The following is a 56,536-nucleotide window of genomic DNA, read 5'->3' as shown; positions in this document are numbered from 1 at the left end:
ACGACCTGCACCGCCGCCTCCCGGTCCCGCCCGCACGGGACGAAATCTCCCGCCTGGCCACCACCCTCAACGCCACCCTGGACCGCCTGGACCGCGCCGTCACACGACTGCGCACCTTCACCGGCGACGTCTCCCACGAGCTGCGCAGCCCGCTCACCACCCTGCGCACCCGCCTCGAACTCGCCCTCGCCCGCCCCGACAGCGCGCACTGGCCCCAGGTCGCCGCCGAAGCCCTCGAAGACACCGACCACCTCCAGGGCCTCGTTAGCGACCTCCTGCTACTGGCCCGCCTGGACGCCCACCACGCACCACACCACCGCCAGGTCGACCTCACCCCCCTCACCCACGATCTGGCCCGCCAACCAGGCGCCACCCTGCCCGTGGAGATCGACGCCGCCAGCCCCGCACCCGTACTCGGCAACGCCGCCCATCTGACCCGGCTGCTGACCAACCTCATGGAGAACGCCCGCCGCCACGCGGCCACCACCATCCAGGTCCGGGTGGCCGTCGACGGCCAGGACGTGGTCCTGGAAGTGACCGACGACGGCCCTGGCATCCCGGCCGACGACCGCGAGCGCGTCTTCGACCGCTTCACCCGCCTCGACGACGCCCGCACCCGCCAGGACGGCGGCACCGGACTCGGCCTGGCCATCGCCCGCTCCATCGCCACCACCCACGGTGGCACCCTCACCGCCCAAGCCCCCACCGGCTCCCAGGGCGGCGCCCGCCTCGTCCTGCGCCTGCCCAAGGCGCCGCCGCAACCGTCCCGTCAGCCGTAGAGGCGCGATCATGACACGACACGAACGGTGGGACCACGACGTGTGCTCTGAGGGCCCGCTCACGCGGTCCCGTCGCCACCGCGCTCGCCCTGGTGGTCAAGGCGTCAGCGGGTCAGTTCGCGTAGGACGGCCGAGGCGAGGGCCGCGTCGAGGGCGCCGACGCCGGTGAGGTCGGCGACGGTGATCGCCCCGTCCGGCCGCTCGACGGGCCTTTCGAGGAGGCGGCCGACGGGGGTGTCGCCGCTGTCGGTGGTGGACCCGGCGCGCACGGCGTGGCCGAAGTCGCCGTGTTCCAGGCACTGTTGGTGGTCGTCGGTGGCGATCAAGGCCGCGCGGGCGAAGAGCGCCGGTGGCAGTTCGTTCTTGTGCGGCATGTCGCCGCCGATGCCGGTGACCTGCGCGCCCCGGCGGACGTGATCGGCGTGCAGGACCGGGGACGTGGCGTGCGCGATCAACGCGTCGCGGACGGTGGCGAAGACCAGCTCCGGGGTGGTGACGCGGGTGATCTCGTCGGCACTCAGGACGGGCGGGGTCATCGGCCCGCTCGCAGCCACTGGGCGAAGGCGGCCAGGCCCGCTTCGGGGTGGGCGCGGCCGATGCCGACGCGGAAGCGGTCGGTGGGGGTGGGGGTGAGGTCGGAGCGGTAGATGCTCGCGGGCAGCAGCAGGAAGCCAACCTACTCTACCAGGCGGGTGCAGAACTCCTCCATGCCTTCGGGGCCGAGGTAGCGCGGGTAGGCGACGCAGCCGCCGTCCGGGGCCCGCCACTCGAAGAGGTCGTCGAACTCGGCGAAGAACTCCTCGAAGAGCGGCAGGTTGGCCGCGATGAGCGCCCGGTTGCGCGCCAGGAGGGTGGTGCGGGCCTTGAGGGCGATACGGGCCAGGATCTCGCTGGGGGCGGAGTTGCAGATGGTGGTGTAGTGCTTGGCCCGCTCCAGCCGGGACAGCAACTCCCGGTCGCGGCAGGCGAGCCAGCCGATCCGCAGGCCCGGCAGGCCGAGGGACTTGGAGGTGACGTTCAGCGACAGGGCGCGCTCGGACAGGTCGGCGGCCTGCGGCAGGGCCCGGGCCGGGTCGCGTTCCAGGCCGCGGTAGACCTCGTCGCTGAACAGGTGGATGCCACGCTCGTCGCACAGCCGGGCCAGCGCGGTGAAGTCGGCGGCGCTGATGACCTTGCCGGTGGGGTTGTTGGGGAAGTTCACCGACACCACCCGGGTGTTCGGCCGGATGGCCGCCTGCACCGCATCGAGGTCCAGGGCCCAGTCGCGGTCGGGGTCGAGGGCGACGCCGGTCACCTCGCACAGCGCCAGCGGAACGGTCTCGGCCGCCTGGTAGTTCGGGGTCACCACCACCGCGTGGTCCCCGGAGTCCAGCAGGACGTTCATCGCCAGGTACAGCGCCTCCTCGGCGCCCGCGAAGCAGAGCACGTCGGCCGCGTCCGCCCGCTCGTACATCCCGGCGATCGCCTCGCGCAGCGCCGGGTCGCCGAAGGTCTCGGTGTAGCCCAGGGAGAGGCTGTCGAAGGCGGCGCGGTCCTGGTCGTCGGCCAGGGCGAGCAGCTCGCCGAGGGTCATGGTCTGGACGTCGGAGGCGGTCATGTGGTGGCGGGCGGTGAACTCCCATTGGGAGAAGTAGGTTTCCAGGCGGAAATCGGGCAGCCGGGTCATCGGTTCGTTGCCTTTGGTGCGTGTGCGGGATCCTTTGTTGCGATGTACCAGAGCAGGGCTGCGCACACGAAGGCCGCGGCTGCGTCGACCAATGAGCCCACGAGGGTGTCGCTCCGTGCGCCGGCGGCGAGCGCGACGGCCGCGGACAGTGCCAGGGCGACGGGCGGCAGCGGGCGGGGGCTGTGCGTGATGTCTGGTGCGGCGGCGGTGGGCAGCAGCCAGGTCACGAGGCTGTAGCAGGCGCAGGCCAGCAGTGTTGACCCCAGCACGTCACTGGGCCGGTGGTGACCGAGGGCCTGGACGGCGGCGGCGATGCAGGCGTGCCACAGCACGCCGACCGTGATGACGTAGGGGCGGATGCGGGGGGACGCGACGAGGATGACGCCGAGGGTCAGCGCGGCGGGGATGACCGCGTGCCCGCTGGGGAAGCTCCCCTCGGTGAGCATTTCGCTTGCGTTTACCAGGTCTGGGCGGGGCAGGACCGCCCGCAGCACCTCCTTGCCCCCGATCGTGACCACGACGACCCCGGCCGCCGCACACCCCTGCCACCAGCACCTGCGCACCAGGGTCACGACCGCGATGACGCCCAAACCCACGATCAGGGTGCTGATGTGGCTCAATTCCAGCGGTGGCAGGGGCGTCGAGCCGTAAGCCGCTCCCGACCAGGGATAGATCCATGCGTTCCTCATGTCGCCTGCACCGAGATAGAACAGGGCGTTCTCCGCCCGTTGCCCGACCGGAGTGCAGACAGCGAGCAGGTAGACCGTCAGGAATCCCAGGAAATACAGCAGGGCTGGGGTCCACGGCCGCGTCGTCCGCGAGGGGCTGGGGCTGGCCGGGGTTTCTGAGGCCTGGCCGGGGCCGTCGGGCCGGGGCACGGGCAGGGTCGAGGGATCTTGCTGAGTCATCGTTTTCTCTGTTTTTCGTGTGGGAGCAGTGCGGTCACGCGCCGCTTCGGACGCGAGGTGGGCCGGCAGGTCCGGCCGGCCCGCCGGGGATCTGCTCCTGTTCGAGGAGCGCCCGGCTTTGCTGGCGCTGGGCGGCGATCACCAGGACCGGGAGGGGAGCGATGAGGAGGAGGAGGACGACCAGGTCCGGCAGGGACTGCATGAACCAGTTCGGCTGGATGACGATCGCCTGTGTGCGGATGAACGCGAACGCCACGACGGGGATCAGCCACCGGTGGTCGCCGGTGGCGGCCGTCGCCGCCCACGCGGCGATCAGCGCAGCGACTTCGAGGGCGAACAGGCCGCGTTGGAAGGCCGGACTGATGGAGATGATGTGCAGGGACCCGGCCACGAACATGGCGAGTACGACGGGGACCAGCCAGCGGTACGAGTGGCGTCGCAGCCGGGCGGGACGGCAGGCCGCCAACACGGCGCATGCGGTGCACAGCGCCCCGGACAGCACCAGGTCATGGGCCGTTATCGGGGCGCCCAGCCCGTAGTAGCCCAGGCCGACCTTGCCCTCGTCGCCGAAGAGCGTATTGGTGTTGAACGTGGCACCGGCGTAGATCATCGCTGCTGCGGCCGGCAGGGCGATCCACGGCTTGCCACGCAGCAGGGCGATCAAGCAGACCAGCGGAAGCAGCCCGTAGGGCAGGAGCCGTGTCCGCGTGCCGGGACCTTGCGCCCACGGGTACCAGCCGGAGAAGTGGAAGGCGATGGCATGCCGGCCGGGATCGATGTGCAGTGCCCAGTGCCACACGTCCTGCAGGTACGGCACCAGCGCCAGCGCGGCGAGGACGAGAGCGGTCAGATGGATGCCGTCCAGCCACCACGGCCGGGCCGTGTCGTCGACGACGGCACGGGCGCGGGCCTGCGCCCCGGCACGCGCCACGGCGAGGACCTCTCGCGGCGGGGGCCAGGAACGGCCGGGATACGCCTCGGACAGGCAGGCCAGCAACTCCTTCCCCTGCCGGGAGCGGTAGGACTCGGGGTAGGCCGCGAGCAGCAGACGGTTCATGCCGGGGCCACCCTGGCATCTCGCGGGCGCCCGAGGACGACAGCCGCCGCCTGCTGCATCCGCAGCGCCTCCCGGCCGAGTGCCTCGGTGCCGCCCTCCGTGAGCCGGTAGTAGCGCCGCGCCCGCCCGTCCACGATCTCCTCGTCGCCGGCGGCCACCAGCCCGGCCCGCTCCAACCGCTCCAGCGCGCCATAGAGAGTGCCGGCAGCGATCCGGAGCCGCCCGTCGGTGGCTTGCTCGGCAGCCTTGATGATGCCGTAGCCGTGCAACGGTCCGTCCATGAGCGCAGCAAGGATGAAGTACTGCGGTTCCGTCAAGGACGGATTCTGTCGTGTCATGCGCCGAGCATATATCGAGCTACGAAATATACGTGCCAGCCCTGGGTGATCACCGGCCGCGCCTCCACGCCCGCGGCGAGCGCCACCCTCTCCCGGCCGACGGGCGCGACGGCGGTCTCCTCGACACACCGGCGCGGCGTTGGCGGATGCTCACCGCGACCTGGTCCGGGCCGAGCGGAACGTCATTCCCACCGTGTCCGCCGGACCCGTCTCCCCTCCGTTGAACTGCCCGTGGATCAGACTCTGTTCGCCTGGACCGGCCGCGCACAGCCGGCGAGGCAGCGTTCGAATGAGGCCCGACCCGAGCGGTCGCTTCCCCAGTGCCTCCGGGAAGCTCAGATCGCCGCCTGCGGCCGTCTGCCATGCCCCGTCGATGATTCGGGCTTGCACTTCCGGCGGCCACGAAGAAGGAAACTCTCGTCGGCGACTGGGCCGCGGTCAACAACGTCGAGTTCGCCACTGCCCGCTTTACCGGCGCTGCCCCTGTCTTCGCCGACGTCGCCCCGAAACCTTCTGCCTGGCCCCCGATGCCGTGCGGGCCGCGATCACCCGCGCACCACCGCAGTGACACCAGTCCATTTCTTCGGACACCCTGTCGCGCTGGATGAGCTCACCGCGCTCGCCCAGCAGTACCACCTTGCTCTGGTGGAGGACGCTGCCCAGACCCTCGCCAGCCGCCCGGCCAGCACCTTTGGGACGGCGCGCTGCTTCAGCTTCTACCCCGACGAAGAACATACGGTCGATCGAGGGCGGCCTGATCATCACCGCCGACCCGGCCCTGGCGTCCACGCTGCGGATGCTGCGCAGCATCACCCTCCATCATCTGACGCTCAGTCACGGTGCCCAGACCGCTCAGCTGCTGCGTGCGTTCGACCGGCGGTGCTGTCCATGTCGTGGAGCCAACCTGTCCTCCCGTTCGAGAGGGTTCAAGTAGGCAGGACGCGGCGTGGTGACCGGCCGGGTCCGAACCAACGCAGCGCCCCCGCAGGCCGCGATGACGGCGTTTCGCGGGGGCGCGCGATCGGGGGTTGGCTACTGCGGGTCCCGGTTGCGGGCCCACGCGCTCCAGTTCCCGTTGGTGTCGCGCTCACGGAACCAATAGAAGTCGTCCGCGCCCAATGCGTGGATGGAGAAATACCCGGGCGGCGACGTCGGATAGTGGGAGGTCACGACCTTGCTCTTCGCATAGCCACCCAACGACTCCCAGTGGCTCCAGTCGCCATCGGAGTCGGTCCACCGGGTCGCCACGGAGTGGTCGGGAGCCACCGCGAAGACCTCTTTGGTCCCGTTCGGCAGCTTCTGGGTGGTGATGCCGTACTCGCAGATGTAGGCCTGGCCGCCGCTCTTGCAGTCGGCCGCGGCCTGAGCGGTTGACGGGACGACCACGGCGAGACTCGCGGCGGCGGCGATCGTGACGACGGCAGCTCTGAGGTTCTTCATATATCCGGTTTTCCTGACAGTAAGTACACGAATGACAACAATCCCGATCCTATGCCGGGCCGATAACGTCTCGCTCACGTTTCGCTGACGCCCGCAGGCGACCCTGTATGCGGCCTCCTGTCCGGTGGGCTGAGGACGTCCTCGATCTCCTGGCCAGGTCATCGAGACGCTGGTGGCCAACCGGCTGACCGCGCCCGCCCGTTGTGGCGGGCGGACGACTGGGCACTTTCGACAACAAGGTGATCGCCGAGGTGAGCTCGCATGATCGTCACTGCCTCCTCATTATGTTGCTGTACTCGAAACTGCCACGCACAGCGTGCCGTTGCCGTCGGGTCGAGTGGTCCGTTTTTGGGTCCACTTGTCCCGAAAGGCGGGTCCGGCCGGCTCGATCGTGAGCGTCTGGTTCCTGATCCGCTCGACATATGACCACTTCTGACCGTCACACCCCGAAGGGGGCGTCACATGCATCACCGAACCGTTGCCGAGCTCATGGCGCGAGACGTCGTGCGGGCGCGGCGTGACCTGCCCGGGAGTCGGTGCGGCAGCCAGCAGGGTCCGGGCCAGCGGCGCGTTCAAGCCGCCGGTGACCGGCTGGACGGCGGCGAGGTAGCCGGGGAAGAACTTACGCAGGTGGGAACGGAGCTTGTTACCGGCCTGCGTGCGGTCCCAGACGGCGTCCTGCTGAGCGCGAGCCAGAACTGCGACGGCCTGGGCGAGCTCGCTGTCGGCTGGCAGCACGCGGTGCGCGTCTGCGTCGGTGCGCAGGATGTTCGCCAGCACCATCGCGTCAAGGTGGTCGGACTTCTTGCGCGAGACTGTGTGGCGCTCGCGATAGCGGGCGGCCGCCAACGGGTTGACCGCGTAGACGGGGCGGCCGGTGGACCTGAGACAGGCGACCAGCAGGCCGCGGGAGGTCTCGATCGCCACCGGTATCTGCTCACCGGGGTTGTCGCCGTGTTCGGCCAGGAGGTCGAGCAGCTGCTGCAGGCCGGCTGCGTCGTCGCCGATCCGGGCCCGTCCGAGGAGCTTGCCGTCGCCGTCGACCAGGGCGACGTCGTGGTGGTCGCTGGCCCAGTCGATCCCGCAGAACACCTTCATGTGTGTCTCTCACGTCCTTCTGTCCGATGTGCATATCCGCTGGTCAAGACCGGCGCGGAGGCACGCGACTCCCTAATGGAAGGGCTCTGGGCCCGTCATCCGATTGGTCGTTCGTGACCCCAGCTGACCGCAGGGGCCTCGGTCTGTGCAGGAGCTCGAAGGCGTCCCGGCGAAGCGAGAGGTTCACCCGGCAGAGGGCTCGGACCACGAACATCAACGGTCTGATCATCTGATTGGTTACGGTCAAGAAGGATGGCCTGCAGGGAGAGTTGGCCCTGACACCCGCCTCGCGACCGCGGGCCCTCGGTAGCAATCGGCCAGCACCCGGGGCCAAATCTTGACCGAGTGCTCAAGGGCTCCGGGGGGTGCGTATGGCTCACCGGATGCCGGCTGATCGCCACCGAGGAGAAGCCGATGGCCGCGATCTTTTTCGAGGTCTCCTGGACCGGGTAACGGGTAGCAGTCCACCGGCTTCATCCCTCATTAGGTAACGGGGCGTACGGCGGGCGCATCGCGGCCCGGCCCCGCGCACCGGTTGCGGCACCCGGTCAGCCTGCGAAGTTCCAGGAGATGGTGCCGGAGCCGGTGGCCGGGCGGGCTGGCGACGCCGAGCGCGAGCCCCGGGCAGGCACGGCCCCGACCGGAGGTGGAACCCCGCCCGTCGGTGCGGTGTCAATCGCCTGCCGGGCCGGCCTTCGCGGGCGCCAATGCCCGGGGCGCCGCGCCCCATTGCCCACGGGGCCGGAGCTCCGCGGGGTCGGGGTCGAGGGCCGCGGTGAGGTGGCGGCGCAGGAGCGGGCCGAGCCTGCGGTCGACCTGGCGGTTCAGGGTGGCGGCCAGCAGGAGGGAGAAGAGGAGGCCGAGGGCGATCGCGGGGAGAAGACCGAGCGCCGGGGCGGCCTCGAGGACGCCGCGGGCGACGGGTATGCCGACGCTCTGGTGGACCAGATAGAAGGGGTAGGTCAGGGCTCCGGCGTAGACGAAGGTCCGCCATTGGAGGTGGCGCAGCCGGCTGAGGCCGGCCACGGCGAGCAGTACGAGGAAGCCGGTGAGCACGGCGGCGCTGGCACCCCAGTCGGAAGTGGGGTGCGTGGCCACGCGGTCGTCGAGGACGGTCAGGGTGTAGCACCACGCGAAGCCGGTGAGGAGCCACAGGAGCAGGTTCGGGCCGAAGCGGTGCATCAGGTAGCAGGCGATGCCGGTCACGAAGAGTCCGGCGTACTGGCTCAGCAGGAGCTCGTCCAGGACGGTGGAGTTCAGTTCGCGGCCGATGGACGCCAGAACCAGCCAGAGGAATCCGAAGGCCACGACGCGCAGGTAGGTCAGGCCGATCAGCAGCAGAACCGCCATGAGCAGGTAGAAGCGGGCTTCCACCCAGAGGGTCCAGGCGACGCCGGCGGTGAAGTCCACGCCCAGCGGCCCGGGGATCATCGTCAGGTTGCCGAGGGTGGTGCGCAGGTCCGTGGGCGCCCCCCAACGCTGGCCGACGAGCGCCGCGACGGTACCCATGACCACGACGATCAGCACGACCGCCCAGTACAGCGGGAAGAGCCGGGCGATGCGGGAGACCGCGAACTGTGCGGGGGTGCGTCCCCAGCAGCTCATGCAGATGACGAAGCCGCTGATCAGGAAGAACGCTTCCACCCCGAGCCAGCCGTAGCCGCTGACGGCGTGGAGCAGCGGTGCCGCCTGCGGCAGGTCGTGGTTCTCGCCCCAGAAGCGGGGGGTCGGGGTGCCGACGTAGTGGTAGGCCGCCACGGCGACGGCCGCAAGGAGCCGCAGCGCGTCGATCGCGGCCAGGCGACCGCCCTTGGTGGAGGCACCCGATGGTCGGGCCGGCGTTGTCCGGGCGGGCCGGAGCAGGTTGCGGGCGGCTTCGCGGAGTGCGGACTCGGACATGGAATCTCCTGTTGCGCGGCGGCCGGTGCTCAAGGCCGCCCTTGAGGGAAGGAGGAGGGCATGCCGCTCCTGGCCACCGGCGACGCCGGTGGCTGGGCGGGGACATGATGGGGTGTTCCGGGACGTCGCGGGCGGCGCTGGACGCGAGGTCCGGGGCGCGTCGTCGGCTCGGTCGCCATGAGGCGGGCAGGAGCCGTCGGGGGGAGGTCACTCGGGCCGTCACGCGTCCGGCCGTGCACCCGCGGCCGGACGCCGGATCGCCGAGGGAAGCGGGAAGCCGGAAGCGGGAGTGCTATCGAGGCCGACCGGAACGGTCCGCTCTCCCCCTTGATCTCACCGGCTCGCCTGCGGTCAGGTCAGGCCGGGTTGGCGGTGTCGGAGCCGTTCCCCCAGCGCATGCGCAGGGCCACGGCCACGGCCACGGCGACGGCGACGGTGGCCGTCAGGATTCCTTCGGTGCTCACCCAGCCCGAGAAGTACAGCGTGACGAGGAACGGTGTCGCGGCGAAGGCGAGCCCGGTGGTGCTGCGGATCCCGGCGAAGGCCTGGCGGCCCGCCAGGACGAGGGCCGCGGCGAGCGGGACGCCCAACCGCCAGGGCAGGACGGGCCCGATCCCGAGCGGGTCGATCACGACCAGGGCGGCAACCAACAGCACCGCCCACACCGCCACGGCGAACACCCCCACCCCGCTGCGCACCCGGCGGGCCGGGCGCAGGTCGGGCGGGCAGGCGAGCGGGAGGGCGGCGATCAGGATCGGCGGGAGGAGGAAAGCGACGAACTCCCACCGCAGGTCGGTCGGCATGAGCCAGTCCGGGTAGAGGAAACTGGCCGAGGAGCCCATGGTCCCGGCGACCGCGCACAGCACGCCGGGGAGGTGGCGTCCGGCCAAGGCGACGACCGCACCGATCAGGGTCAGCAGGTAGCAGCCGTTCATCAGGGTCAGGAGCGGGCCCGCGCTGCCGTCGGTCCCGGCGATGCGCATGACGTACCAGTCGCCGGCGTTGCCGATGAGGTTGAAGGCCGCGTACGCGGCCGTCGCGGCCAGGCCGAACGGGGCGGCACTGGCGAAGAGCCGGCCACCCGGGCACGCGGAGCCGATGCCGAGACGCAGCCGCAGGGCGTGCAAGGCGACATCGGCGGCTTCGCGGAGGCGGGCGCGGAGGCTCGCCCCCTCGGTCGCCTCCTGGTAGGCCTCGGCTATCTCGCTGCCGAACGCGCGACGGAAGCCCGCCGGATACAGGCGCAGCAGTACGGGGTTCACGTGGTGGCCGCCTTGCCGATGACGCCGAGGCGCCGAGTGGCCTCGCGCGCGGTGGCCGCGATCCGTTCGGCTTCGGTGGCCAGGGCCTCGCGTCCGGGGGTGGTCAAGGTGTAGGTGCGCCGCAGCCTGCTGTCCACGACCTCTTCCTTGTGAACCTGGATCAGACCCTGCTGCAACAAGCGCTCCAGCGCGCCGTACAGCGTGCCGGTCCGCATCTTGACCCGCCCGCCCGAGATCGCCTCCACCTCGCGCGCGATCGCGTAGCCGTGGCGCGGCTCGTCCGCAAGCGCGGTGAGGAGGAGCAGAGTCGGTTCCTGCATCGCACGATCAGTCATGCGAGAACCATATGTCATTCACCGGCATATGACGCCAGCGACTCCCAGAAGTGCGGAGCGAAAAGAATGGGCCCTCGGCGGCGAGGACGAAGAGGGCGCGCGCCTCGTCGGCGGCGAGCCCGGGGACATCGGTCCAGAATCCCGGCAGCGGCGCGATGCCGCCGTGCCGCCCCCCTCGGCGTGGACCGGGACACCAAAGACGGAGAGCGTTTCGATGTCCCGGTAGATGGTGCGTACGGAGACTTCGGGGCGCTCGGCGAGCTCGGTGGCGGGCACCAGGCCGCGGGTCTGGAGCAGCAGGAGGATCGAGAGCAGCCGGCCGGATCTCACCTCACCAGCTTCTCCCGGCCACTGCCCCTTCCCCGCCGCCGGCCGTCAGGAGCGCGGTGCGCGTGCCAGCTGGCGGGACTGGGCCACCAGGCGGTCCGCGCTGTCCCAGACGTCCGCGTCCTCCTCCAGGAAGCCGCCCGCGAGGTTGCGGGTGGTGATGGAGACGCGCAGCGGGCCCGGGGCGGGGCGGCAGCGGATGTGGGTGGTGAGCTCGATGGTCGGCGTCCAGCCCTTCAGGCCCAGCTCGAACGAGGTGGGCGGCAGTGTGTCGACGGTGAGCAGGAGCGAGAGCGGGTCGGCGTCGCGGCCGTCCGCGAGACCGAACCAGCCGCGCATCTCACCCTTGCCGGAGGGGGCACCGACGGCCCAGCCGACCGTCGCCGGGTCGAGCTTGATGTCGAGCCGCTCGGTGATGGCCGAGCTGCCGGGGATCGGGGCCGGGCCGTCGCTCGGGCCGAAGCAGTGCTCCATCGGCGGGATGGCCGGCGGCTTCGCCGACGTACGGACCTCGTCGGACAGGCCGTCCAGGTCGCCGTAGGTGGCGATGACCCGCATGCGCTCGACCTCGGTGCCAGTCCTCCGCGAACTGGAAGAGGGAGGCCTGGCCGGTGGAGAGGGTGCGGCCGGTGCGGACGGTCTGGGTCCGGATCACCGCCGGGCCGGGCACGGACGCGGTGAGGTAGTGCGCCGAGACGGAGAAGGGGTCCGGGTGCGGCAGGGCCCGGCCGAGCGCGCGGCCCAGCATGGCCAGCAGGTATCCGCCGTTGACGGCATGGATGATGGTCCATCCGGCGGAGAGTTCGGCGTCGTAGACGCCCTCTTCGCGAAGGGTGACGGCGGCGTCACGGTCGAACTCGCTGTTCCCGACGGTCGCCGGTCCGGTCTGTGCCGACTGCTCTGCTGCCTGTGCCATGCGATGCACCGTACACCGATTACTGAGCGGTAGCTTTTTTTACTGGGATCGCAGCGCCGACTCAGGTGGTCGCGGGGCTCTCCTCGGCCGGGCACCGGACAAGAAGATGCTGCTCGTGCCTCAGTTGTCGAACACAGCTTGTGACCGAACCTGCCACGGGAGCGATAGCGGAGTACCGCGACTATGCGACCGGGCTGTCATCCGTTGAGAGCCGGGCGCTGATCCTTTCGTCGAGTTCGGCCATGGTGCGCTGGAAGGCACGTTTGAGATCGACGTCGTAGCGGTGAGCCAGGATGAGTACCGACCAGAGACAGTCGGCGAGTTCATGCTCCAGGGCAGGCCGGCCGCCCGGGATCTCTCTCGCGCCTTCCTCCGCCATGACAAGTTTTGCGAGGTCACCCACGTCTCCGACAAACCCCAGCATGAACTCACTGCGTGTCCAGACTCGGCCGCGCTCACGGCGGTTCAGTTCGTCATAGAGGTCGTGGATGCGGATCGCCTGCTGCTTCAAGTCGTCGAGGTCCACGGATCTGTCCCTTCATGGCGGATGTGCTGTGGACAGGGGCCATACCCTGTGGCGTCCCTACCGATGGTGCGCGGGAAAACAGCCCCAACTCGGGCCGACGTGCGAAGAAGCACGCGACATATCGATAGAGCGTAGGGCGCACTCGTCCGTTCCCGATCTGACGAAGGCAGCTTTCGGCCGAAGCGGTGGCCGATGGCCAGGAAGAGATCGTCCAGTTCGAGGTCCCACTGCGCGGTGGCGTGCTTGGTGATCACCTTGGGAGGCTGCCCCGCCGCGGTCACTACCTGCGGCGGTGTCGCACATTCGAGGGGCAGTCTCCGTGAGACCGCCCCTGCACGTTCGGAGTCCCGCTACACTCCCGCCACCCGGTGAAACCCGCAGGCCAGACATCGAAATCCTGCTGGCTGGTCCAGGTCCTCTCTTCCGGATCTCGCTCGCCGCGCGACACCGGGTATCCCTCCCCTAACCCCTAGGGGTCGGTGGATCCGCTCACTGATCCGACAAGCCCGGCGGCAGCCCGGTCGGCGTGGTGCGCAACGAGGTCGGCGTCGTCACCCACCGCGGCGGATGCCGGAACGCGGCAACCGTGTTCACCCGCTCCCGCCCGGACGCCGACGACACGGCGCTCGGCCGCGTCGTCGGCGCTGCGGCCGCCCGTGCCGTCACCGCGCTGCGGGCCGGGGTGTCCACGGCGTGACTGCCGACAGGTGGTCGATCGGCGACCTACCCCGAGAGACGAACGACAAGGAGCAGGACTCCAGTAGGACGGCGGCGCACCGTCCTACTCCACAAGTTGGAACATGAGCCCATCCCCGCGCCGTACGGGCACGAGTGGGAGCGAACGGAGACTGGAGGCAATCCGAGACACTGATTCTGTACAGAGGACTGGCATGGCTCTACGAGGCGCCCGAACGATCTCCGTGCTGACGGTCGGCGCGGTGACGACCGTGATGGCAGCGCTCACCCCCGTGACGGCGTTTGCGGCAGGGGATCCGCTCCAGCAGTACGCGCAGCAGCAACTCCGTTGGGAACGCTGCGACACGGGCCAGCCGGCGGCCCTGGAGTGCGCGAAGGTCAAGGTGCCGCTGGACTACAGCGCCCCCGGGGGCCGGAAGATCGACCTCGCGATATCGCGGATCAAGGCGGGCAGCGCGAAGGAGCGGCACGGCGTGCTGCTGATGAACCCCGGGGGCCCGGGCGTTCAGGGGCTGACCATGCCCGCGGAGATGGAGCCGCTGCTGTCGGCGGAGGTACGAGAGCGGTTCGACCTGGTCGGCTTCGACCCGCGCGGGGTCGGGCAGAGCTCGCCGATCGGCTGCGACCTTACGGGCGACGAACAGTCCTTCCAGCACCCCTACACCGCAAGGACGTTCGCGAAGGACGTGGCCCGGGCCCGGACGGTGGCCGAAAAATGCCAGGCCAAGGCGGGGGACGTGCTGCCGCACATCACCACCCGCAACACGGCACGGGACATGGACGTCGTCCGGGCGGCACTGGGAGAGAAGAAGATCTCCTACTTCGGGTACTCGTACGGCACGTACCTGGGCGCCGTCTACACGCAGATGTTCCCCCAGCGCTCGGACCGGTTCGTGCTCGACAGCGCGCTCGATCCGGCGCTCGCGTGGCGAGGGATGTTCCGGGGATGGCCGGCAGGGGCCGAACTCGCCTTCACCCGGTGGACCGAGTGGGCCGCCGCGCGCAACGCCACGTACGGGCTGGGCGCGACTCCGGCGGAGGTCCGCAAGACGTACTGGGAGCTCATCGCCCGTGCCGACCGCACGCCCGTCCCGACGGAGGGCGGGGCGCTCAGCGGCGGTGCCATCCGTTCCGCGTACAACGCGTTCGTCCACGTCGAGACCGTCACCCCGTGGATCGTCGCGTTGAAGGCCGCGGCCGAGGGCGGACCGCCTGTGCCGACCGCGTCGGCGGTGCCCGACTCCGCCCCGGTCCGGTCCGCCGAAGCAGGGGCGTTCGGTGCGGACGTTCCGGCGGACAACCAGACCGCCGGAACGTGGGCCGTCTTCTGCGGCGACACCCGCAGCTGGCCGCGCGACCCCGGGCAGTACCGCCGGGACGCGATCCGAGACCGCGCCAAGTACCCGCTGGCCGGCGACCTGGGCGCCAACATTCAGCCGTGCGCGTTCTGGAAGTCGGCGGGAAGCGAGCCGGCCACCGTGGTGAGCAACGACGTCAACGCGCTGATCGTGCAGAACCAGTGGGACCCGCAGGCGACGCTGGCCATGGCGCAGGGCATGCGGCGGGCGCTGCACGGTGCGCGGATGATCACGGTGGCCGACGGTGAGGGCCACGGCGTGGTGGTGGCCGGCCCGTCCTGTGCGGACGCCGGCGTTACGCGATACCTGACCACGGGCCGACTGCCCGCGAAGGACCTGACCTGCGAGGGCTAGGGTGTGTCTGGAGTTACATTCACGTGGCGGGGCGGAGGCTGCGGATCCAGATGACTGATGCGCGAAGCTGAAGTCCCGCCATGTAGCTGTCGGGTGTCTTGTCGCGAGGAGTGCTTCCAGACCGCGAAGAACGAGTGCGGCCTGGACCAGTACGAGGTCCGCCGCTACGTGGGCTGGTATCGGCACGTCACCCTGGCCATGCTCGCGCACGCCTTCCTGGCCGTCACGGCACACCAGGCCGGGGAAAAGGGGGCGGAACCGATGAGGCAGCCGGGGCCATCGAGCTCACAGTAGCGGAGGTTCGGCGACTCCTGGCAGCTTGTCGTCCCCGGCCCTCACACCTGCGCGGACACCGAGGTCGACACCACGCGCTGAGCTGGTCGAACTGGCGCCGACGACGCCAAGCAGTCGCCCGCCGCTGTCACTACCTGCGGCGGTGTCGCACATTCGAGGGGCAGTCTCCGTGAGACCGCCCCTGCACGTTCGGAGTCCCGCTACACTCCCGCCACCCGGCGAAACCCGCAGGTCAGACACCGAAATCCTGCTGGAGTACTGGCCGGGATTCAAGGTGATCTATCAGCTCCGGCATCGGGCACTCCTCATCTGGCAGCCGCAGCCCACGTCACTCGCGTAGGCGATGATCTCCAGACAGTAGTCCAGCCAGGCCGAACCAATTCCGACCCCCAGCTGTCACCGGGGCCGAGTAGTTTCGGGACATCTGACGGAACGGCACCGCCGCACCCCTTCCGGCCCGCGCATGGGCTGGGCGGAAGGGGTGCGGCGGTGGTCGTGGGACTCCCCCCCGGGGCTTCCTGGGGGCTTCCCTGTGGTCTCTTGGGGACTCGGCACCAGGGTTCACTCAGCCGCATCATGAACGGCGACCGCGGCACCACCCCAGTCTTGGTGAAGGCCCTGCTCGACTGCTACGGCGTCACCGACCCGGGCGTCCGGGAGGACATCTTGGACCTGGTCCGTGCGGATCAGGCCCAGAAACAGTGGTGGTGGCGCAAGTACTCCGCCGTCATCAACACCACCCAGTACGGCGGCTATCTGGAACTGGAGCAGAGCGCGACCACTCTGCGGTCCTACGAGCCGCAACTGGTCCCTGGGCTCCTGCAGACCCCTGAGTACGCCCGCCAGGTCATCACCGCCATGCGCATCGATCTGGACGCCAAGCAGATCCAGGACCTGGTGGACGTGCGCATGAAGCGCCAGTCCCTGCTGGTCCGCGACGACGCGCCGAAGCTGTGGGCCGTCATCGACGAGGCCGCCTTCCGCCGCATCGAGTCCAAGCCGGCCGTCCTGAACGAACAGCTCGAACACCTGCTGGACGTCGAGCCCCGCACGAACATCACCCTGCAGCTTCTACGGTTCGACGCCGGGTTCCATCCCGGCTTGTACGGATCGTTCATGCTCATGGGTTTCCCCGAGCCCAACCCGGACGTGGTCTGGGTGGAGAATCTGACCAACTCGGTGTACTTCGAGGGATCGGACGATGTGGGGCGCTACACCGAGGTCTTCGACCATCTGCGGGCCACGGACCTCGGCCCGCCCGAGACCCGCAGCCGTATCAAGGACATGCTCAAGGAGCTGTAAGTGAGCAACACCAAGCCCAACCCCGCCGAGCTGGACTTCTCCGGCGTCACCTGGGAGAAGAGCCCGTTCAGCGGGGGAACTTCACCGACCGCCTGTCCCTCCGACCGGGACACAGCCGAGTCGTAGGCTTGTGATACTCAACGTTTTCCACGCCAGCGAAGATGCGAGTCGCTCATTACGGATAGTAGTTGTGCGAGGGTGCGTAGCAGCGGATCTGAAGTTCCAGATCACGGAAGTCCGGCGATGGTGAGGGCGATACTCTTTCCCGCCCTTCTCTGCAGCAGTACTTGCGTGTGGCGGTGGTGCGGCGGACGCCGCACGGTCCCCCGTTCCAGCCGGATCGAGGGGGGTGCAGCCGGATGGAAACGGGTGGCTATGTCCGTTGTTTCGGCATCGTCGCAGGTGAGAGGCGTCACTCTTATGGGTTCGAGTCCCACCCGCCCCACTGAGTGACCCCAGGCAGAATCGTTTTGGCCTGGGGAAACACGTTTTGTAGGGGGCATTTCGCGTGCAGCGGACGCTGCACGGAGGTGCAGCGAACGTGAGTCTTCGCGCGCCAGAGAGGTCCCCTGCGTGGCTGTGGCCTGGGCTTTTTTCGTGGCGTGTTGGTGGGAGCGCCGTTTGACGGTCCCACCCGCCCGTCATGGATTCTCCTTGCCGCCTCCCTTGCCGGCGTGGATTCCGGCAGTTGGATGCCGACGGGCCTGGTCGAGAGCGGATCGACGGTAGGTCCCGGACTGGGGATCTCCGGCTTTGGCCGTCATGTGTTTTCGCGGCAGAGGCGTCGATTGCATGGGCCGTGCCGGAGGTGGAGGTCGAGCCAACCCGAGGCGCCCGGGATGCGACTGTCGTCTGGCATGGTGCGCCGTCCTTGTTGTGGCGCGATTTCCTGGCAGGGATGGGGTGTTGATGCGGCTTGGGTGTGGGGCAGCTGGGGTGGGGCCATGGTGGCGTGGATGTTTGCCAAGCTTGGTCCGTCTCGGGCAGCAACTGAATGAGAATGGCTACTTCGCTCGGTAAAGTCCCAGCTCAGCAAGTGTTGTCCCCGCGCCCGCGGGGATGGTCCGAGGAACCTCTTGCCGAGGTGCTTGAGCCGAAGCACGCTAGTTGTCACCGGCAGAGCCGGATGACGTGGCGAAGGGGACCGAACGAAGCAGCGTGGTGGTCACCAGCGAGGCACGCGGCTTGTCACCATGCTCATTCAGCAGCCTTTCTGTCACCAGTCCCGCGACGCCCAGCGGCTGGAGGGGTGCGCGGCCGTAGACGTTCTCCCTGAGGCCCGAACATGATCAGATACTCGACGGGCCCGTCGGATCCGGCGTTCCCGACTCCGTGGGGGACGCGGGTGTCGAACTCGACGACGTCCCCGGCAGTCAGGACGAGGTCCTGGTCACCGAGTGCGAGCCACAACCGCCCGTACAGGACGCACAGCCACTCGAAGCCCTCGTGGGATACCTGCCGGGGCCGTCCAGGCGGCTCCGCGACGGCAGGCAGGACATGCTTGTGGGCGTGCAGGCCGCCGACGTACCGGGTCAGCGGCAACACCGCCTTGTCGTCGCCGAAGCTGTACGCCGCCGTGCTGCGGGGCTCGGCCGCAGGGGCGGGTGCGGTGCCGACCAGCTCGTCCAGGGAGACCCCGTATTCCTTCGCCAGCTGCAGCACCACCTCCAGGGTGGGCTTGCGCCGGCCGGTCTCGATCCGCGACAGAGTACTGGGCGAGATGCCGGTCGCGCGGCTGACATCGGCGAGTGTGACGCCACGGCGCTCGCGTACGACCCGCAGCCGGGGCCCCATCTCCGCCAGCGTCTGGGCCACGTCGTCACCTGCCACCATCTCCCGGTCCTTCCCGCAGCGCCGCTTCACCGCCCTGTCCTGCAAGCTTGCCAGAATGGCAACGCTGATCGCGCCGAGTGGCCGCCGCGCCGCATGATCGATGGGTACCCGCCGACCGCCCGCGAACCGAGGAGAAGTCCCCCATGCAATCCGAGCCGACCGCCGCACTCCGCCACCGCACCGTCGAGGCCCCTGCCGGGCGCCTGCACCTGGCCGAGCAGGGCACCGGCCCGCTGATCCTGCTCGTGCACGGCTTCCCCGAGTCCTGGTACTCCTGGCGCCGCCAACTCCCGGCCCTCGCCGCGGCCGGATACCGGGCAGTGGCGATCGACGTACGCGGCTACGGCCGTTCCTCCAAGCCCGCCGCGACCGACGCCTACCGAATGCTCGACCTGGTGGAAGACAACGTCGCCGTCGTGCGCGCCCTCGGCGAGGAAAGCGCGGTGATCGTCGGCCACGACTGGGGCTCCAACATCGCCGCCGCCTCCGCACTGCTCCACCCCGGAGTCTTCCGCGCGGTCGGCTTGCTGAGCGTCCCGTATGCGCCACCCGGCGGCCCCCGCCCCACCGACATTTTCGGCCAGATCGGCGGCCCCGAGCAGGAGTTCTACGTCTCCTACTTCCAGGAGCCCGGCCGCGCCGAGGCGGAGATCGAGCCCGATGTCCGGGGCTGGCTCGCAGGCTTCTACGCGGCCCTGTCCGCCGACACCATGCCAGCCGAGGGCGAACCCGACCCGCACTTCGTCTCCCTGGGCTGTCAGCTGCGCGACCGTTTCCCCGCAGGCCCGCTCCCGGCCTGGTTGAGCGAGGAGGACCTCGACGTCTACGCCGGGGAGTTCGAGCGCACCGGCCTGACCGGCGCCCTCAACCGCTACCGCAACATGGACCGCGACTGGGAAGACCTCGCCCCCCACCGCGGAGCCCCGATCAAGCAGCCCGCCTTGTTCGTCGGCGGCGCACTGGACGCCTCCACCACCTGGATGGCCGACGCCATCGACGCCTACCCCACCACCCTCCCCGCCCTGTCCGCCTCCCACCTCCTGGACGGATGCGGCCACTGGATCCAGCAGGAACGCCCCGACGAGGTCAACAGCTTGCTGACCGACTGGCTCGCCACGATCCAGGGCTGAACCAGACGGGTCCGCAGTTTCGAGATGGGTCCGTTCCTTCGGTAACTTCGCAGGTGAGACGTGTCACCTGCATAGGTTCGAGTCCCACCCGCCCCACTCAGCAGAATCGTTCTGGCCTGCGGAAACGTCCCTGCGTAAAGGACGCGGCAGGTCTGTCTCCGCACCGACGCCTCGTGCGATCCCCTGGCGATGGCCGTCGTGGAGTCCACCGGGACCGGGGCGGGGGCTCCTGGGCGTCCGGTGTCCGCAGTACGGCGACGACCCTGTCGTGGAAGGCGCTGGGCGCGAGCCCCCGAGACGTCCTTCTCGGGGGCTCGCGCCCAGGTGCGGTGCCCTTCCCTGTGGTTGCCGGGGTCAGACGGTCAGTGGTACGGGCGCCGGGGTGCCGATGCGGCCGGTGTGTGCCAGCCCGTACACGGCACCGGCGCACCCCAGTCCGGTCGCCGTCAGCACCACCCAGGTCAGCCACAGCGCGTGATGGGCGGTGGCGAAGTCCCAGAGTGCGCCGGTGGCCAGGTTCCCCAGCGTGACGCCGAGGCCGGAGACGGTGTTGTAGAGGCCGTAGTGCGTGGCCACCAGCCGGTTGCCGGAGAGTGCCACGACGGTGTCCATCTCCAGCGGGTAGACCACCGCACTGCCCGCCGCCAGCAGGACGACGGCCACCGCCAGGGCCGCCAGTTCGACCGGGGTCCGCCACATCCCCGTACCGGCGGCCTGGGCGAGGGCGAGCGGGGTGAACGCCAGGCCCATCGCGGCCAGTCCGCGCACCATCGCCTGCGAACGGCTCCACCGTGCCTTCGCCCAGGTGGTCAGCCTGAGTTGCCCGGCGACCGCCACCGCGGCGGAGAGCACGAACAGGCCGCTCGTGGCCTTCGTCCCATCGGCCCCGAGCGCGGCGTCGGCGGCCATGGGCAGGGCCAGATAGACCTGGAAGGTCAGCACGTAGGAGCCGGTCATCGCGAGCGAGAACAGCAGGAACGGCCGGTTGGCCGCCACCTGGCGCCACTGCGCGAGCACCCCGCCCGCACCCCCGCCGGCCTTGGCGGCGGTGGCGCGGCGGGCAGGCAGCGCACGGCCTTGGAGCACGGTGAGCGCGGCGAAGATGGCGGCTGCGACGGTGCACACCAGACGGAAGTCGGCTGCCAGCAGGGCGAGTCCGACCAGCGGGCCCAGCAGCATCCCGGCCTGGTAGAAGACGTTGAACGCGGCGAAGGCGTCCACCCGCCGCTCGCCGGCCTCGACGGCGACGTAGGCGCGCACGGCGGGGTTGAACAGCGCCCCGGCGAACCCGGTGGCCGCCGACGCGGCCACCAGGGCGGGCAGGCTGTCGACCCACCCCAGCAGGGCGAACCCGCCGGTGCGCAGCAGACAGCCGGCCATGATCGGGGCCTTGTAGCCGAAGCGGTCGGCGATGGTGCCGCCGATCAGGAACATGCCCTGCTGGGAGAAGTTCCGCACCCCCAGCACGAGGCCGACCGCCCAGGCCGCCAGCCCCAGTTGCCCTGCGAGGTGAGCGGCGAGATAGGGCATGAGCATGTAGAACGCGAGGTTGATGGCGAACTGGTTCACCATCAGCAGCCGCACCGCCGGAGAGAAGCTCCGTGCCGTCGCCACCAGCGCCTTCACCGGGTCACCTGCGTCGGCTTGAGCTTCTCGGCGGCCGTGCGGGTGGTCCCGGCCAGGGGATCGCGGACCGCCGTGCAGCGGCTCCAGCGGACGACGACCCGCTCACCGGGATGCGCCAGCTCGTCCGGCGCGTCGGCGGGTTCCTGGCCGAGCAGCCGATGGGTACGGCACCAGGTGTCGTCGAAGACCGTGCCGACATACCTCTGCGGGCCGTCGGGGAACACCGCGGCGATCCGCGTCTTTGCCGCCGATGTGGCGGCGAGCCGACGGGCGACCAGCGCGACCGCACCCACGCTCCATCCGCCCGTCGCGTACCGGGCCTTCGCCAGGGCGCGGGCCGACCAGACCGCCTCACCGGCGGCGACCCACTGCACCTCGTCGAACAGGGCGTAGTCGACGTTGCGCGGGTAGATGCTGGACCCCAGCCCGCGCATCAGCCTCGGTGCGGCGGGCTGACCGAAGATCGTGGAGCCGCAGGTGTCGACCCCCACGATCCGCAAGGCGGGGAAGAAGCCGCGCAGCACCCGGCCGACGCCGGCCGAGTGCCCGCCGGTGCCCACGCTCACCACCAGCGTGTCGATGCGGCCGAGCTGCGCGACCAACTCGTGGGCCAACGGGGCGTAGGCGGCCACGTTGTCGGGGTTGTGGTATTGATCCGGACACCAGGCAGCCGGCCGTGCCGCCAGCAGCTGGTCGACCTTCTCGCGGCGGGCCTGCTGCCAGCCGCCCACCGGATGCGGCTCGGTCACCACATGCAGTTCGGCGCCGTAGGCGGTGAGCAGGCCGCACATCAGTGGCTCCATGCCGGGGTCGGTGACCACCGCCACCGGATGCCCGAACGTCACCCCGGCCAGCGCCAGGCCCAGGCCCAAGGTGCCGGAAGTGGACTCCACGATCGGTGCTCCGGGCAGCAGTTCGCCGCGTTCGCGTGCGCGGGCCACCATGTACAGGGCGGTCCGGTCCTTGATCCCGCCAGGGTTCTGGCCTTCGAGTTTCGCCCAGAACCCCTGGCCGGTGCTGGTGAACGGCTCACCGACCCACAGCAACGGGGTGTCGCCGACGAGTCCGGCCGGGGTCCGGGCGGCCGGTCCGGACGCGAGCAACCGGGCGGGCGGATGGGCAGAGGTAGTGCAGGTGTGCGGAGATTTCATTGCGTGTGGTCTCCCGCGACCCCGCCCTGCGGCGGGCCGCGTGGTCGTGACGGTTGTTCAGGACGCGCGAACGCCACCACGGCACGACGGGGCCATCCGGCCACTCCCGTCACGCCGGGCGGCGCGCCCCGATCACGTTCGCCACACTCCCAGCACCGCCCGCACCCGTCGGTGCTTGCCGTGCCCGCCGGGTGTCCCCGTCTTTGGAGCTCTCCGCCCGGCAACCGCCCCGGGCGCCGGCTCCACCATGCTCGTGGACGCCACCGCCTCCGGCGCCGGTGCCACGCACACGTCCCGGGACAGCACGCTGGGGCCATCGCCCCCCGTGCAGTCGGCGAACCGCAGCCCCCGCTCCCCGACGACCGGAGGGGACAGCGGACTCGACGCCGGCACGGCGATCGCGTCCGCGGCCGCGAGCGGAATCGAGTCGGACACGGCCGCGCGCCCGAACTCGGGCCCATGGGCGCAGGCCAGCACGTGCACGAGAGCGGCCAGCACCACAACGAGAACCGCTGGGAGCGCTGACGACCGGGAGTGACGCCGCATCACGAACACGTCACATACGGTACCTGGTCGACTACTCGGAGTGCTTGACCGGTTCGGCTGTCAGGCAGTTGCTGTTCGGGCTCCTTCGCAGTCCTGCGCCGTCCCGCTGTCCACGGGTGTGACCGGCATGTCCGCTCTCTCTCGTCCACCGCGTCCGGGCGAGAGAGGATGGAATGTGAGGCGTTCTGCGGGCGCCGGGCCCGCACCCCCGCCGGACAGCAAGGGGGAGTGATCTTTGATGATGTACTGGTACGACCACGGCATGGGCGGGTGGGGCTGGCTCGCCATGATGGCCGGCATGATCCTCTTCTGGACGCTGATCGTCATCGCCGTCGTCCTGCTCGTCCGCGCATTCAGCCGGAGCCATCCGGCCGGCGGCCGGCCCCCCGTCACACCCGGCCGGCCCGAGTCCGGCTCGTCCTCCGCGGAGCGGATACTCGCTGAGCGGTACGCGCGTGGCGAGATCGACGACGACGAGTACCGGCGTCGACTGACCACCCTGCGCGGCTCCCCGCCTGGCTCCCCGCCTGGCTCCCCGCCCGGCTCGGCCGAGCCATGACCGGGCTCGCGCCTGCCCGCAGGCCGCCGGCATGAACCGGCGCGGACGCCGACGCGGTGAGGGTTCGGCGAAGCACTGCGGCACCGGCACCCCTCTCCCGAGGGGCCGATTCCTCTCGCAGGAGCCGGTCGGCTCCTGCGAGAGGAATCCGGAAGGGTTCCGGGCCTCGCAGCGCCCTCGCCGTACCTGTTCCACGCCGCCCGTTCCGTGCCGCCCCCTGCGGCGGATCCCGGAACCGCTCCCCCCACTGCTCGACACCTTCGCGGGTGTGACGCCCGGGGCGGTGGAGCCGCTGGTCGGAGTGTGAACACGAATACGACGCGCGCCGCCGCCCCCTCGCCCGCCTACCTCGCGGTGCTGCGCTCACCGATCGGCCTGGGGCTGGCCACTTCGTTTCTGCTCGCCGCCGTGATCGTCACGGATGTACTGTCGCTCGCCTCGGGGGGACATCTGTACGTACTGCTGCGCGGCGCGGCGGATCCCGAGGCGGACCTGCTCACGGTGCCCGGGGTCGAGGACGGGCAGCTCAGCTACAGCCTCTTCGGCCTGCTCCAGAGCCTGATCTACCTCACCACCGGAATCGTGTACGTGTGCTGGCTCTACCGGCTGCGCGACAACGCCGAGGTCTTCGCCCCGGGCACCCACCGGTGGGGCCGCAGCTGGACTGGCTGGGGCTGGCTCGTCCCGGTCGTCAACCTGTGGTTCCCGCGGCGGATCAGCCTCGACATCTGGAACGCGAGCCGTCCTGAGGGGCCGTACGCGCCCGACCGGCCGGGCCGTGGTCCGATCAACCTCTGGTGGGGCTTCTGGCTCGCGCAGGGCTTCTTCGCCCTGGCCGGCGGAGCGGTCTACGACATGGCCGAATCGATCGGCACGGCGAACGTGGGACTCGGCCTGCTCACACTCGCCGACCTCCTCGACATCGTCTGCGCCGTCCTCGCGATACGGCTGGTCCGCGCCCTGACACACATGCAGCACCTCAAGGCGATGCACGGGCCGGCCGGTAGCTGAGGCCCGCCCGCAGGGCCGGCACGGCCGGGATGTGGTGATGGTGCGGTCCGTCGGCCCCGCGCAGTTCGAGGGTGCGGCGGACATGGGCATGGGTCCAGATCTGCGACAGGTGAGAGGTCCAGTCGTGCATCGTGGGCATGGTTCCGTCGTCGAAGCCCTGGTCCAGGATGGTGGCGAAGGGGCGGTCGGGAGCCGCGCGGTACCTTCCGTCGGCGGACCGGTGGTAGAGCATGGGAACGCGCAGGGCCCAGTCGATGACGTCTTCGACGCTGACGTCCGGGCGCAGGGCAGGGGGAAGCGTGCCGCAGCGGCGTGGGTCCATGCGCGGCCACGCGTCCGAGCGGTGCGACAGGATTCCGTCCGAACGCCCGGCCTGCAGGGGCGAGTTGACGAACAGTGTGGCCACCATGGGTGCGGCGGCCGTGTGCATGCGCAGTTTGCCGGTGAAGCCCTCTCCGTTCAGGCAGTCCACATGAACCTGGGTGGAGAGTGATGTCGTCGTGATCTGCGGGGCGCCGCTCCCGGCGGTTCCCAGGCGCTGGAAGAAGTCGCGCGGCGACTTGCGAGAGGAATCGAACAAATAGCCTAATTTGGGGCGGGGTGAGGCGAGGCGCCTTCCTTGCTTCCGCGGGGTCTGGTGAGCCTCCGGGTAACCGGCCGGATGTGTCCGCGCGTATCCAGTTACGGAACGTGGTCCGCCCGGATGACGCACCTTCTGGGTGGCGGCCGCCTCGCCTCACCGCATCGGAGCAGTCCGGTCGGAACTGCTGGAAATATCCGGTACATCGGTAAAGCCGCAGGTGAAATGGGTCGCCCGTCGGACCCCTCGTGCCGTCAGGTGGCGTACGGGCGGCCTTGTTTACGGGTGGCGGAATGCGCTTTTGTGGGGCATCCGGAGAGTCACTCGTGGCAACGCTCCGAAGGTTTACGGTATTTCGTGAAATTTGTTCGGATTACGGCTTGTACGGGTTGTTGGCCGCAGGGGGCAGTCGTAGTGTCGAAAGTGCCGCAGCAAGAGCAAGGAGCGGCACAGCGCAATCCTCCAGAGGAGGCGAAGATGAAGGTACGCAGCATCTTCGACCACAGGGACAGGGACCACGGCGGCGACTACGGAGGCGGTCGCGGAGGCGATCGCGGAGGCGGTCGTGGCGACTACGGACGCGGATTCGGACGCGGCCGGGGCTTCGACTACGGCGGCGGCGGCGGAGGCGGCCGCGGCGGTGGCGGTCGTGGCGGTGGTGGCGGTAGGTACTGACCCGACGTCCCTGACACCAACCCCGAATCGAGGCAGGCTCGCGCTCCGGCGCGGGTCGGTCTCGTGGTTCTGGGGTCCGCGCCTATGGAGATGGTCCATAGTCCGAGCACCTCTGTGACGTGACGCCCATGCGCCTGCGCAGCTCGCTTTGGGGCCAAGACCCCTCCGAAGAGACCTCTCAGGACTCGGTGACGGACGTACCGATCCGCACCGATCCGATCAGCATCGTGGTGGCGTTCCGCCGCTTCTGGCCACTGACCGCGGGGGACCGGCGCTGGCTCGTCCTCATCTTCATGTGCGCCGTCCTCGCCGCCGTCGCCGAGACCATCACCGTCCTGCTCTTCGCCGAACTCACCGACAAGGCCCTGCAGACCGGCTCCCTCAGCGCCTTCTGGAAACCGGCGGGCCAGTGGCTCGCCGTGGCGGCCATCGGCGCGGTGGTGGGGTATCTGGGGCACTCGGTCGCGGCCTGGGTCGCCGAACGTTTCGTGATGCGGCTGCGGGCCCGTGTCTTCAGCCACCTCCAGACCCTTCCGCCGCACTTCTACCAGCGCAATCGCCGCGGCGACCTGGTGGAGCGGCTGACCGGTGACGTGGAAGCCATCGAAGCGCTCGTGGTCTCCGGCATCGTCGGGGCGGCCTCCGCCCTGTTCAGCACGTTCTTCTACGCCGCCGCGGCCCTGTGGCTGCGCTGGGATCTGGCCCTCGCCACCTTCGTCATGGTGCCGTTCTTCTGGTTCACGACCCGCCGCTTCGCCGGGCCTCTGCGCGCGGTGTCCCGGCGCGGCCGTGCGGCCGACGGCGCCGTCACGGCGGTGGTCGAGGAGACGCTGGTCAACGTCGTCATGACGCAGGCGTACAACCGGCAGCCCGACGAGGAGGCGCGGCTCTTCGGCAAGGCACGCATCCGGCTGAAGACGGCGGTGAGGGCCGTCCGCCTCACCGAGTTCTACGAGCAACTCGTCGAAGTCCTGGAAACCGTGTGCGTACTGACGGTCATCGGCCTGGGGGTCTGGGAGATCTCCGCGCACCGGATGACCCTGGGGCAGCTCCTGGCCTTCGCCGCCTTCATCGGCTACCTCTACCCGCCGATCCGCTCCCTGGGCCAGCTCGGCCTGACGGCCACCGCCGCGACCGCGGGAGCCGAGCGGCTGCTGGAGATCCTCGACGCCCCGCCCGCCGTCACCGACCCGGCCGCTTCCGTGCCCGCCCCGCCCCGGAGCCGCGCGTTCGGCGAGGTGGAGGCGCGCCAGGTCCGCTTCCGCTACCCCGACAGCAGCGAGCCCGTTCTCCGGGACCTCTCGTTCACCGCGAGCCCCGGAGAACTGCTGGTCATCACCGGTCCCAGCGGTGCGGGCAAGTCGACCCTGGCGGCTCTGCTGCTGAGGTTCTACGACCCGGACGCCGGCAGCGTACGGCTCGACGGTGCCTCCGTGGACCAGCTGCCACTGACCTACCTGCGGCGGAACATCACGCTGCTGCCCCAGGAGACACTCGTCCTGCACGACACCATCGAGGAGAACATCGGCTGCGGACGCGCCGATGTGACCCACCGTGACGTAGTGGAGGCGGCGCGGGCGGCCGACGCCCACGCCTTCATCCGGACATTGCCGGAGGGATATGACACTGTCATATCCACCGGCACATCCCGGCTCTCCGGCGGTCAGTTGCAGCGCATCGCGATCGCCCGCGCCATGCTGCGCGACGCCCCCGTGCTCCTGCTCGACGAGCCCACCACCGGACTGGACCGACTGGCCGCACAGCGCATCCTGGCGCCGCTGCGGCGCCTCGCCGAGGGACGCACCACCATCGTGATCACCCATGACCTGGCCCTTGCCGCGGACGCCGACCGCATCCTGGTCCTGGACGAAGGGCGCCTGGTGGAATCGGGCACCCACACCCAACTCCTGGGCCGCAAGGGGCTGTACGCCACCCTGTTCGAGCGTCGTGTCCCACCCCGCGACGGCACCGTGTACCCGCCCGTCCGCCCGTCCGGAATCCACTGGCGGTAGGCCGGCGCGGGCGGCCCCCAACTGCGCGGCCGGCCCGGCTTCCTGACCCGCCGGCCGGCCGCGTACGGGGCGTGCCCGAGGCCGGCCGGCCGACGGGTCAGGAAGCCGGTCGCTACCATCCGCTGTGACCGAATCAGCCGGAACAGCCGAAGAACCCGCACACCGCACCCGCATATTCGCCGACCTGACGCCCCTGCGGACCTCCCCCGACTACCGGCGGCTCTGGTTCGGGAACACGGTTTCCTGGATCGGGCAGGGGATGACGGCACTCGCCGTCTCGCTCCAGGTCTACGACATCACCGGCTCCGCCTTCTCGGTCGGACTCATCGGCTTCTGTTCGTTCCTGCCGCTGGTCGTCTTCGGGCTGTACGGCGGGGCCGTCGCGGACACCATCGACCGGCGCAAGCTGGGGCTCGCCAGCTCCGCGGGGTCGTTTCTGCTCTCCGTCGGGCTGGTCGCCGCCACCGTCGCCGGGGTGGAACAGGTGGGACTGCTGTACGCGGTCGTCGCCCTGCAGGCGGCCTGCTTCGCCGTCAACTCACCGGCCCGCAGCTCGATGATCGCCCGGCTGCTGCCGGCCGAGCAGCTGCCCGCCGCCAACGCGCTCACCTCCATGACCAGCACCACCGGCACACTGGTCGGGCCGATGCTCGGCGGGATCGTCGTCGGCTGGTGGGGGTACCGGGCCGCGTACACCGTCGACGCCGTCACCTTCACCGCCTCGCTGTATGCGATGTGGCGGCTGCCCTCGATGCTGCCGGAACGGGGGGAGGGCGCGGGGGACAAGCGGGCGTCCGTCGCGGACGGGCTGCGCTTCCTGGCGGCCAGGCCCAATCTGCGGATGACCTTCTTCACCGATCTGTGCGCCATGGTGCTGGCCCATCCCCGGGCGCTGTTCCCCGTCGTCGCCGTGGTCTGGTTCGGTGGTGACGCGAAGACCACCGGGCTGCTCGTCGCCGCTCCGGCGCTGGGGGCGCTGCTCGGCGGGGTGTTCTCCGGCTGGCTGGGGCGCATCCGCCGCCAGGGCCTCGTCGTGCTCCTCGCCGTCGCCTGCTGGGGCACCGCCATCGCGCTCTTCGGGCTGACCCGTCAGCTCTGGCTCGGGCTGATCCTCCTGGCGCTCGCCGGGGGCGCGGACACCACGTCGATGGTCTTCCGGAACACCATGCTCCAGGCGGCCGTACCGGACGAGATGCGGGGACGGCTGCAGGGCGTGTTCATCGTCGTGGTGGCCGGCGGACCGAGGCTCGGCGACTTCCTGGCCGGATCGGTCGCCGATCTGACCTCGCCCGGCCTGGCGGTGACCGGCGGTGGGATCGCCTGTGTCGTCGCCGTGTCGCTGCTGGGGTTGCGGTGGCGCGGGTTCGCGCGGTACGACGCGAAGGACCCGCAGCCCTGACGGCTCAGTCCCCGGGCGGGGCGGGCCGCACCACGGCGCGGGCGATGCCGAGTTCCACCAGGTCCTGGGGGCGCAGCCGCAGCTGGTCGGCCGTGGCGTGCACCTCGTCCGGGGTGCGCTTCAGGATCGCCGCCGCCGATTCCGGGGCTGTCACCGAGAAATAGCTGTCCTGGGTGACAAAGGTGTTCCCCGGTGCCGCCAGGGCCAGCGCGCCGCCCGAACCGCCCTCGCCGATCACCAGCGTCGTGACGGGGACCCGGGCCTCGGCCATCGCCGCGAAGGTGTCGGCGATGGCCGCGCCCGCGCCCGCCCGTTCCGCCTCGGCGCCGTTCGCCGCGCCCGGGGTGTCGATCAGGGTGAGTACGGGAACACCGAGCCGGTCGGCCAGCCGGATCACCCGGGCCGCCGTGCGGTAGCCGGCCGGTCGGGTCGCGGTGCCGCACTGGGCGACGTACGCGATCGTCCGGCCGCCGCGCCGCCCGAAACCACAGCGCAGCCCCGGATCCGTACCACCGCAGCGGTCGCCGCCGAGCGGGAGCAGGTGGTCGAAATACGCGTCCAGATATGCCTCGGCGCGCGGCCGGGAGGGGGAGCGGGCCTGCCGGACCGCGTCCCAGCCGGACACCGGGAGACCGGTGGCGGACAGGGCGTCCGGCACCGGGGCGGGGCCGGGGGCCGGGGAACCGGGCGCGTGGAGCGCCTGCAGCCAGCGGGCCAGTGTCTCCGGGAGCTCGTCCGGCGGGACGACGGCGTCGATCTGGCCCGCGGCCAGCTGGCCCTCGGCGGTGTACGCGCGGGGGTCCGCGTCCGCGGGCCGCACCCGGGACCCGGCGAACCCCACCTGGGCGCCCGGCAGCGCCAGGATCACATCGGCACCCGCGCCCAGCGTCGCCCAGCCGCCGCCCGTCGTCGGATCACGCAGGACCGCGAGCTGAGCGGGGCCGGCCGCCCGCAGCCGTGCCGAGGCGCGGGCCACGCGCTGCAGCTGGGTCAGGGCGACCATGCCCTCCTGCATCCGGCTGCCGCCCGTCGCGATGAGCGAGACCAGCGGCAGTCCCCGGGTCCGGGCGGCCTCGTACGCGGCCTCCAGCCGGTCCCCGGTGCGCTGCCCGAGTGAGCCGCCCAGAAATCCGAACTCGAACGAGACCAGGACACAGCGCCGGCCGCCGATCGTGGCGAGGCCGTGGACGACGGACTCCTCCTCGCCGGTACGGGCGGCGGCGCGGGCCCGGGAGTCCGCGTACCCGGCCCAGGACAGGGGCCCGTCCCCAGCCGAGCCGTGGTCGGCCACGCCGGATTCGACGAACTCCTCGAACCCGGTCGTGACGGCCGCGATCACCGCCCTCGCCGTCAGCCGGTCAGGCATGGAGCGACCGCTTCATGATCTTGCCCAGGTCGTTGCGGGGCAGCGCCTCCAGGTAGCGGACCGCGCGCGGGCGCTTGTGCGGGGACAGCTGGGCGGCCACATGGTCCGCGAGCGCGTCCTCGGCCGGGGGCGCGGCGGGGTCGGCCGGCACCACCCAGGCGACGATCCGCTCGCCCAGATCGGGGTCCGGTTCGCCGGTGACGGCGGCCTCGCGGACGCCGGGGTGGTCGAGGAGCGCGTTCTCGATCTCACCGGCGCCGATCTTGTACCCGCCGCTCTTGATCAGATCGGTGGCCTTGCGGCCGACGATCCGTATGTAGCCGTCGGTGTCGCGGGTGGCCATGTCCCCGGTACGGAACCAGCCGTCCCCGGTGAGCGCGGCGGCGGTGGCGTCGGGGCGGTTCAGATAGCCGGTGAAGAGGTTCGGGCCGCGTACCTGGATCTCGCCGATGGCGTCGGGGGCGGTGAGGACGGTGCCGTCCTCCTCCACCAGACGGAGTTCGACGCCGCGCAGGGGGGCGCCGACCGTGCCGGGGCGCGGTTCGCCGTCGGCCCGGACGCCGGTGTTCATCAGGGTCTCGGTCATGCCGTACCGCTCGATGACCCGGCGGCCGGTCGCCGCCGCGATCCGCTCGTGGTCGTGGACCGGCAGCGCGGCCGAGCCGGACACCAGCAGCCGGGCCCCGGCCAGCGCCTTCGCCAGCCCGGCCGCGGCGGTGCCGGTGCCCTGGAGGGCCTCGGCCAGCCGGTGGTACATCGTCGGTACGCCGAAGAGCATCGTGCCGCCGGACGACAGCTCCCGGGCCACCCCGTCGGTGGAGAACCGGCCCAGGTGCCGTACCGATCCGCCCCGGCGCAGCGGCCCGAGCACGCCCAGGATCAGTCCGTGCACATGGAACAGCGGCAGCGCGTGGACGAGCACGTCGTCACCGGTCCACTGCCAGGCGTCCTCCAGTGCGTCCAGCGACGCGGCGATCGCCCGCCGCGGCAGGACCGCACCCTTGGGCGGGCCCGTGGTGCCGGAGGTGTAGACGATCAGCGCGGGGGACTCGGGGGAGGGCTCGGGGAGCGTGGCGCCCGCCTCCCCGGCCGGGGAGGTGTCGACATCGATACGGTCCAGCGCGGCCAGCGCCGGCGGGAGGACATCGCCCGGCGCGGCGAGCACCGTGCCCGGTTCGCTGTCGGCCACGATGTGCCCGAGTTCGCGCGTCCCCGTCTTCGGGTTGAGCGGCACCGCCGGCACTCCGGCCCGCAGTGCGGCCACGACGGCGACCACGGTCTCGGGCGTGGGCGTGGCCCAGACGGCGACCCGCCCGGCGCCGGCGAGACGCGCGGCGAGCGCGGTGGAGGCGGTGGCCAGCCGGTCGTACGTCATGGAGTGTTCGCCGAACCGGGTGGCTTCCCGGACGGAACCGTCGTCCGGCACACACAGAAGAGGAGTCACCCACCGCACCCTAGGGCCTCTCGTCCGAGGACGTAATCGTGGCGGCGGGAACCCGGCCCGCCCGGGGCCGGACGGCCTCCGTGTTCCCGAACCGCGGCGGTGGGGCGCCCGAACCCGTGCGAGGCCGGCCCCTACTCCCGCTGAAGTCCGCCGGGCCGCGTACTTCGCCCGGGGTCTTGTCGGCCGGCCTCTACTCCCGCTGAAGCCCCCGCATGCGCCCGTACGCGTACACGCATCCCGCCAGCGCCAGGTCCGACAGCAGCATGAAGCCGATCGAGTAGGACCCCTTCGCGCTGTAGATCGCCCCCATCACCAGCGGCGGCACGAAGCCCCCCAGACCGCCCATCGCGCCGACGATCCCGGTCACGCTGCCCACCTTCGGCTGCGGCGTCACCTGTGAGACCAGGGCGAAGACGCTGCCGCTCGCGGTGCCCAGGCCCGCCGCCATGCAGAGCAGCGCGACCGTTCCGCCCGGGGCCAGTGCCGGATCGAAGGCCTGGACGATCGCCATCAGAGCGGCCAGGCAGAGCGCGGCCGCGGTGACCAGGGCCGGGTGGACGCGGTCCGAGAGCCAGCCGCCGATCGGCCGGAAGACGACGGTGACCAGGGCGAACCCGGCGGCCTTCGTGCCGGCGTCGGTCGGCGGGAGGCCGTACCAGGTCTTCAGATACGTGGGGAGGTAGACGCCGAACGCGACGATCCCGCCGAAGCCGATCGCGTACAGCGCGGACAGTTCCCAGGTGACCCGCAGCCGCCCCGCGCCGGCCAGCCGGCGGACCAGCGATTCGGTCGGCACCGGGCGGTCCGGGCGGTCGCCGACCAGCACCGAGGCCAGCGCCGCATACACCACGAGCGCGCCCGCGACGACCAGGAACGGCAGATTGTCGCCGTGCTCGGCGATCCGCGGGGTGAAGTAGCGCGGAGGACTGCTTGACGGCTGTATCCACCCCCTCAGTCAAGAGCCGGTCAAAGCCGTGGGCCCGCCGGGATGCGCCATGCGGGGAAACGCGGCCGGGGCCGTGGACGCCCCGGGAACGAGGTGAGGTCCGATGCGCCTGACGACGTCATAAACCGGGCGCAACTGAGACAATCGCAGTATGGACCGTCTGGACAGGGAGATTCTCGGCATCCTCCAGGAGGATGCCCGGATCTCGTACCGCGATCTGGGCGTACGGGTCGGGCTCAGCGCCAACGCCGCGGCCGACCGGGTGCGACGGCTGCGGCGCGACGGTGTCATCCGCGGCTTCACCGTGATCATCGACCCGGCCGCCGACACCCGTACCGGCCTCGTCGTCTTCATCGATGTGACGCTGCGCATGGACACGACGAACGAGGTGTTCGAGCGGTCGGTGCTCGCCCTGCCCGGCATCACCGAAGTGGTGCATGTGACCGGCGGCCACGACTACCTCGTACGGGCCACCGTCGCCGACACCGCGGCCCTGGACGGACTGCTGCGCAGACTCAGGCGGGAGGCCGGTGTCGCCCACTCCAACACCCGCGTCGCGCTCAGAGCGGCACCTGCCAGATGACGGTCGACGAGTGCGAGCCGTCCTCCTCGCGGCCGTTGTCGGCGACCGACAGCCGGACCGCGGCCCGCCCGTCCGGCAGCACGGCCGCCGCGTCCACCTCCACCTCGATCGCCGACACCCCGGCCCGCCGGTGGGCGGCGGCGAGCGCACTCCGCAGCGCGGCGAGCAGCCGGCCGTCCACGGGCTCCCGGACCAGGGCGTCGACCAGCCGGGGCGTCCGCGGGCCGTCGCCCGCCTTCTCGTCCGGGGCCGCGGCGGCCGGGCGCGCCGCCGTCCCGTTCTCCGTCTCTTCGGTCATCCGCGCACCCCCCGCGGTGCTCAACAGGCCAGCGGGTTGAGGACCATCGGCTCGATCTTTCCGTCCAGCATCGCACCGAGCCCCAGTACGGAGCACACGTCGGGCCGGTCCGCGATGTGCACCTGCATGCCCGTCGCCTCCCGCAGCATCTGGTCGAGGCCGGGCAGCAGCGCGCTGCCGCCGACCATCACGACCCCGCAGTCGACGAGGTCGGCCACCAGGTCGGGCGGGCACTCGCGCAGGATCTTGCCGAGGCCGTCGAGCACCACGGTCAGCGGCGCGTGGATCGCCTGCCGCACGGCGGCGGTGTCGACCCGCACCGAGCGGGCCAGCCCGGTCGCCACGTCCCGGCCGTGGATCTCGGTCGTGGTCGGCCCGTGCGCGGCCAGACCGCTGCTGCTGAGTGCCACCTGCAGCGGTCGCACGGACTGGCTCGGCAGCATCAGCTCGTGGTGCTGGCGCAGATGCTGGATCACCGCGTGGTCGATGGCGTCGCCACCGATGGGGATGCGCACGGCGGACACGATCGAGCCGAGCGAGAGCACCGCGATCTGGGTGGTCGCCGCCCCGCACACCATGATCATGGTGGCGGTCGGCTGCTCGACGGGGAGCCCGCAGCCGACGGCCGCCGCGATCAGGGTGTCGACCAGCTCGACCCGCCGGGCGCCCAGCCCCACCAGCGTCTCGACGGTGGCCCGCTGGGCCAGCGGATCGCTGTCGTGCGGTGTGCAGGCGGCGGCCCGCAGCCGGGGCTTGCGGCGCAGCTGGCGGCGGAGCTTGTCGCCGAGCAGCTGGCGGAGCATGCGCTGGGCCATCTCGATGTCGATGACGGTTCCGCCGGTGACCGGGCGGACCACCCGGATGTAGTCGGGGGTGCGGCCCGTCATCTGTTCGGCGAGTGCGCCGACGGCGATGAGTGAGCCGGTACGGGTGTTCATGGCGGCGGCGCTCGGCTCGTCCACGACGAGCCCGAGTCCCTTGATATAGACGCGGGTCCGGGCGGCTCCGAGGTCGACGGCGACATGGCAACGGCGCAACTGCTCAAGGCTGACGGTCACGGCGGGTTCTCCCGAGAGCGCTGAGGGGGTTCCGGCGGCAGCCGGCTCTCTTCGCATCGTGAGCCGTTCGGAGTCGTCGCGCGCGTCGGGATGAGCCGTAGGAGGTACGGAGCCGACGGAGTGACAGCGCGCGAGGTATGTGGAGGTCAGCCGGGCAGCAGTCGCTGGAACAGCCCCCAGGTGAACTCGGCGACGTATGACTCGCCCGAGCCCGGCGCGTCGATCGCGAGCGCCCACCGGGTCGGCGCGCTGCCCTCCACCGGGCGGGCCGGCGCGAAAGCCCGTGCCACCTCGTCCACCGTGCCCGACCAGGGACGCAGATCCTCGATCGTGCGCAACTCGGGGCCCGCTGCTCCCGGCGCCCGGACCAGCCATTCGTTCCATACGGCCCCGCCCGGCGCGACCATCACCTCGAACCGCAGATCCGGCCAGAGCGGCACCGGCCACAGCAGCGCGTCGCACTCCAGATCGCCGATCGTGCGGCATGCGGACGACTCGGGCTGGCCGAGCACCGAACGGTAGCGGCGCAGGGCGCCCCGCCCCCGCGGCGCCCGCACCATGGCCTGCCAGCGGCGGTTGGCCTCCCGCATCTCGGCGAGCGAGGCGCTCAGCTCCTGCCGGGCCATCTCGACGAGGGCGGGCTGATGGTCGGCCATCCGGCGCAACAGGACGAGCTGGAACTCACGGGGGCCGAAGGGAGCGGGAGCGGTCATGGATTCAACGGTTCCACACCGCGGTCCGCAGGGCCTGCCCGGCGGACGGGCCCGGCCCGCCCAGCATCCGCCGCAGCAGGTCCCGCAGCATCGTCCGGTCCTCCTCCGACAGCTCGGCCAGCGGCTCCCGGGCGAAGGTGAGGGAGTCGCGCAGCTGCTGCGCGGTCCGCGCGCCCAGCTCCGTCGGGGCGGCCAGCTTCACCCGCCGGTCGGCCGGATCCGGCCTGCGCTCCACCAGGCCGCGCGTCTCCAGCCGGTCGACGATGCCGGTGACGTTCGACGGCTCGCACTTCAGCTTCTGGGCGATCCTGCGCATCGGCATCGGCTCCAGCGAGAGCAGGCCGAGGACGCGCGCCTGCGCGCCGGTGAGGGAGTGGGCCGCCGCGGCCTCCTCGTACTCCTCGTAGTAGCGCGCCACGACGGTGCCGATGAGCTCGACGACTTCGAGGGTCAGAGGGTCTCTACGGGGGGTCGCCATGACACCCACGATAACCGGTTACTTGACAATATGAAATATCGAGGAGCATGGTTGTTTCACGTTCTGAAGTATTTCTGCTTCGCCGCCGGTCCCGGCCGGTTTGGGCGAAGCCTCCCCACCCCGTGAGACATCGAGGAGACCCCGAGCCCATGCCTGCAGCACTTCCCGCGTCCAGCCGTGAATGGCACCTCGTCGCCCGCCCCCACGGCTGGCCGAAGGCCGAGGATTTCGCGCTGCGTGAGGCCCCGGTCACCGCTCCCGGCGAGGGCCGTGTCCTCGTCCGCAATCTGTACTTCTCGGTCGACCCGTACATGCGGGGCCGGATGAACGACGTGAAGTCGTACACCCCGCCCTTCAAGCTCGACCACCCCATGGACGGCGGGGCGGTCGGCGAGGTCATCGCGTCGAACGCGGACGGCATCGCGGTCGGCGACCACGTCCTGCACGGCCTCGGCTGGCGCGAGTACGCCGACGTCCCGGCCCAGCACGCCGTGAAGGTCGATCCGTCGCTCGCCCCGCTCTCCGCCTATCTCGGTGTGCTCGGCATGACCGGTCTCACCGCCTACGCGGGCCTGTTCGAGGTCGCCTCCTTCAAGGAGGGCGACGCCGTCTTCGTCTCCGGCGCGGCCGGTGCGGTCGGCAGCCAGGTCGGCCAGATGGCGAAGCTCAAGGGTGCTTCGCGGGTCATCGGTTCGGCCGGTTCCGACGAAAAGGTCAGGCTCCTCGTGGAGGAGTACGGCTTCGACGCGGCCTTCAACTACAAGAACGGCCCGGTCGCCGAGCAGCTGCGCGAAGCCGCCCCCGAGGGCATCGACGTCTACTTCGACAATGTCGGCGGTGAGCACCTCGAAGCCGCGATCTCCTCGCTCAACGTGCACGGCCGCGTCACCGTCTGCGGAATGATCGCCCAGTACAACGCCACCGAGCCGACACCCGGCCCGCGCAACCTCGCCCTGGTCATCGGCAAGCGGCTGCGCATCCAGGGCATGCTCGTCGGCGATCACGCCGCGCTCCAGCCGCGGTTCGTCCAGGAGGCCGCCGGCTGGCTGGCCTCGGGCGAGCTGAAGTACCGCGAGACCTTCGCCGAGGGCATCGAGAACGGCTTCGAAGCCTTCCTCGGTCTGCTGCGCGGCGAGAACACCGGAAAGATGATCGTTTCCCTCGCCTGACAGCGACCCCGGCGCCCCGTCAGTCCCATCCACCGGCCGTCGCGATCGTGAGCGCGAGTCGCGGCGCACAGCAGAAGGATTTCCCAGCCATGGCTATTTCGGACATCACCGTCGCCTACACCGCCGTCGCCACCGCGGAGAACGGCCGTGACGGCCGCGTCTCGTCCGACGACGGCAACCTCGACGTCGTCGTCAACCCGCCCAAGGCCATGGGCGGAAGCGGCGCGGGCACCAACCCGGAGCAGCTCTTCGCGGCCGGCTACAGCGCCTGCTTCCAGGGAGCCCTCGGCGTCGTGGCCCGTCAGGAGAAGGCCGACATCTCCGGCTCCACGGTGACCGCCGCGGTCTCCATCGGCAAGACCGCCGAGGGCGGCTTCGGCCTGGAGGTCGCGATCAGCGCCACCATCCCGAACGTCGACACCGCCACCGCGCAGTCGCTCGTCGAGAAGGCCCACCAGGTGTGCCCGTACTCGAACGCCACACGCGGCAACATCAAGGTGGAGCTGTCGGTCGTCTGACCGCTCGCACCGTTCGCGACGACCGAGGGCCGTACTCCTGCCGGAGTGCGGCCCTCCGCCGCCCACCGGGCACACCGCGCCGGGAGCGGCCCCGCCCCACCAGTACGCTGACGTCATGCGTGATCTCGGGGCGGGCTTCAACTACTTGATAAAAGGACAGCGATGGGCTGGGCGGCACGGCCGCTGGTTCGGCTTCGGGCTGCTGCCCGGGCTCATCACCCTCGTCCTGTACGCGGCGGCACTCGTCGGCCTCGGCTACGGCGCCGACGACCTGGTGGCCTGGGCGACCCCCTTCGCCGACGACTGGTCGTCCCCCTGGTCCGGTCTGCTCCGCACCACCCTGACCGTGCTGGTCTTCGCCCTCGGGCTCTTCCTCGCGGTGATCACGTTCACCGCGGTGACGCTGCTGGTCGGCCAGCCCTTCTACGAGTCGCTGTCCGAGCAGGTCGACCGTACCGAGGGCGGCGAGGTCCCCGAGTCCGGGCTGTCGCTCTGGCGGGAGCTGTGGATCTCCGCCCGTGACAGCGTCCGCGTCCTGGTGCGGGTGGGGCTGTACTCCGTGCTGCTCTTCGCCCTCGGATTCGTTCCGGTCGTCGGCCAGACGGTCGTCCCCGCGATCGGCTTCTGCGTCACCGGTTACTTCCTCTCCGAGGAGCTCACCGCCGTGGCGCTCCAGCGCCGCGGCATGGTCCTGAAGGACCGCCTGGCCCTGTTGCGCGGCCGCCGCATGCTGACGCTCGGCTTCGGTGTGCCGCTGGGGCTCGCCTTCCTCGTCCCGTTCGTCGCCGTCTTCCTGATGCCGGGCGCCGTCGCCGGAGCCACCCTGCTGGCCCGGGACCTGGTGGCGCCCGACGAGAACGAGGCCGAGGACGCGGCCGAGGACGCGGCGCCGGCCCCGTACACCCTCGACAAGGGCTGAGAGCCTGTCGGGTGACCTCTGATCGGGCGGCCACGCCCTGGCACGCACGCTTCCCGCGTTGCCGAAATGCCCAAGTAGCTCCGCTACGAGGACATCCCGGCGCCTTGGAATCGCACGCACCAGACCGCGTCCGCTACCCGATCGAAGGTCACCCGACAGGCTCTGAGAGCCTGGCCCCCGGCCGGGGCGCCGGACCGGTGCTCGTCGGACCGGGCGTCACCCCGGGCCCGGCCCGCCGAACAACGCCTGCCGCGTAACGCCTGCCGCACAACGCCCGTCGAGCGGTATCGCCCGGCCCCGGTCAGCTGCTGTGCACCTCCAGCGCGGACCTGACCGCCGACTCCAGGGCCCCCTCGATCCAGGCCGGCTTGATCGAGGTGTGGCAGCCGGCGAAGTGCAGCGGCCCCTCGGCCGAGCGCACATCGGCGAACAACTCGGTGTGCTGGCCCGGCAGCAGCACCGAGGCCTCGCCGTACGCGTACGGGTCGCGCATCCACGACTGGGTGGCGCCGACCCCCGTGTAGAAGACCTCGACGCGCTGCCCGTACACGTCCTGCACTCCGCCCAGGGCGTGCGGGTAGCGCTCGTCGTCGTCGAGCGAGTCCCACTTCAGCGCGTCGTCGGCCCAGCTGTACGAGGCGAGCACCACGCCGCCCGCGCTGCCCTCGACCGGGTGGGACGGCTGGAAGACGAAGCGGTTGGGGTTGTCGGTGACCGATCCGCCACCGATGACATGTGCCGCCTCGGGCTGGTTGCGCGCGGTGGCCCGGTACGCCGCGTAGTGCACGCGCTGGTTGGGCGGGAGATGACCGGGCGGTACGGAGGGGTGGGCGCCCAGCAGCGAGCCGTCGGCCGGCGCCTTGCCCAGCCGGTAGGCGTCGTAGAGGCCGGGCTTGATCTTCTCCAGCTCGGTCTTCCAGTCCTTCTCCTCGAACTCCCACCAGCGGCGGCTGAATTCGAGCAGCACCTTGGTCGCGGCGTCGTAGTGGATCTCGGTGATCGCGCGCCGCTTGCCGTACGAGAGCGCGGGGGCGACGGGGATGTGGCGCAGCCCGGAGAACGGCACGGTGATGATTGCCCGGTCGCCGCGGAAGGTCTGACGCACCAGCGGCTTGCCGTCGCGGCCCTCGGAGATCGTTTCGACCTCGACGCTGTCGGTGCCGTAACTGATCCTGGTGGCCCGGCGGTCCAGCCGCACCACGTCCTTGACCCGCTCGTACATCGCGTCGGCCAGGGTGGCCGTGCCGTCCGGCAGCTCGAAGAACGCGGTGTCCGGGCTGATCAGGGAGGCCCCGATGAAGCTGTGCACAAAGGCGAGATGGAGCCGCGAGGTGAGGTTCTCGACCGTGCCGACGAGGTCGATGGTGCGCTCGTCGAGCTTGGCCGCCTCGGTCAGGAAGCGGAACATCGACCAGTGCCCGTACCGCTGGATCACCCGTGCCCAGCCCTCGACGAGCTCCCGGCCCTCCTTGCCCTCGAACTCCTTGCGCACGGGCGCGAACGCCTCCCGCACGATCACCGCGGCGGCCTTGTTCTCGAACGCGGCGGGGACGCCGAACGAGCGGTTGATCGCCTGGGGCTTCGCCGCGTAGTCGGCCTTGCGCATCCGGATGCCGTTGACGTGGATCCAGGTGTGGTTGACGGGCCGGCCCCCGGCGTCGACGTCCACCAGGTAGAAGCGGCGGCGCTTGAGGTCGAAGCTGTCGATGAGCCCGGTGACGAGCGGGTGGCTGTCGGGGATCCGCATGGCGCCGGCCTCGGCGTACTGCTTCGGGTCGGCGAACGGCGCCTTCGCGTGCTCGTGGCCGCCCTTGCGGAAGGTCTTGATCCGGCCGCCGACGCGGTTGCCGTTGGCCTCGATGACGGTGACGGTGTGCCCGGCGTTGCGGAGCAGATGCGCGGCGGTGAGCCCGGCCGGGCCCGCGCCGACGACCAGCACCTTCTTGGGGGGCTTGCGGCTGCGCGGCAGGCCCTTGGACAGCAGGATGTCGCGGTAGTGGGGGACCAGCGGCTGGTCCTGTTCGTCGCGTACGAGGATGGCGCGGGCAACGGTCAGGCAGGCGTCCCAGTCCGAGCCGGGGGCGGCCGTGGGCGCGAGCGCGGTGCCGGATGCGGCGGCGGCGTCAACGGTGCGGGGGACAGCGGCACTTGCGCTGCCGGCCGCGGTCGTGGCGAGCGCGGCGGCACCGGCGGCGGCACCCGTGATCAGGGTGCGGCGGGAGGGCAGGCCGGAGGAAGGTCCGGTGGGCTTGGAAGTCATGCGGCCAACCCTGGGGGCCCGGGAGGGTGCCCCTCGCCCGGACGCGCGTAGACCGCCCGGAAATCACCCGGAGGTGGGGCCCGTCGGTCGTGCCGTACTGACGTCGCCGCAGGTCATATCAGGACCGGGGGTTCTTTGGAACGGGTGGTTCCGCCGGCCGCAGCAACGCCAGGAAATCCTGGAACGCCGCCGGCATGTCCACCGAGTCCGGGTCGAGGAGCCACTGGTACTGGAGCCCGTCCAGCACCGCCACCAGCAGCGGTGCCGCGCGCTCCGGAGTCAGGCCGCCGGGCAGCCGCTCGCCGTACTCCGCGCGCAGCGTCGCCGCCATGCTCGCCCGGACCTGGGTGTAGCGGCGGGTGAAGAACTCCCGCGCGGGATGATCCTCCGTCACGCTCTCGCCGAGCAGCGCCGAGAACGTCTGGACGATGCCGGGCCGCATCGCGTTGTACTCGACGAGCGAGTTCAGCAGGTCGATCCGCCAGGTCCCGTCGCTCCCGCCGCTCCGGGTGCCACCGCCGGTGTCCCATCGGTCGCGGTCCTCCAGCACGGCGACGAGCAGCGCCTCCTTGGTCGGGAAGTAGTGCAGGAGCCCCTGCTGGCTGAGGCCGACCCGCTCGGCGACAGCGCTCAGCGAGGCGCCGCGGTAGCCACGCTCGGCGATCACTTCCAGCGTGGCGCGGAGGATCTCCGCCCGCCGCTCCGTGCTTCTGGCCCGCACCATCGCCCCGGCCCCTTTCGGTGCTCCATCGGTCCCGCCCCGAGGACCGTACGCCATCCCGATAAATTACAGAAGTATAACGAAACCTACTGCTCTACCGGTTATGGAGTCAGTATGGAGACATTCAGTGCAGGACACCGACGAGGAGGTACGGCCGTGGCAGGCGCGTCCACACCCACCAACCCCGATGCGGCCCGCGAGGCCGCGGTCGACGCGGCGCTGGCCGCACTCGGGCTCGACGACAAGGCGCGGCTGCTGGCCGGGCAGGACATGTGGTCGCTGCCCGGACTCCCCGCCGTCGGGCTGCGCTCCCTGGTGATGTCCGACGGGCCGATCGGCGTCCGCGGGGTCGCCTGGAGCGCCGACGATCCGTCCGTCGCCCTGCCCTCGCCCACCGCGCTCGCCGCGACCTGGGACCCGGCGCTGGCCCGCCGGGCCGGCCGGCTGCTGGCCCAGGAGGCCCGCCGCAAGGGGGTGCACGTCCTCCTCGCCCCGACCGTGAACCTCCACCGGTCGCCGCTCGGCGGGCGCCACTTCGAGGCGTACAGCGAGGACCCGTACCTCACCGGCGAGATCGGCACCGGCTATGTGCTCGGCGTGCAGGACGGCGGGGTAGGCACGACCGTCAAGCACTTCGTCGCCAACGACGCCGAGACCGACCGCTTCACCGTCGACAACATCGTCGCCCCGCGCACCCTGCGCGAGATCTACCTCGCCCCGTTCGAGCGGATCGTCAAGAACGCCCACCCGTGGGGCATCATGGCCGCGTACAACCAGGTCAACGGCTCCACCATGACCGAGCACCGCTACCTGCAGAACGCCGTGCTGCGCGGCGAATGGGGCTTCGACGGCTACATCGTCTCCGACTGGCTGGCCGCCCGCTCCACCGTCGCCACCGCCGTCGGCGGCCTCGACGTCGCCATGCCGGGCCCGAAGACGGTGTACGGCCAGGCGCTCGCCGACGCGGTGCGCGCCGGTGAGGTCGAGGAGTCCGTCGTCGACGGAGCCGTACGCAATGTGCTGCGGCTGGCCGCCCGCGTCGGCATCCTGGACGGCGCCCCGCCCGTCGTGGACGAGACCGCGTACCCCGCGACCGCCGACGGCGATGCGCTGGCCCGCGAGATCGCCCACCGCTCCTTCGTCCTCGTACGCAACGAACGCGCCGCGCTCCCCATCGACCCGGCCGCCGTCCGCAAGGTCGCGCTCAGCGGGGCCCTCGCCCGGGACGCCCGGGTCCTCGGCGGCGGCTCCGCCCAGGTCTTCCCGCACCACATCGTCTCGCCGCTGGACGGCCTCGCCGCCGCCCTGCCCGAGGGCGTGCTCGACTACCGCGTCGGCGCCGACCCGAACGACGAACTCACCCCCGCCGAGAAGGGCTTCGACCTCAGGGCCGTCTGCTACGACGAAGCCGGCACCGTCATCGGCTCGGCCCCGCTGCACAGCGGCACCGTCCAGTGGGTCGGCACCGACTTCCCCGAGGGCGTGACCCGCCGGACGCTGCACAGCGTCGAGATCACCGGCACCTTCGTCCCGCGCGACGGCGGCGAGCACGTCTTCGGAACCCGCGGCACCGGAGCGCTCGGCCTGACCGTCGCGGGCGAGACCCTGTACGACGAGGTCCACCGCGTCACCGGCTCCACCGACCCCGGCGAGGCGTTCTTCGGCAACCCCCTGGAGCGCGGCCGGATCCACCTCGCCGCGGGCGAACCCGTCGAGGTCTCCCTGCGGCAGATCCCCGACACCCTGGGCGACGACGCACCGATCCCCGGTGTCTCGTTCTCCCTCTGCCACCTCGGCCCGCGCCGCGACCCCCAGGAGCTGATCGCCGAGGCCGTCGAGTCGGCCCGCGCCGCGGACACCGCGATCGTCGTCGTCGGCACCACCGAGCGCGTCGAGTCCGAGGGCTTCGACCGCACCGACCTGAGGCTCCCCGGCCACCAGGGCGACCTCGTCAGGGCCGTCGCCGCCGCCAACCCGAACACCGTCGTGATCGTCAACTCCGGCTCCCCGGTGGAGCTCCCGTGGCGCGACGAGGTCGCCGCGGTGCTGCTCGGCTGGTTCCCCGGCCAGGAGGCCGGCCACGCGCTGGCGGACGTCCTGCTCGGCGCCGAGGAACCGGGCGGCCGTCTGCCGACCACCTGGCCGGTCGCGCTCGCCGACGTCCCGGTCTCGAACACCACCCCCACCGGCGGCGCACTCCACTACGACGAGGGGGTCTTCGTCGGCTACCGCGCCTGGGAGAAGGCCGGCGCCGCGCCCGCGTACCCCTTCGGACACGGACTCGGCTACACCACCTGGGAGTACGAGAGCCTGACGGCCGGCCCCGACAGCGCCACCGTCCGGCTCCGCAACACCGGCACCCGGCCCGGCGCCGAGACCGTCCAGCTCTACCTCGCGCCCCGGGACGACACCGCCGAACGCCCGGTCCGCTGGCTGGCCGGCTTCGCACGGGTCGAGGCGGCACCCGGCGAAACCGCCGAAGCGGTGATTCCGCTGGAGCGGCGCGCGTACGAGATCTGGGACGAGACGGCGTACGACTGGACCCTCGTCCCCGGCACCTACGAGGTGCAGGCGGCCCGCTCGCTCGCCGACGTACGCCTGACGGCGGCCGTGGAGATCAAGGAGTAGCGGGCGCCCCCTCCCTCCCGGTACGGGAGAGCCCCGGAGCGGCACCTGACACCGCTGCGGGGCTCTTCCGCTGCTCGGCGCAGGACACCGCTGCCGGGCTCCTCTGCGCCGTGGTGAGGCGTCAGCGCACCGAGAATCCGTACACCGTCGTCGAGACGTACTCCTCGCCCGGCCGCAGCACCGTGCTCGGGAATCCGGGCCGGTTCGGGGAGTCCGGGAAGTGCTGGGTCTCCAGGGCGATCCCGGCGCACGGCCCGAACGGCCGCCCGTCGAGGTGGTCCGCCGTGTACAGCTGCATCCCGGGCTCCGTCGTGGTGACGGTCAGGACGCGCCCCGACCCCGCGTCGTACAGCTCGGCCGCCGGACCCGCCCCGGTCCCGTCCAGCACGAAATTGTGGTCGTAGTCCGGGCCGACCGGCGCCGGCTCACGGAAGTCGAACCGGGTCCCGTCCACCGGCAGGAACTCGCCCGTCGGCAGGGACTCGGCGTCCACCGGGGTGATCCGTCCGGCCGCGATCCGCAGCATCTGCCCGAGCGCGCTGCCGCTGCCGGCGCCCGCGAGATTCCAGTAGGTGTGATTGGTCGGGTTCAGCACCGTCGGGGCGTCCGTCGTCGCCCGGTACGCGATCCGCAGCGCCCCGTCCTCGTCCAGGGTGTACGCCGCCGACACCGCCAGACGCCCAGGGAAGCCCTCCTCGCCGTCCTCGGAGACCAGGGACAGCCGGACACCGTCCGCCACCTCCCGCGCCCGCCACACGCGCTTGTCGAAGCCCCGGGCCCCGCCGTGCACATGGTTGCGTCCCTCGTTCCGCGTCACCCGGTGCGTGTGCCCGTCCAGCTCGAAGCGGGCCCCGCCGATCCGGTTCGCGTACCGCCCGACCAGCGCGCCGAAATACGGGCCGGTGAACGTCTCGTACCCGGCGAGATCCGGCAGCCCGAGCGCGACATCCGCCCGCGCTCCGTCCCGGCCGGGCACCTCGACCGACTGCACGATGCCGCCGTACGTCAGCACGCGCACCCGCGTACCGCCCCGTTCGAGTGTCCAGCGGTGCACGACGGCGCCGTCCGCGAGAGTGCCGAACTCTTCCGCGCGTGTCACCGTGCTCGAACCCGTGTCCATGATCACAAAGCCTACGCCGGAGGCCGGGCCGAAGTGACATTGCGGTACGCGATCTCCGCCAGCCGCGCCTGCCCGTTGCGCCCCGGGTGGAACCAGTCCCACTGGCTGAGCTGCTTGCCGGTGAACGCGTAGTCGAAGACCGCCCCGCCGTCGTAGCGGCAGCGCAGATCCTTCGCGCAGACCTTCCGCAGTGTCTCGTTGTACGCCACGACCCGTTCCTGCACCGAGGCGCGCCGGGCCACGGCCTGCGCGCTCATGTCGTCCGCGTCCGCCAGCATCGACCGGCAGATCCCCAGCTTCCAGATCTGCTTGCCCAGGGCGTTGTCGCGCCCCGTCGACCAGAGCCGCTTGAGATCCGGCACGCTCGACACGTACACCTGCGCCTTCGGCGCCCCGGCCCGCAGCTGACGCATCGACGCCTCGAACGACGCCCGGAAATCCGCCACCGGCGTCATGAGCTGCGCCGAGTCCCGGCAGGCGTCGTTGGCGCCGATCATCACCGTCACCAGATCCGGCTTCTCCTTCGCGGCCCGTGCCATCTGCTCCGGCAACTGTGCGATCCTGGCTCCCGTCTCGGCGTGGTTCCAGCTGCGCGCGGCGGCCCCCGACGCACCGAGCAGCCGGACGGCGAGGCTGCGCACCTCCGTGTCCGAACCGGTCGCCCAGGACACCTCGGGACAGTCCGCCAGTACCGAACAGGCATCGAAGCCACGGGTGATGGAGTCACCCACGGCGGCCACCGACTCCGGGCTGCGGTCCCAGACCGGGCCGGGCCGGGCGGACGGCCGCCGCTGCCCGGCCGACGCCCCCTTCGTCGTCCCGTCCCGGTCGGCGTCGCATCCGGTCAGAACGGCCGCGACGAACAACGAGACCGTTGCCAGGACAGCGGCCGCGCTCCGCGAACGGTGACGGGCGGAACGATCCTGCATCCCTTGTTCCCCTCGGTTGTGCCCAGGGCAATCCCTCGGGGCACCTGGTGAAAGACCCAGGTGCCCCGCAGGGTGAAAGCCGGGCGAATGATGTGCCCAGGACCGACCGTACGTCACACCTCGGCCCCCGCCGCGCGGTAGTTTTTCCTCGTCGAACCAGCGGCGCATTCCCTCGCCCGGCTCCACTCGGGTGGCATTCCGTAAATCACATCACGTCACATACGGTCCTCTTTCAGGAGATTCACCCCGATGCTGTTTACTGACGACAACCTCGGGAGCCGGCTGAGAAGAGACGGTACGGGCGCGAGGCCGCAGGGAAAGGCGAACTTCGTCCCACACTGGAGGTCCCGGTGACGACACGTGGAGTTCTGTACGTTCACTCCGCACCGCGCGCGCTCTGCCCCCATGTCGAATGGGCCGTGGCGGGTGTCCTCGGTGTGCGGGTCCAGCTCGACTGGATCAGACAGCCGGCCGCGCCCGGCACCTGGCGCTCCGAGTTCTCCTGGCAGGCCCGGCCCGGCACGGCGTCGAAGCTGGCCTCGGCGCTGCGCGGCTGGGATCTGCTGCGCTTCGAGGTGACGGCGGAGCCGAGCTCCACATCGGAGGGCGAGCGCTACAGCTCCACGCCCGGACTGGGCATCTTCCACGCCGTCACCGGCATGCACGGCGACATCCTGGTGCCCGAGGACCGGCTGCGGGCGGCGCTGGCGCGGTCCGTGCAGGGCGAGAGCGACCTGGAGGCCGAGATCGCCAAGCTGCTCGGCAAGCCGTGGGACGACGAGCTGGAGCCCTTCCGGCACGCGGGCGAGGGCGCGCCGGTGCGATGGCTGCACCAGGTGGTGTGACGGCACGATGCGGGGGCGCTGCCCCGTGCTCCCGCTTCTCAATCGCCGGAGGGGCTTGACCTTGCCGGGGCCGTGCGCATTCCAGCCTCGCCGGCGTGTGAGGCGCGGGGTCCGGGGCACAGCCCCGGCCCGGGAAGCGGGAACGCCCCGCGCAACGTACGAAGCCGCCTTCCCCGCAGGGAAGGCGGCTTCGTCGTACCAGGACTACGGACCGCAGGTCAGATGCTGCGGACCGCAGGTCAGACGCTGCGGAACGCCAGGACCACGTTGTGCCCGCCGAACCCGAACGAGTTGTTGATCGCGGCGATCGGCCCCTCGGGCAGCGGCCGCGGCTCGTCGCGCACGACGTCCGCCTCCACCTCCTCGTCGAGGTTCTCCACGTTGATCGTCGGCGGAGCCATCCGGTGGTGCAGCGCCAGGACCGTCGCGACGGTCTCGACGCCGCCCGCGCCGCCGAGCAGGTGGCCGGTCATCGACTTCGTCGCGGAGATCGCGACATGGTCGAGGTCGTCGCCCAGCACCTTGCGCAGTGCCTTCACCTCCGCGACGTCGCCCTGCGGCGTGGACGTGGCGTGCGCGTTCAGGTGCACGACCTCGGACGGCTTGAGGTCCGTCTGGTCCAGCAGGTTCTGCAGCGCGGTGGCGATGCCGCGACCGGTCGGCTCGGGCTGCGCGATGTGGTGGGCGTCCGCGGACAGCCCCTGGCCCAGCACCTCGCAGTAGACCTTGGCGCCGCGCGCGGCGGCGTGCTCCGCGGACTCCAGGACGACGATCCCGGCACCCTCGCCGAGGACGAAGCCGTCACGGCCGGTGTCGTACGGACGGGAGGCCTTCTGGGGCTCGTCGTTGTTCTTGGACATTGCCATCATGTTGGCGAACGCCGCGATCGGCAGCGGGTGGATCGCCGCCTCGGTGCCGCCGGCGAGGACCACGTCGGCACGGCCGGTGCGGATCATCTCGACGGCGTACCCGATCGCCTCGGCGCCCGAGGCGCAGGCGGAGACCGGGGTGTGCACACCGGCCTGGGCGTTGACCTCCAGGCTGACGTTGGCGGCCGGGCCGTTGGGCATGAGCATGGGCACGGTGTGCGGGGAGACGCGGCGTACGCCCTTCTCCTTGAGCACGTCGTACTGGTCGAGCAGGGTGATCACGCCACCGATGCCGGAGGCGACGACCGAGCCCAGCCGATCGGGCCGGACCTGGTCGTCCTCACCGGCCTTGCCGGTGAAGCCGGCGTCCGCCCACGCCTCACGGGCCGCGATCAGCGCGAACTGCGCCGAGCGGTCCAGCTTGCGGGCGAGCGGACGGGGCAGGACGTCGCCCGGGTCGACCGCCGCGACCGCGGCGATCTTGACGGGCAGTTCGGCGAAACGTTCGCCCTCGAGAGGCTTGACGCCGGATCGGCCGGCCATCAGACCTTCCCAGGTCGACGCCGAGTCGCCACCCAGCGGAGTGGTTGCGCCGATACCGGTGACGACCACGGTGCGATTGGTCGAGTTCACTGGAAAATCTTCTCCACGTGTAGAGGGTCGTGAATCAGCGGCGCCACCGCCGGGTGGCGACACAGGAGCAGGTCGGATCAGACCTGGTGCTTGAGGATGTAGCCGGCGGCGTCGCCGACCGTCTTGAGGTTCTTCACGTCCTCGTCGGGGATCTTGACGTCGAAGCGCTCCTCGGCGGCGACGACGACCTCGACCATGGACAGCGAGTCGACGTCCAGGTCGTCGGTGAAGGACTTGTCCAGCTGGACGTCCTCGACCGGGATGCCGGCGATCTCGTTGACGATCTCGGCGAGACCCTTGACGATCTCTTCCTGAGTGGCGGCCATGTTGGCGCTCCTTCGATGTTTATCTGCAGGGTTCTGGCGTCCGGGCCGAAAAGGCCTGGTGTGCCTAGGGGAGGGTAACGACCGTCGCGGCGTAGACGAGACCCGCCCCGAAGCCGATGACGAGCGCGGTGTCGCCGCTCTTCGCCTGACCGGTCGCCAGGAGCCGCTCCATGGCGAGCGGAATCGAGGCGGCGGAGGTGTTGCCGGTGGTCTCCACGTCACGGGCGACCGTGACGCTCTCCGGCAGCTTCAGGGTCTTCACCATCGAGTCGATGATCCGCATATTGGCCTGGTGCGGAATGAAGACGTCCAGGTCTTCCGGGGCGATCCCGGCCGCGTCCAGCGCCTGCTGGGCGACCTTCGCCATCTCGAAGACGGCCCAGCGGAAGACCGCCTGGCCCTCCTGCGTGATGGCCGGGAACTTCTCCGGGCGCTCGGCGTGGAACTTGTCCCACGCCACGGTCTGCTTGATCGTCTCGGACTTGTCGCCCTCGGAGCCCCAGATGGTCGGGCCGATGGCCGGCACCTTGGACGGGCCGACGACGACCGCGCCGGCGCCGTCGCCGAACAGGAAGGCCGTCGCACGGTCGGTCAGATCGGTGAGGTCGCTGAGCCGCTCCACGCCGATGACCAGCACGTATTCCGCCGAGCCCTCGACGATCATGCCCTTGGCGAGAGTGAGTCCGTAGCCGAAGCCCGCGCAGCCGGCCGAGATGTCGAAGGCAGCGGGCCTGCCCGCGCCGATCTTGTGGGCGATCTCGGTGGCGATGGCCGGGGTCTGCTTGAAGTGCGAGACGGTGGAGACGACCACGGCGCCGATCTGGTCGGGCGTGATCCCGGCATCGGCGATGGCCTTGCCGGACGCCTCGATCGACATCGCGGCCACGGTCTCCTCCTCGGAGGCCCAGTGGCGGGTGGCGATGCCGGAGCGCGAGCGGATCCACTCGTCGGACGAGTCGATCGTTTCGAGGATCACCTCGTTGGGCACGACGCGGGTCGGGCGGTAGCCGCCGACACCCATGATCCGTGCGTACGGGGCGCCCTGGCCGGGCTTGATCTTCGACATGCTCTCGGGCTCCTTAGGCGCCCGCGTGCTCGGTGATGAGCGCGCGGGCCGCGTCGAGGTCGTCGGGGGTCTTGAGCGCGAGGGTCTGCACACCGGGCAGCGCGCGCTTGGCGAGACCCGTGAGGGTGCCGCCGGGGCACACCTCGACGAGCGCCGTGACGCCCATCTCCTTGAAGGTCTCCATGCACAGGTCCCAGCGGACCGGGTTGGCCACCTGGCCGACCAGCCGGGAGACGACCTCGTCGCCGATGGCGACGGGCTTCCCGTCGGCGTTGGAGACATATGCCACGGTCGGGTCGGCGATCTTCAGCCCCGTCGCAGCCTCGCGCAACCGGTCGACGGCGGGCGCCATGTGGTGCGTGTGGAAGGCGCCGGCGACCTTGAGAGGCACCACCCGGCGTACGCCCTCGGGCTTGTCCTCGGTCAGCGCGGCGATCTGCGCGGCGGTGCCCGCGGCGACGATCTGGCCGGCCCCGTTGACGTTCGCCGGGGTCAGTCCGAGCTTCTCCAGATGAGGGACCGTCACCTCGGGATCGCCGCCGAGCAGCGCCGCCATACCGGTCTCGGTGACGGCGGCGGCATTGGCCATGGCGAGCCCACGGGTCCGTACGAGACGCAGCGCGGCCTCGTCGCCGATGACTCCGGCGAAGGCAGCTGCGGTGATCTCGCCCACACTGTGACCTGCGACGACGTCGGGCGACGCGTTGAGCGCGGCGGCGGACAGCAGGCCGGCGGCGACCAGCAGCGGCTGTGCCACCGCGGTGTCACGGATCGCCTCGGCGTCGGCCTCGGTCCCGTAGTGGGCGAGGTCGAGCCCGATGGCGTCGGACCAGGCCGCGATGCGGTCGGTGGCACCGGGGAGGTCGAGCCAGGGAGTCAGGAAGCCGGGCGTCTGAGCGCCTTGGCCGGGAGCGACGAGTACGAGCACCCTCACACTCTCTCTTGCGAACGGTCCGGAACGCCCGTGGGGACAGGGACGAAGAACCGTATGGGGAATTGTTGATGTCTGACAAAAGTCTAGGACTGTGGATCTCTGGCGGCCAAGCGTCCCAGAATCAGGGCGATTCGCAGAGTGAACGCCGAGCGGACATCGGAAGGAGACCATCCGGTGACGTCAGTCACACGTCGGAGCCGGTAGCGCACGGTGTTGGGGTGGACGAAGAGCATCCTGGCCGCGCCTTCCAGGCTGCTCGCCTGCTCCAGATACACACTCAGCGTCTCCAGGAGCGCGGAACCCGCCTCTTCCAGCGGTCTGTAGATCTCCTCCACCAATTGGTCCCGTGCGGCGGGGTCACCCGCCATCGCGCGCTCCGGCAGCAGATCATCGGCGAGCACCGGCCGCGGGGCGTCCTGCCACGCGCCGCACGCCTTGAGCCCGGCGGCCGCAGCCTGCGCGGACCGGGTGGCCGCCAGCAGGTCGGGCACCACGGGCCCGGCGACGACGGGGCCTGCCGCGTACGGGCCGATCAGCGCCTTCGCGACCTGCAACGGGTTGTCGCTGCCGCCCGCGATGACGACCAGCCGGTTGCCGAGCACCCCGGTCAGGACCTGGAGTTTCGCGTGCCGGGCGGCCCGGCGGATCGCCTCCACGGTCAGCTCGCTGTCGCCGTCCGGAGCCGTACCGAGCACCACGCAGACGTGCTCGGGGGAGTTCCAGCCGAGCGCCGCGGCGCGTGACACGGCGCCCTCGTCGGCCTCGCCGGACAGCACCGCGTTCACCACGAGCGATTCCAGCCGGGCGTCCCAGGCGCCCCGGGCCTCGGCGGCCTGTGCGTACACCTGGGCGGTCGCGAAGGCGATCTCCCGCGCGTAGACGAGCAGCGCCTCCCGCAGCACGGACTCGTCGCCGGGCGCGGCGACCTCCTCGATCGCGGCCTCCATGACCTCGATCGTCGTCCGCACCATCTCGACGGTCTGCCGCAGGGTGATCGCCCGGGTCAGCTCACGCGGAGCCGTGCCGAACACATCGGTGGAGATGGCCTGCGGGGTCTCCGGATGCCGAAACCATTCGGTGAAGGCCGCGATTCCGGCCTGGGCCACCAGGCCGATCCAGGACCGGTTCTCCGGTGGCATCGCCCGGTACCACGGCAGCGACTCGTCCATGCGGGCGATCGCATTGGCGGCCAGGCGGCCGGAGGACTGCTCCAGCCGTTTCAGGGTCGCGGCATGCAGGTGGGCGTCGTTCGCAGCGGGCTGCTCAGGATCGGGTCGGGGCACGGACACAAGACTGCCTTATCGGGCGACGGGCACGGAGGGCCGGGGCGGCCGCGGGTCGCGCCGCCGGGCGGCGGACGGGGGGATGCGGCGTGGCGCGGGCCCACGGGGGCGGTCCCGGGCGGCCCGCGCCGGGCTACCGTGGGCGGGTGATTTCCGTTCAGCGCTCCGACGACCGTTTCACGGGCGGGGACGAGGCCGCCGGCATCGAGTCCCGGCACGCCTTCTCCTTCGGCACCTTCTACGACCCGGACAATCTGCGCTTCGGCGCGATCCTGGCGTGCAACGAGGAGCGGCTGGCGCCCGGCGCGGGCTTCGATGAACACCCGCACAGCCACACGGAGATCGTCACCTGGGTCGTCGAGGGCGAGCTGACCCACCGCGATTCGACCGGTCACGCCACGGTCGTGCGGGCCGGGGACCTCCAGCACCTCAGCGCCGCGGCGGGCGTCCGTCACGTCGAACGCAACGACGGTGAAGGACCGCTGACGTTCCTTCAGATGTGGCTGGCCCCGCTCGAACCGGGCGGCGAACCCGCGTACACGATCGTTCCCGGCATCACCGGCTCCACTCCGTACGCGCTCCCGGCGGCCGGTGCGACACTGCACGTGCGCAGGCTCGGCGCGGGGGAGCGGGCGGTACTGCCGGACGCGGCGCGGGTGTACGTCCATGTGGTGGCCGGGGGCGTACGGCTCGGCGACGAGGAGCTGGAGCGGGGCGACGCGGCACGGATCACCGGCGAGGAGGGGCTGGAGCTGGTGGCGGCCGGGGCGGGGGGAGCGGACGGGGCGGCCGAGGTGCTGATCTGGGAGCTGCCGGTCTGAGCCGCACGAATGACATCAGTTGACGCGCCCGAGTCGATCGGTGCGGCTCGATGTCCGCGTCCGGGTGTCGGCCGGGGCGGGGTCGGGGCCGCCGGGCCACCGCGAACGCGTTACAGCGCGCTCCAAGCGGTGGCCCGGGGCAGGCGTCAGGCCAGACGTGTGGCTTTCAGCCCGTCGAGCGGATACTCGGTCGGGAGCTTGGCGGGATCGCCCGGCACGGTGATCTGTACGGCGATGGGCCGCGAGTTCCCCGCTTCCAGCAACTGGTCGGTCTGGGAGTCGATGTACACCTTGCCGTCCTCATGCTTGATGTCGACGCCGGACGCCTCGACCTTCGTCCCAAGCGTCGTTCGCAGGTCGAAGGAGAGCCGGAACCTGCGGGTCGTTTTGCCCTCGCCGCCTGCCTTGGCGGCGGCCGTGACGGTCAGCTGGAAGCTGTACACCTTGCCCGGCGGATCGTAGCTCGGCCACGAACCGCTGGACTTCTTCGTCACGACGATCTCGTCGTAGCTGGGCGGGATCGGCATCGGTGTGATGCGCCCGGCTCCGTTCACGACCTCCAGGCCGTCGACGGGGATCTTCCCGTTCCCGATCCGCTCCGCGCGGTCGGGGACGATGCTGCCGCTCAGGTCGAGGCGGTTGACGTTGCCTGCCGAGTCAACGGCGTAGAAGTGGCCGTCGGAGTCGAAGAAAGTGGCCGAGTACGACTTCCGGGAGCCGCTGGACGTGCTGGCCTCGGCGGGTGGGAAGACTCCCCTCTTGAGCACGGTCTTCATGGGGTTCCTCCGCGGATCCACATGAAGCAGGTCGCCGTTGTCGCCCTCCACCGAGATCAGTCGGCCGTCCTTCGGATGGTGGGCGAAGTCGTCCCACCGGCCGGAGCCCGGACGGTGTCCGGGGGTCGCCGTCCGGGTCACCACATCGATCGTGTAGCTGGGTCGGTCGGGGTCGCCCGCGACGAGTAACTTCTTCCCGTCGACGTCCATGTCTCCGTCGAACCATTTCTGGCCGCTCGGCAGCCCGTCGACGACCGCGTCCGAGACCGTGCCCGCCTCCACGTCGATGGTGACCAGCCGGTTGTCGCTGACGGCGAAGAGCAGCGGCTCCTTGTCGTCGCCCCGGTACTGCGCGCCCATGGCGGTGTAACCGGCCTCGTACGCCGCTACTTTCTCGACCACACGGGTGTCCCCGTCGATCGGGTCGAAGCGGTAGATCCGCGTGTTCGTCCTGCCTACCGCCAGGTAGACCTTGCGGTGAGTCATCGAGCGATTCCTTTCGGTAGTGCACTGGGTGCCGCCCCAGATTCGGCTGGCTGCACATTTCTCCGCAAGGTCGCAAATTGGTCGACCGATGATAAAAGGTCAATTCCGGTTGCCGTGCGTCCTTTCGGCGTGCCTGGTTGACGCCCGGGTCACCGGCATCCGCGTGCCGCCCTCGCGGTGTGCTGTGGCGATCCGGCGGCCGGTGCCGTGTGGGGAAGCGCGCGCCCGCGAGGGCCGGAGGCGTGGCCGTACACAGACCCCGTGAGACCAACGGCCCCCACGTGGGCGCGTGGCCCCGCCCGCGTTGTGCGGCAGATGCCCGCGGACGGGGCTCGCCGTCCCCGAGCGAGTGCAACGACGTTCGTCCGCCACCCACAGCCTCACCCCGCTCGGAGCTGCTCTGCTGCACGGCGATCCGCAACGCCCGGACCTCGCCCGAGCCGCCGAATTCGGTCCTGCCCGAAAGCTGTCGCCGTGCGGTGCGTGCCGCCCCGATGCTGGTACGGCAGCCGCGGGGGCGACGGCCGAACAGCAGGTGGCCCCCGCCGCCGCACCGGTCAACACAGGCTTGCCGCACCGCCGTTCAGTCCGGTGGCGCGGCACGGGGGAAGGAATTCCGCTCATGAACGTGACAGTCACCGAGAACCGGGCGAGCACGTCGCGCCGCCGCACACGGCTCGTCGGCGCGGCGGTCGCCGCGCTGGCCACCGCCGCCATCCTCGTCCCGGCGGGCAGCGCCGCCGCCCAGCACCCGTCGTCGGAAGCCGGGTACCCGGCCCAGAAGACGCTGTCGGCGTACACGTTCCAGACGCAGTCGACGTACTACTACTGCGGCCCGGCCGCGACCCGGCTCGCGCTGACCCAGCGGGGCAAGACCGTCAGCCAGGAGACCCTGGCGGGTGACCTCCAGGTCGAGCAGAACGGCAAGCAGACCGACAACATCGGCCTGGTGACCAAGGCCCTCAACGCGCGGGGGAAGACCTCGTGGTACGAGAACAAGTGGATCCCCGGCAATACCGCCACGTCGGCCCAGGTCGAGCGTCTGAAGGCGGACATCAGGCTCGACATCAACAAGGGCTACGCCCTCGTGGCCAACGTCTACGGCACGGCGTACGACACCAAGGGCAGGAAGCACGCGTACAACCAGGGCCACTACCTCACCGTGGTCGGCTACACCAGCAGCGGTGACAACGCCGTCATCGAGGACATCGCGGTCAGCTCCTCGAAGACGCACAAGTACACGATGACCACGAAGAAGCTGGCGACGTGGATCGCGACGAGGGGCTACTCGGCGTAGCGGATCCCGCATACCACGAGGGAACGGAAAGGGGCCCGGGACGACCAGTGGTCGCCCCGAGCCCCCACCGTCGCAGGGCTTCCGGTGACGTCAGCGGAGCCCGTCCACGAAGCTCTGCCAGGCATCCGCCCCGATGGTCAGCACGGGCCCGTCGGGGTTCTTGCTGTCGCGGACGGGGACGGCGCAGGGGAGGCCGTCGGCCACCTCGACGCATTCGCCGCCAGTGCTTCCGCTGTAACTGGACTTGCGCCAGGCCGCACCGCCGGTGACGGTGCACTCGACGCAATCGCCGCCGGTGCTGCCGCTGTACGTCGACTTGCGCCACTGTGCTCCGGTCAGGTCATGACTGGTCCCCATAGCGTTCCTCCATCACGCGAGCGATCAGTGTCGCCGAGTCCTCGGGGGAGAGGGCTGTGGCTTGCAAGCGAGCGTAGCCGACCGAACGTTCCTTGATCACCTGCGGATTGGCGGTCATGTGACCCGGTCGTAGCTCTCCACGTAGAACACGTCAGGGTCGTCCTCGAACCTGAGCAGGGTGAACGAGCCCATCATTCCCGTGTGCTGGCCGGCGGTGAAGGGAAGCACCTGGATCTGCACCCAGGGGCCGTCGCGGAAGTCCAACAGCCGCTCCAGTTGTGCGCGCATGACCGCACGTCCGCCGACCTCCTGGAGCAACGCGGCTTCGCTCAGGACGACCCACAAGGCGGGAGGGTTCTCGCCCGTCAGGACCCGCTGGCGCTCCATTCGGGCTGCCACCATCTCGTCGACCCTGCTCGGGTGGTCGACACCGAGAAGGGCTCGCGCGTACGCCTCCGTCTGCAACAGCCCGTACACCAACTGCGCCTGGTACGTGGAGATGTACGCGGCGCAGGACTCCGTCTCGGCGTACGGCTGGAACCAGGTGGGCAGCTGGCTGCGCAGGACCAGTCCGATCAGCCGCGAGAACACCCCGTCCGTGCCGAGTGCCGCGTCC

At 70.9% G+C, this 56,536-nt stretch carries 48 protein-coding genes and 9 pseudogenes (1 of these 57 cut by a window edge); 21 read left to right on the top strand and 36 right to left on the bottom strand.

Features of this window, described 5'->3' with window-relative positions:
• Positions 1-779 carry the 3' portion of a sensor histidine kinase gene (locus tag ACF08M_RS34395; protein WP_392189192.1) on the top strand. Its footprint begins 568 nt before the window's first position, so only the last 779 of its 1,347 coding nucleotides appear in the window; its start codon lies beyond the left edge, outside the window; it ends in the stop codon at positions 777-779.
• 104 nt (positions 780-883) lie between these two features.
• On the opposite strand, the gene ACF08M_RS34390 is transcribed toward ACF08M_RS34395, so the two are convergent.
• The 5 genes and pseudogenes from ACF08M_RS34390 to ACF08M_RS34370 form a co-directional block, all read right to left on the bottom strand.
• Positions 884-1,315: a hypothetical protein gene (locus tag ACF08M_RS34390; protein ID WP_392189191.1), complete on the bottom strand. Its 432-nt coding sequence runs from the start codon at positions 1,313-1,315 to the stop codon at positions 884-886.
• 140 nt (positions 1,316-1,455) lie between these two features.
• A complete protein-coding gene (locus ACF08M_RS34385) occupies positions 1,456-2,445 on the bottom strand; it encodes an aminotransferase class I/II-fold pyridoxal phosphate-dependent enzyme (RefSeq protein WP_392189190.1) in 990 nt (329 codons plus the stop codon).
• Positions 2,442-3,353 carry a phosphatase PAP2 family protein gene (locus tag ACF08M_RS34380; RefSeq protein WP_392189189.1) on the bottom strand — a complete coding sequence of 304 codons (912 nt, stop codon included), beginning with the start codon at positions 3,351-3,353 and terminating at the stop codon, positions 2,442-2,444. Before ACF08M_RS34380 ends, ACF08M_RS34385 begins: the two co-directional genes overlap by 4 nt.
• A 100-nt stretch (positions 3,354-3,453) precedes the next feature.
• Positions 3,454-4,410 (bottom strand): annotated as a pseudogene (locus ACF08M_RS34375) (hypothetical protein); the annotation flags it as partial.
• On the bottom strand, positions 4,407-4,748 hold the full coding sequence (locus ACF08M_RS34370; RefSeq protein WP_392189188.1) for a PadR family transcriptional regulator: 342 nt from the start codon (positions 4,746-4,748) through the stop codon (positions 4,407-4,409). The pseudogene ACF08M_RS34375 and the gene ACF08M_RS34370, both read right to left, overlap by 4 nt.
• Here ACF08M_RS34370 and ACF08M_RS34365 point away from each other — a divergent pair.
• A pseudogene (locus ACF08M_RS34365) lies at positions 4,674-5,417 on the top strand (DegT/DnrJ/EryC1/StrS family aminotransferase); the annotation flags it as partial. The gene ACF08M_RS34370 and the pseudogene ACF08M_RS34365 sit on opposite strands and share 75 nt — an antisense overlap.
• 363 nt (positions 5,418-5,780) lie before the next feature.
• On the opposite strand, the gene ACF08M_RS34360 reads toward ACF08M_RS34365, so the two are convergent.
• The 8 genes and pseudogenes from ACF08M_RS34360 to ACF08M_RS34325 all read right to left on the bottom strand — a co-directional run bounded on the left by ACF08M_RS34360 (position 5,781) and on the right by ACF08M_RS34325 (position 12,551).
• Positions 5,781-6,188 carry a hypothetical protein gene (locus ACF08M_RS34360; protein WP_392189187.1) on the bottom strand — a complete coding sequence of 136 codons (408 nt, stop codon included), beginning with the start codon at positions 6,186-6,188 and terminating at the stop codon, positions 5,781-5,783.
• A gap of 522 nt (positions 6,189-6,710) precedes the next feature.
• A pseudogene (locus ACF08M_RS34355) lies at positions 6,711-7,286 on the bottom strand (IS110 family transposase); the annotation flags it as partial.
• A 672-nt stretch (positions 7,287-7,958) separates the two neighbouring features.
• The gene (locus ACF08M_RS34350; protein ID WP_392189186.1) at positions 7,959-9,185 is read right to left on the bottom strand and encodes an acyltransferase family protein; all 1,227 of its coding nucleotides are present in this window, start codon (positions 9,183-9,185) and stop codon (positions 7,959-7,961) included.
• 356 nt (positions 9,186-9,541) lie between these two features.
• Positions 9,542-10,447, bottom strand: a complete 906-nt coding sequence (locus ACF08M_RS34345) for a hypothetical protein (protein ID WP_392189185.1) — start codon at positions 10,445-10,447, stop codon at positions 9,542-9,544.
• Positions 10,444-10,782 (bottom strand): PadR family transcriptional regulator, encoded by a 339-nt coding sequence (locus ACF08M_RS34340; RefSeq protein WP_392189184.1) that lies wholly within the window; start codon positions 10,780-10,782, stop codon positions 10,444-10,446. Before ACF08M_RS34340 ends, ACF08M_RS34345 begins: the two co-directional genes overlap by 4 nt.
• Before the next feature lie 55 nt (positions 10,783-10,837).
• Positions 10,838-11,112: pseudogene (locus ACF08M_RS34335) on the bottom strand (helix-turn-helix transcriptional regulator); the annotation flags it as partial.
• A 45-nt stretch (positions 11,113-11,157) separates the two neighbouring features.
• A pseudogene (locus tag ACF08M_RS34330) lies at positions 11,158-12,025 on the bottom strand (thioesterase family protein).
• A gap of 181 nt (positions 12,026-12,206) precedes the next feature.
• On the bottom strand, positions 12,207-12,551 hold the full coding sequence (locus tag ACF08M_RS34325; protein ID WP_392189183.1) for a MazG nucleotide pyrophosphohydrolase domain-containing protein: 345 nt from the start codon (positions 12,549-12,551) through the stop codon (positions 12,207-12,209).
• A 526-nt stretch (positions 12,552-13,077) separates the two neighbouring features.
• Here ACF08M_RS34325 and ACF08M_RS34320 point away from each other — a divergent pair.
• From ACF08M_RS34320 to ACF08M_RS34300, 5 genes and pseudogenes are all read left to right on the top strand, one after another.
• A complete protein-coding gene (locus tag ACF08M_RS34320) occupies positions 13,078-13,248 on the top strand; it encodes a hypothetical protein (RefSeq protein ID WP_392189182.1) in 171 nt (56 codons plus the stop codon).
• Positions 13,249-13,441: 193 nt separating this feature from the next.
• Positions 13,442-14,959, top strand: a complete 1,518-nt coding sequence (locus ACF08M_RS34315) for an alpha/beta hydrolase (RefSeq protein WP_392189181.1) — start codon at positions 13,442-13,444, stop codon at positions 14,957-14,959.
• 105 nt (positions 14,960-15,064) lie between these two features.
• A pseudogene (locus ACF08M_RS34310) lies at positions 15,065-15,253 on the top strand (IS701 family transposase); the annotation flags it as partial.
• A 576-nt stretch (positions 15,254-15,829) separates the two neighbouring features.
• A complete protein-coding gene (locus ACF08M_RS34305; RefSeq protein WP_392189180.1) occupies positions 15,830-16,555 on the top strand; it encodes a DUF5753 domain-containing protein in 726 nt (241 codons plus the stop codon).
• Positions 16,556-16,681, top strand: coding sequence for a hypothetical protein (locus ACF08M_RS34300; protein ID WP_392189179.1), 126 nt, complete (start codon positions 16,556-16,558; stop codon positions 16,679-16,681). It begins immediately after the preceding gene.
• A 1,071-nt stretch (positions 16,682-17,752) separates the two neighbouring features.
• Here the strand turns inward: ACF08M_RS34300 and ACF08M_RS34295 are convergent.
• Positions 17,753-18,385: a helix-turn-helix domain-containing protein gene (locus ACF08M_RS34295; RefSeq protein ID WP_392189202.1), complete on the bottom strand. Its 633-nt coding sequence runs from the start codon at positions 18,383-18,385 to the stop codon at positions 17,753-17,755.
• Positions 18,386-18,531: 146 nt separating this feature from the next.
• On the opposite strand from ACF08M_RS34295, the gene ACF08M_RS34290 reads away from it, so the two are divergent.
• Entirely contained in the window at positions 18,532-19,518 is a 987-nt protein-coding gene (locus ACF08M_RS34290) for an alpha/beta fold hydrolase (protein ID WP_392189178.1), read from the top strand.
• Between the two features lie 354 nt (positions 19,519-19,872).
• On the opposite strand, the gene ACF08M_RS34285 is transcribed toward ACF08M_RS34290, so the two are convergent.
• Together ACF08M_RS34285 and ACF08M_RS34280 are read right to left on the bottom strand one after the other, a co-directional pair.
• Complete coding sequence (locus ACF08M_RS34285; RefSeq protein ID WP_392189201.1) at positions 19,873-21,090, bottom strand: MFS transporter; 1,218 nt, start codon at positions 21,088-21,090, stop codon at positions 19,873-19,875.
• 50 nt (positions 21,091-21,140) lie between these two features.
• A complete protein-coding gene (locus ACF08M_RS34280; protein ID WP_392189177.1) occupies positions 21,141-22,295 on the bottom strand; it encodes a PLP-dependent cysteine synthase family protein in 1,155 nt (384 codons plus the stop codon).
• A 784-nt stretch (positions 22,296-23,079) separates the two neighbouring features.
• Here ACF08M_RS34280 and ACF08M_RS34275 point away from each other — a divergent pair.
• The gene (locus ACF08M_RS34275) at positions 23,080-23,400 is read left to right on the top strand and encodes an SHOCT domain-containing protein (RefSeq protein WP_392189176.1); all 321 of its coding nucleotides are present in this window, start codon (positions 23,080-23,082) and stop codon (positions 23,398-23,400) included.
• Between the two features lie 303 nt (positions 23,401-23,703).
• A complete protein-coding gene (locus tag ACF08M_RS34270) occupies positions 23,704-24,411 on the top strand; it encodes a DUF4328 domain-containing protein (RefSeq protein ID WP_392189175.1) in 708 nt (235 codons plus the stop codon).
• Here ACF08M_RS34270 and ACF08M_RS34265 read toward each other — a convergent pair.
• On the bottom strand, positions 24,380-24,991 hold the full coding sequence (locus ACF08M_RS34265) for a glutamate-cysteine ligase family protein (protein WP_392189174.1): 612 nt from the start codon (positions 24,989-24,991) through the stop codon (positions 24,380-24,382). The genes ACF08M_RS34270 and ACF08M_RS34265 overlap by 32 nt on opposite strands.
• A gap of 477 nt (positions 24,992-25,468) precedes the next feature.
• Here ACF08M_RS34265 and ACF08M_RS34260 point away from each other — a divergent pair, with 477 nt between their 5' ends.
• From ACF08M_RS34260 to ACF08M_RS34250, 3 genes are all read left to right on the top strand, one after another.
• The gene (locus tag ACF08M_RS34260) at positions 25,469-25,666 is read left to right on the top strand and encodes a hypothetical protein (protein ID WP_392189173.1); all 198 of its coding nucleotides are present in this window, start codon (positions 25,469-25,471) and stop codon (positions 25,664-25,666) included.
• A 188-nt stretch (positions 25,667-25,854) separates the two neighbouring features.
• Positions 25,855-27,678: an ABC transporter ATP-binding protein gene (locus tag ACF08M_RS34255; protein ID WP_392189172.1), complete on the top strand. Its 1,824-nt coding sequence runs from the start codon at positions 25,855-25,857 to the stop codon at positions 27,676-27,678.
• Between the two features lie 124 nt (positions 27,679-27,802).
• Positions 27,803-29,077: an MFS transporter gene (locus tag ACF08M_RS34250; protein ID WP_392189171.1), complete on the top strand. Its 1,275-nt coding sequence runs from the start codon at positions 27,803-27,805 to the stop codon at positions 29,075-29,077.
• 4 nt (positions 29,078-29,081) lie between these two features.
• Here ACF08M_RS34250 and ACF08M_RS34245 read toward each other — a convergent pair whose 3' ends face one another.
• From ACF08M_RS34245 to ACF08M_RS34235, 3 genes and pseudogenes are all read right to left on the bottom strand, one after another.
• The gene (locus ACF08M_RS34245) at positions 29,082-30,443 is read right to left on the bottom strand and encodes a carboxyl transferase domain-containing protein (protein WP_392189170.1); all 1,362 of its coding nucleotides are present in this window, start codon (positions 30,441-30,443) and stop codon (positions 29,082-29,084) included.
• Positions 30,436-31,896: an acyl-CoA synthetase gene (locus tag ACF08M_RS34240; RefSeq protein ID WP_392189169.1), complete on the bottom strand. Its 1,461-nt coding sequence runs from the start codon at positions 31,894-31,896 to the stop codon at positions 30,436-30,438. The genes ACF08M_RS34245 and ACF08M_RS34240 overlap by 8 nt, the downstream gene beginning before the upstream one ends.
• A gap of 181 nt (positions 31,897-32,077) precedes the next feature.
• Positions 32,078-32,803: pseudogene (locus ACF08M_RS34235) on the bottom strand (nitrate/nitrite transporter); the annotation flags it as partial.
• A gap of 181 nt (positions 32,804-32,984) precedes the next feature.
• On the opposite strand from ACF08M_RS34235, the gene ACF08M_RS34230 reads away from it, so the two are divergent.
• The gene (locus tag ACF08M_RS34230) at positions 32,985-33,416 is read left to right on the top strand and encodes an Lrp/AsnC family transcriptional regulator (RefSeq protein WP_392189168.1); all 432 of its coding nucleotides are present in this window, start codon (positions 32,985-32,987) and stop codon (positions 33,414-33,416) included.
• On the opposite strand, the pseudogene ACF08M_RS34225 reads toward ACF08M_RS34230, so the two are convergent.
• From ACF08M_RS34225 to ACF08M_RS34210, 4 genes and pseudogenes are all read right to left on the bottom strand, one after another.
• Positions 33,394-33,621, bottom strand: a pseudogene (locus ACF08M_RS34225) (histidine kinase); the annotation flags it as partial. The gene ACF08M_RS34230 and the pseudogene ACF08M_RS34225 overlap by 23 nt on opposite strands.
• A gap of 113 nt (positions 33,622-33,734) precedes the next feature.
• Positions 33,735-34,772: a rod shape-determining protein gene (locus ACF08M_RS34220; protein WP_392189167.1), complete on the bottom strand. Its 1,038-nt coding sequence runs from the start codon at positions 34,770-34,772 to the stop codon at positions 33,735-33,737.
• A 146-nt stretch (positions 34,773-34,918) separates the two neighbouring features.
• Positions 34,919-35,485 carry a hypothetical protein gene (locus tag ACF08M_RS34215; RefSeq protein ID WP_392189166.1) on the bottom strand — a complete coding sequence of 189 codons (567 nt, stop codon included), beginning with the start codon at positions 35,483-35,485 and terminating at the stop codon, positions 34,919-34,921.
• 4 nt (positions 35,486-35,489) lie between these two features.
• Entirely contained in the window at positions 35,490-35,963 is a 474-nt protein-coding gene (locus tag ACF08M_RS34210) for a MarR family winged helix-turn-helix transcriptional regulator (RefSeq protein ID WP_392189165.1), read from the bottom strand.
• A gap of 149 nt (positions 35,964-36,112) precedes the next feature.
• Here ACF08M_RS34210 and ACF08M_RS34205 point away from each other — a divergent pair, with 149 nt between their 5' ends.
• The 3 genes from ACF08M_RS34205 to ACF08M_RS34195 all read left to right on the top strand — a co-directional run bounded on the left by ACF08M_RS34205 (position 36,113) and on the right by ACF08M_RS34195 (position 38,569).
• Entirely contained in the window at positions 36,113-37,132 is a 1,020-nt protein-coding gene (locus ACF08M_RS34205; RefSeq protein ID WP_392189164.1) for an NADP-dependent oxidoreductase, read from the top strand.
• Between the two features lie 89 nt (positions 37,133-37,221).
• Positions 37,222-37,650, top strand: a complete 429-nt coding sequence (locus tag ACF08M_RS34200) for an organic hydroperoxide resistance protein (RefSeq protein ID WP_392189163.1) — start codon at positions 37,222-37,224, stop codon at positions 37,648-37,650.
• A gap of 115 nt (positions 37,651-37,765) precedes the next feature.
• On the top strand, positions 37,766-38,569 hold the full coding sequence (locus tag ACF08M_RS34195; RefSeq protein WP_392189162.1) for an EI24 domain-containing protein: 804 nt from the start codon (positions 37,766-37,768) through the stop codon (positions 38,567-38,569).
• Between the two features lie 301 nt (positions 38,570-38,870).
• Here ACF08M_RS34195 and ACF08M_RS34190 read toward each other — a convergent pair whose 3' ends face one another.
• Positions 38,871-40,829 carry a flavin monoamine oxidase family protein gene (locus ACF08M_RS34190; RefSeq protein ID WP_392189161.1) on the bottom strand — a complete coding sequence of 653 codons (1,959 nt, stop codon included), beginning with the start codon at positions 40,827-40,829 and terminating at the stop codon, positions 38,871-38,873.
• A gap of 118 nt (positions 40,830-40,947) precedes the next feature.
• Positions 40,948-41,553 carry a TetR/AcrR family transcriptional regulator gene (locus tag ACF08M_RS34185; RefSeq protein ID WP_392189160.1) on the bottom strand — a complete coding sequence of 202 codons (606 nt, stop codon included), beginning with the start codon at positions 41,551-41,553 and terminating at the stop codon, positions 40,948-40,950.
• 111 nt (positions 41,554-41,664) lie between these two features.
• On the opposite strand from ACF08M_RS34185, the gene ACF08M_RS34180 reads away from it, so the two are divergent.
• Positions 41,665-44,178 carry a beta-glucosidase gene (locus ACF08M_RS34180; protein WP_392189159.1) on the top strand — a complete coding sequence of 838 codons (2,514 nt, stop codon included), beginning with the start codon at positions 41,665-41,667 and terminating at the stop codon, positions 44,176-44,178.
• Positions 44,179-44,299: 121 nt separating this feature from the next.
• Here ACF08M_RS34180 and ACF08M_RS34175 read toward each other — a convergent pair whose 3' ends face one another.
• Together ACF08M_RS34175 and ACF08M_RS34170 are read right to left on the bottom strand one after the other, a co-directional pair.
• On the bottom strand, positions 44,300-45,298 hold the full coding sequence (locus tag ACF08M_RS34175) for an aldose epimerase family protein (RefSeq protein ID WP_392189158.1): 999 nt from the start codon (positions 45,296-45,298) through the stop codon (positions 44,300-44,302).
• Positions 45,299-45,309: 11 nt separating this feature from the next.
• Positions 45,310-46,227 carry an SGNH/GDSL hydrolase family protein gene (locus ACF08M_RS34170; protein ID WP_392189157.1) on the bottom strand — a complete coding sequence of 306 codons (918 nt, stop codon included), beginning with the start codon at positions 46,225-46,227 and terminating at the stop codon, positions 45,310-45,312.
• 350 nt (positions 46,228-46,577) lie between these two features.
• Between ACF08M_RS34170 and ACF08M_RS34165 the strand changes: the two genes are divergently transcribed.
• Positions 46,578-47,072: a DUF3145 domain-containing protein gene (locus ACF08M_RS34165; RefSeq protein ID WP_392189156.1), complete on the top strand. Its 495-nt coding sequence runs from the start codon at positions 46,578-46,580 to the stop codon at positions 47,070-47,072.
• A gap of 239 nt (positions 47,073-47,311) precedes the next feature.
• Here ACF08M_RS34165 and fabF read toward each other — a convergent pair whose 3' ends face one another.
• From fabF to ACF08M_RS34140, 5 genes are all read right to left on the bottom strand, one after another.
• A complete protein-coding gene (gene fabF, locus ACF08M_RS34160) occupies positions 47,312-48,574 on the bottom strand; it encodes a beta-ketoacyl-ACP synthase II (protein WP_392189155.1) in 1,263 nt (420 codons plus the stop codon).
• A 77-nt stretch (positions 48,575-48,651) separates the two neighbouring features.
• Positions 48,652-48,900 carry an acyl carrier protein gene (locus ACF08M_RS34155; RefSeq protein ID WP_392189154.1) on the bottom strand — a complete coding sequence of 83 codons (249 nt, stop codon included), beginning with the start codon at positions 48,898-48,900 and terminating at the stop codon, positions 48,652-48,654.
• A gap of 64 nt (positions 48,901-48,964) precedes the next feature.
• Positions 48,965-49,966, bottom strand: a complete 1,002-nt coding sequence (locus tag ACF08M_RS34150) for a ketoacyl-ACP synthase III (RefSeq protein WP_392189153.1) — start codon at positions 49,964-49,966, stop codon at positions 48,965-48,967.
• Between the two features lie 13 nt (positions 49,967-49,979).
• Positions 49,980-50,894 (bottom strand): ACP S-malonyltransferase, encoded by a 915-nt coding sequence (locus ACF08M_RS34145; protein WP_392189200.1) that lies wholly within the window; start codon positions 50,892-50,894, stop codon positions 49,980-49,982.
• An 89-nt stretch (positions 50,895-50,983) separates the two neighbouring features.
• Positions 50,984-52,183 (bottom strand): PucR family transcriptional regulator, encoded by a 1,200-nt coding sequence (locus tag ACF08M_RS34140; protein WP_392189152.1) that lies wholly within the window; start codon positions 52,181-52,183, stop codon positions 50,984-50,986.
• A 146-nt stretch (positions 52,184-52,329) separates the two neighbouring features.
• On the opposite strand from ACF08M_RS34140, the gene ACF08M_RS34135 reads away from it, so the two are divergent.
• The gene (locus ACF08M_RS34135; protein ID WP_392189151.1) at positions 52,330-53,004 is read left to right on the top strand and encodes a pirin family protein; all 675 of its coding nucleotides are present in this window, start codon (positions 52,330-52,332) and stop codon (positions 53,002-53,004) included.
• Positions 53,005-53,150: 146 nt separating this feature from the next.
• Here the strand turns inward: ACF08M_RS34135 and ACF08M_RS34130 are convergent, their stop codons facing one another.
• Positions 53,151-54,266 (bottom strand): DUF6923 family protein, encoded by a 1,116-nt coding sequence (locus tag ACF08M_RS34130; RefSeq protein ID WP_392189150.1) that lies wholly within the window; start codon positions 54,264-54,266, stop codon positions 53,151-53,153.
• Positions 54,267-54,888: 622 nt separating this feature from the next.
• On the opposite strand from ACF08M_RS34130, the gene ACF08M_RS34125 reads away from it, so the two are divergent.
• Complete coding sequence (locus ACF08M_RS34125; RefSeq protein ID WP_392189149.1) at positions 54,889-55,563, top strand: C39 family peptidase; 675 nt, start codon at positions 54,889-54,891, stop codon at positions 55,561-55,563.
• 90 nt (positions 55,564-55,653) lie between these two features.
• On the opposite strand, the gene ACF08M_RS34120 is transcribed toward ACF08M_RS34125, so the two are convergent.
• The gene (locus tag ACF08M_RS34120; protein ID WP_392189148.1) at positions 55,654-55,920 is read right to left on the bottom strand and encodes a DUF397 domain-containing protein; all 267 of its coding nucleotides are present in this window, start codon (positions 55,918-55,920) and stop codon (positions 55,654-55,656) included.
• Positions 55,904-56,536 (bottom strand): annotated as a pseudogene (locus ACF08M_RS34115) (DUF5753 domain-containing protein); the annotation flags it as partial. The pseudogene ACF08M_RS34115 and the gene ACF08M_RS34120, both read right to left, overlap by 17 nt.

Origin of the sequence: Streptomyces sp. NPDC015032 (genome assembly GCF_043080425.1) — a bacterium.
GTDB lineage: Bacteria > Actinomycetota > Actinomycetes > Streptomycetales > Streptomycetaceae > Streptomyces.
Note: the sequence above shows the minus strand (reverse complement) of the source record. Positions and strands in the feature narration are given on the sequence as shown.

Bases quoted from the DNA above. Each gene is read 5' to 3' on its own strand.
- ACF08M_RS34290 (WP_392189178.1), top strand. From the start codon at position 18,532: ATGCAATCCGAGCCGACCGCCGCACTCCGCCACCGCACCGTCGAGGCC.
- ACF08M_RS34385 (WP_392189190.1), bottom strand. From the start codon at position 2,445: ATGACCCGGCTGCCCGATTTCCGCCTGGAAACCTACTTCTCCCAATGG.
- ACF08M_RS34180 (WP_392189159.1), top strand. From the start codon at position 41,665: ATGGAGACATTCAGTGCAGGACACCGACGAGGAGGTACGGCCGTGGCA.
- ACF08M_RS34150 (WP_392189153.1), bottom strand. From the start codon at position 49,966: ATGTCGAAGATCAAGCCCGGCCAGGGCGCCCCGTACGCACGGATCATG.
- ACF08M_RS34390 (WP_392189191.1), bottom strand. From the start codon at position 1,315: ATGACCCCGCCCGTCCTGAGTGCCGACGAGATCACCCGCGTCACCACC.
- ACF08M_RS34170 (WP_392189157.1), bottom strand. From the start codon at position 46,227: ATGCAGGATCGTTCCGCCCGTCACCGTTCGCGGAGCGCGGCCGCTGTC.
- ACF08M_RS34155 (WP_392189154.1), bottom strand. From the start codon at position 48,900: ATGGCCGCCACTCAGGAAGAGATCGTCAAGGGTCTCGCCGAGATCGTC.
- ACF08M_RS34275 (WP_392189176.1), top strand. From the start codon at position 23,080: ATGATGTACTGGTACGACCACGGCATGGGCGGGTGGGGCTGGCTCGCC.
- ACF08M_RS34175 (WP_392189158.1), bottom strand. From the start codon at position 45,298: ATGGACACGGGTTCGAGCACGGTGACACGCGCGGAAGAGTTCGGCACT.
- ACF08M_RS34245 (WP_392189170.1), bottom strand. From the start codon at position 30,443: ATGCCTGACCGGCTGACGGCGAGGGCGGTGATCGCGGCCGTCACGACC.
- ACF08M_RS34195 (WP_392189162.1), top strand. From the start codon at position 37,766: ATGCGTGATCTCGGGGCGGGCTTCAACTACTTGATAAAAGGACAGCGA.
- ACF08M_RS34120 (WP_392189148.1), bottom strand. From the start codon at position 55,920: ATGGGGACCAGTCATGACCTGACCGGAGCACAGTGGCGCAAGTCGACG.
- ACF08M_RS34125 (WP_392189149.1), top strand. From the start codon at position 54,889: ATGAACGTGACAGTCACCGAGAACCGGGCGAGCACGTCGCGCCGCCGC.
- ACF08M_RS34130 (WP_392189150.1), bottom strand. From the start codon at position 54,266: ATGACTCACCGCAAGGTCTACCTGGCGGTAGGCAGGACGAACACGCGG.
- ACF08M_RS34340 (WP_392189184.1), bottom strand. From the start codon at position 10,782: ATGACTGATCGTGCGATGCAGGAACCGACTCTGCTCCTCCTCACCGCG.
- ACF08M_RS34360 (WP_392189187.1), bottom strand. From the start codon at position 6,188: ATGAAGAACCTCAGAGCTGCCGTCGTCACGATCGCCGCCGCCGCGAGT.
- ACF08M_RS34260 (WP_392189173.1), top strand. From the start codon at position 25,469: ATGAAGGTACGCAGCATCTTCGACCACAGGGACAGGGACCACGGCGGC.
- ACF08M_RS34215 (WP_392189166.1), bottom strand. From the start codon at position 35,485: ATGACCGCTCCCGCTCCCTTCGGCCCCCGTGAGTTCCAGCTCGTCCTG.
- ACF08M_RS34380 (WP_392189189.1), bottom strand. From the start codon at position 3,353: ATGACTCAGCAAGATCCCTCGACCCTGCCCGTGCCCCGGCCCGACGGC.
- ACF08M_RS34185 (WP_392189160.1), bottom strand. From the start codon at position 41,553: ATGGTGCGGGCCAGAAGCACGGAGCGGCGGGCGGAGATCCTCCGCGCC.
- ACF08M_RS34315 (WP_392189181.1), top strand. From the start codon at position 13,442: ATGGCTCTACGAGGCGCCCGAACGATCTCCGTGCTGACGGTCGGCGCG.
- ACF08M_RS34205 (WP_392189164.1), top strand. From the start codon at position 36,113: ATGCCTGCAGCACTTCCCGCGTCCAGCCGTGAATGGCACCTCGTCGCC.
- ACF08M_RS34210 (WP_392189165.1), bottom strand. From the start codon at position 35,963: ATGGCGACCCCCCGTAGAGACCCTCTGACCCTCGAAGTCGTCGAGCTC.
- ACF08M_RS34200 (WP_392189163.1), top strand. From the start codon at position 37,222: ATGGCTATTTCGGACATCACCGTCGCCTACACCGCCGTCGCCACCGCG.
- ACF08M_RS34350 (WP_392189186.1), bottom strand. From the start codon at position 9,185: ATGTCCGAGTCCGCACTCCGCGAAGCCGCCCGCAACCTGCTCCGGCCC.
- ACF08M_RS34285 (WP_392189201.1), bottom strand. From the start codon at position 21,090: ATGGTGAACCAGTTCGCCATCAACCTCGCGTTCTACATGCTCATGCCC.
- ACF08M_RS34305 (WP_392189180.1), top strand. From the start codon at position 15,830: ATGAACGGCGACCGCGGCACCACCCCAGTCTTGGTGAAGGCCCTGCTC.
- ACF08M_RS34280 (WP_392189177.1), bottom strand. From the start codon at position 22,295: ATGAAATCTCCGCACACCTGCACTACCTCTGCCCATCCGCCCGCCCGG.
- ACF08M_RS34370 (WP_392189188.1), bottom strand. From the start codon at position 4,748: ATGACACGACAGAATCCGTCCTTGACGGAACCGCAGTACTTCATCCTT.
- ACF08M_RS34190 (WP_392189161.1), bottom strand. From the start codon at position 40,829: ATGACTTCCAAGCCCACCGGACCTTCCTCCGGCCTGCCCTCCCGCCGC.
- ACF08M_RS34230 (WP_392189168.1), top strand. From the start codon at position 32,985: ATGGACCGTCTGGACAGGGAGATTCTCGGCATCCTCCAGGAGGATGCC.